Below are 49,428 nucleotides of genomic sequence, written 5' to 3'. Positions count from 1 at the left end.
TGAGCCACGGCCTGGTACCCGGACGTGGCTTCCGTCTCCGGCTTTCCGCCGAGGGCACGACCGTACGCGTGGAGGTCACCGACACCCGGGGCGAATGCCTCCCCGCCCTCACCGAACCGTCCGACGAACTGGAGGGAGGCCGCGGCCTGCTTCTGGTGGCCGCGCTCACGGACTGCTGGGGTTGGTATCCGCGCGAGGACGGGCCGGGAAAGACGGTCTGGGCCGTGCTGGACCTGGGGCCCGCGTAGATCCAGCGGCCGGACGCAGGTCGGGGCATGATCGGGCATGCCGAAGTGTCCCGACTGTCGTCACCTCAACCGTCGGACATGTCTCCATGAATGATGCGCCGCGCCGCGGCACCCCGGTGCGGAAGCCGGGTCGCGCAGTGGGGCGGCAGCGGGCGAATTCCCGGTGGATATTCTTCAGCTCCGGGCCCGATGTGCCGGACCAGCCGGTCGGTCGCTCGGCCGGTGTGCCGTGAAGGGGGAGACACAGTGCAGGGAGCAACCTCACGACGTTCGGTCAGGAGAGCCGAGCGTGCCTGGACCCAAGCGGTGGAACTACTGCGCCAGGGACAGCAACAGGCCGCCGCCCAGGCCTTCACGGAGGCCACCGAGCACGACCCGACCGCCGCCGACGCCTGGCTGGGGCTGCATTCCACCGGGACGCTCCAGGCGCAGGCCCTGGACGCGATGGTCGTCAACTCCGGGTCGTTCGGGGCGCTGCGCTCGAAGTTCTCGACGCCTCTCCGGTCGAACTTCCCGATCGGGCACTACGTCACCTTCCGGCTGGAGAACGCGCGCGATCTCTGGCTGGCCGCCATGACCGCGCTCCTCGACGCCGGGCAGCTCGACGAGGCGTGGGCGGCGCTGTGCACCGCTCAACTGGACTGCGACGAGACCCGGTTCGTCTGCGCGCGGCACGCCTTCCTCAAGGAGGAGTGGCCGTCGGTGCTGACGTTCGCCCGGGGGATCCAGGAGCCCTTCCTCCGTGACGAGGCGCAGTTCTGCATCGGTGCGGCGCTCTTCGCCCAGGGCGTCTACCACGAGGCGCTCAACGTACTGGGGCCCCTGCCGCAGAAGCTGGAGGTGGGGAGCCGTTTCGACGGCGAAGTGGCGTACTTCCGTGGGCGGTGCCTGGAGAGTCTCGGCGACACGGAAGCGGCGTTGAAGCAGTATCAGTACGCCTTCCGCTGCGCTCCGGGGATTCACGACGTGGACGTACGGGCTCAGGTACGCCGGACGTCTCCCGTCCCGTCGGACGGCCCGGCGGCCCCGGTGGCGCCCGGGACCGCCCCCGCACCGAGTGCCCCTGCGTCCGCCGCCCCCGGTGGTGGCCGGAACGGGCAGAGCGGTCAACACGGCCAGTCCGACCAGTGCGCGCCGGATCCGGCCGCCCTGCTGGCCGAGGCCCAGGAGGCGCTCGACGCGATGATCGGGCTGGAGCCGGTGAAGCGTCAGGTGCAGACGCTCATCGCCCAGCTGCGCATGGCGGCGGTGCGCGAGGAGCAGGGCCTGCCCAGCAGCGCCCGTCCCCGGCACTTCGTCTTCGCCGGTCCTCCCGGCACCGGGAAGACCACGGTCGCCCGCATCGTCGGCAAGGTCTTCGCTGGTCTCGGGCTGCTGGAGAAGGGGCACGTCATCGAGGCCCAGCGCGTCGATCTCGTCGGCCAGCACCTCGGATCCACCGCCATCAAGACGAGCGGGGTGATCGATTCCGCGATGGACGGCGTGCTGTTCGTGGACGAGGCGTACGCCCTGTCCAACAGCGGGTACTCCGGTGGCGACGCGTTCGGCGACGAGGCGCTCCAGGTGCTGCTCAAGCGGGCCGAGGACGACCGGGACCGGCTGGTCGTGGTGCTGGCGGGGTACCGGGACGAGATGGCCGGGCTGCTCGCCACCAACCCCGGGCTGGCCTCGCGGTTCACCACCCGGGTCGACTTCCCCTCGTACGACTGGGAGCAGTTGCTCCTCATCGCGCGGTCGGTTCTGGCGGCTCAGGGCGACGCGCCGTCGGACGAAGCGGCGGAAGCACTCGGGCAGGCGTTCCGCACCGCTGCGGAACGCGAGCTGACCGACACTCTGGGCAACGGGCGCTTCGCCCGTGAGCTGTGCCTGAAGGCGACCGCCCTGCGGGACCTGCGGCTGCTCCCCGCCCACGCTGCGGGAACGCTGACCCGCGAGGACATCGTCACGGTGCTGCCCGAGGACGTGAACGCCGCGTACCAGGAGCTCATGGAACCGCATGACGGACCGTCATGAACTGACCGTCCGGTCGCCCCCTCCTCGACTACACAAAACGGTGAAACAGGCGCAAAATAGTGGTGGTACGGCTCTGACCAGTGCCGTGCCGTGCGGTCGGACTTGCATCGCAGAAGGAGGCGAGTCGTATGGCCGACGTGTCACACAAAGCAGACGTCTCACAGAAGGCAAGAGGAGATCTGGGAAGTCATCCCGACGTTCCTGAAATGCAGGCCAGGTACGCTCGAGTGCTCGGTGGACGTGATGTGGCGTTCGCGGACGGGCCGGTGTTTCTCGTCGGTCTCTACTGCGCGGTATCGCCGTGGGTGCTCCACTTCAACACCACGCAGCCGGCGCTCACACCGGTCAACATCATCATGGGCATCGCGATCGGTCTGCTGGCCGTCGGATTCGCCGCTGCACCACAGCGCATGTACGGCCTGAGCTGGGCCATGTGCGCCATGGGTGCGTGGTTGATCGCGGCCCCGTGGGTCGCGGGCTCCGGCCCGGACAGAGGCGTGATCTGGAACAACGCGGTCATCGGCGGTCTGACGATCCTGCTCGGACTGATCTGTGCCGGTGTCTCGGCCAGAAGCCGCCGTCACAGGGTGTGATGCAGAGGAAGTGAGAGTGATGGTGCCGGCCTGAAGTGGTCGGCACCATCTCATCTCTGTGTGCGTCAGCCCTCCTGCGTCACCGCGCAGGTGTGGGCTTTCCTGTGTCACCGCGCGGGCGTCACCACGCGGGCGCCGAGACCGAGATGATCACGCAGGGTGTCGCCCTCGTACTCGCTCCGGAACACCCCTCGTTCCTGGAGCAGCGGTACGACGGTGTCGGCGAACTCGTCGAGTCCGCCGGGGGTCAGATGCGGGGTGAGGATGAACCCGTCGCTCGCGTCCGCCTGGACGAACTCGTTCAGGGACGCAGCGACCCGCGCCGGGGTGCCGATGAACGACTGGCGACCGGTCACCTCGATGATCAGCTCCCGGATCGAGAGGTCCTTCGCCTCGGCCAGGGCGCGCCAGCGGGCTGCGGTGGCCGTCGGGTCCCGGTGCATCCGTACGCTGGCCCGGCCGCGGGCGACGGTGTTCTCGCCCGCCAGCGGCTCGACGGCGGGCAGCGGCCCGTCGGGGTCGTAGGAACTCAGGTCCCGGTTCCACAGCTGTTCGAGCAGCTTGATCGCGGTCTGGCCGCTGACCTGCCGGCGGCGGATCACGTCCGCCTTCTCCTGTGCCTCGGCGTCGGTGTCGCCGAGTACGAAAGTGACGCCGGGCAGGATCTTCAGCTCGTCGTGGGAGCGCCCGTAGGCGGCCAGCCGCCGTTTGACGTCGGCGTAGAAGACCCGGCCGTCCTCCAGGGTGCCGTGCCGGGTGAAGATGGCGTCGGCCGAGGACGCCGCGAACTCCCTGCCCTGTTCGGAGTCGCCCGCCTGGAAGATGACCGGCCTGCCCTGGGGGCTGCGGGGGACGTCGAAGTGGCCCCTGATGTCGAACTCACTGACGTGGTGGTCGAATCCGCCGGGCGCCGGATCGCTCAGGAAGACTCCGGAGTCCTTGTCGGCGACGATCTCGTCGCCTCGCCAGGAGTCGAAGAGTTCCCAGGTCGCGGTGAGGAACTGGCGGGCCCGCTCGTAGCGGTCCTCCTGGGCGAGGTATCCGCCGCGGCGGAAGTTCTGCCCGGTGAACTCGTCCCAGGAAGTGACGACGTTCCATGCCGCGCGACCGTCCGACAGATGGTCCAGGGAGGCGAACTGCCGGGCCACTTCGTACGGTTCGTTGAAGGTGGAGTTGATCGTGCCGGCCAGACCGAGTTTCCCGGTGACCGCGGCGAGGGCGCTCAGGACGGTGAAGGTGTCCGGCCTGCCGACGACGTCGAGGTCGTATATCCGGCCGTTCTGCTCGCGCAGTCGCAGCCCTTCGGCCAGGAAGAGGAAGTCGAACTTGGCGCGTTCCGCGGTCCGGGCGAGATGTGCGAAGGAGCTGAAGTCGATCTGACTTCCGGCGGCCGGGTCGCTCCACACGGTGTTGTTGTTCACGCCGGGGAAGTGGGCGGCGAGATGAATCTGTTTGACGGGCTTGGTCATCCGAGGGCGTCCTTCGTCTCTTCGCGGTGTTCAGGGCGTACGCGGTGTTCAGGGCATACGCGGTGTTCGACGCGTACGGCGCGTACGGCCCGCGCTCTCCGGCGTCTCCGCGCGCCGGGCATCAGGCGGTGGCGTAACGGTTCGCAGGGCGCGGCAGGCCGAGGAGGCCGCGCAGGGTCCTGGCCCCGTACGTGGTGCGGAAGGCGCCCCGACGTTGCAGTTCCGGCACCAGGTGGCGGGTGATCTGCGCCAGGTCGTGGGGCAGCGTGCCGGGCCGCAGCCGGAACCCGGTGAGCCCGGCCTGCTGGAGGTCCTGGAGCAGGTCGGCCAGCCCGGCGGGCGTGCCGGTGAAGATGCGGGCATCGCTGGTGTACTCGGCGCCGGCCCGCCCGTCCAGGTGAGCCTTGCGGTCGGCGGCTGCCTCCGGAGTCGCGTCGAGGAAGACGACCAGGTCACCGAAGACGTGCACCGTCTCGTCAGCTCGGCCCGCGGCGGTCTGCGCGGCGCGGATCCTGTCGGTGATCGTGCGGGCGTCCGCCGTGTCGTGCGGGGTGACGAATCCGATGTCGGCCGAGGCCGCGACGAGTCGGTACGGCTCGGCCCGGTGCGCGAGCGCGGCGACGACCGGCTGGCCCTGTGGCGGCCGGGGGGTGATCGACGGTCCCTTCACCCGGAACCGGTCGCCCTCGAAGTCGATGTAGTGGAGCTTGTCGCGGTCGATGAAACGGCCGGTGCGCAGATCGCGGATCTCCGCGTCGTCCTCCCAGCTGTCCCAGAGCCGGCGCAGCACCTCTACGTAGTCGCCCGCCTCGTCGAACAGCTCCTTGATCAGCACCTGGCCACCCGGCGATTCCCAGCCCGCCTCGGGCAGCGGGGGCAGCGTACGGCGTCCGAAGTGCGCGGTTTCGTCGCTGCGAACGGACACCTTCACCCTGACTCCGGCCCGGCCGGTGCTCACATGGTCGAGGGTGGCCACCGCCTTCGAGAGGTGGAACGGCTCGGTGTGGGTGACCACGGCGGTCGGGACCAGTCCGATGTGCCGGGTCAGCGGCGCCACCCGGGCCGCGATCAGGACGGCGTCCAACCTGCCCCGGACCTGGTCGGTACGCCCGTCGGGTCCGGTGTTACGGGAGGACTGGAGGCTCAGCGCGTCCTCGATGGTCACGAAGTCGAGCAGCCCCCGCTCGGCCTCGGTGACCAGGTCGGTCCAGTAGCGCGCCGTGAACAGTTCGCCGGGGCGGGCGTCGGGTTCCCGCCAGGCGGCGGGGTGCCAGCCCGCTCCGTCGAGGGCCACGGCGAGGTGGAGGGGTGCGGGTGATCGGGACATGGGCAGTACCGCTTCCTGCTCGGAAGGTGCTGTACGGAAGGTCCTGTACGGATGAGGACCCACCCCGCCGAGGTCATGGCCGCACTGCGTCGAGTGCGGCCGGTGCGGTGCATGGCGGGGCGGGACGGGCAACGCCGGACCGGCTCCGCACCCGTGCGGTAGCACGGGCCGGGGTCCGGGGTCCGGCAGTGGGGCGCTAGGAAGCGCTGTGCGGCGAAGCTGCGTGCCGCGAGGCGGCGGTCTCGTACGCCGGACACAGTGCGGCGGAGACACGCTGCAGATCGATGTGGCGCCGGGAGTACGTACCGGCAGCGCGGCGGCGGACCTTCAGGGTGCGGACGACGGGCGGCCGGGACACTCCGTGCACGGTCACCGCCCCTCGACATCCCACTACCGGATCAGGTGCTGAACGGTAACTCCGCAGCGGTGCCGGGCACAATCCCCACCTGCGGCGCGCACTCGCGGCCCGGCCCGGAACAGCAGCTGGGACCCCTGACGAACGGGGGTCCCAGCTGCTGGTGTCCGAGGGATCCACGCGGACAACCCGTGTGCTCCCGAGAGCGAGCCCCTCATCCCACGAACCCGCCCAGCCAGTGGGCGGGTTCTACGCTGCGCCCTGCGGCCACCGCCCCACCTTCGTTCGCCCACACACCAACCAGTGATCAGCGGTGGTCGCACCCGGCCGGGAGCGGGGCGGCCGGCAAGCGGTCAGGCCTGGCCGGTGACGGCCTCGTCGCCGTCACCCGGGTGCGTTTCACCGGTCGGCTCCGCGTGCCGGGGCAGCCGCACGGCCGCGTCGTTGGCCAGCAGTTCGCCGGCCGCCCGCCAGGCCCGGTCGGCGAAGCGCGCCGCCTGGGGGTGCGCGCCATGTGAGGGGTGGGCCAGGTGGGTGCGTACCGCGGGGGCACCCACCAGCGGGACGAGGCGGACGGAGGGGTGCGTATTGCGCTGGGCGGCGGAGACCGGCGCGGTTCACGGATCACCGCCGAGCACGGCGCACCCCGTGTGCTCGTCAACAACGCCGGGGGCAACCGCGACCGGCCGTTCCTTTCCGTGACCACCGAGGACTGGGACACGGTCATGGCCACCAACCTCTCGGCCCCTTCCACCTCAGCCGTGCCCTCGCGCCCGGCACCGGACGCGCCGTCGTCCTGGAGGAGTTCGGAAAGCCGCTTCGGCTGCGCGAGTTCGACCTGCCGCAGGCCCCCGACGGCGGCATGGTCGTCGCCTGCGGCTACGGCGGGATCTGCGGCACGGACCTGCACCTCCAGCAAGGGCACCTCGACATCCCCGTCCCGCTGGTCCTGGGTCACGAAGGTCTGGGTGTGGTGAAGGAGTTGAGCCCCGGCCACCACCAGGACGCCACTGGCGCGCCGCTGGCCGCCGGTGACACGGTGATGTGGGCCTCCTCCATCGCCTGCGGCGTCTGCCGGGCTTGCCGGCTGCACCGCGAACCGACCCTGTGCGAGAACCGGCGCACCTACGGCGTCAACCGCTCCCTCACTGACGGCCCGGAGCTGTCCGGCTCCTGGGCCGACCACATCGTGCTGCAGCCCGGCACCACCGTGGTCAAGGTCGACGACGGTACCGACCCGCTCGCCGCCATGTCGCTCGCCTGCGCGGGGCCCACCGTGGCCCACGCACTGTACGAGCGCAGGCCGGTGCGGATCGGTGAGGTCGTGGTGGTGCAAGGCAGCGGCCCGGTCGGCCTGGCGGCAGCGGCCTTCGCCCAGTTGGCCGGCGCGGCCAGGGTCATCGTCGTCGGCGGCCCGGCCGGCCGGCTGGCCCAGGCCGCCGCGGCCGGCATCGGCGATGTGCATCTGAACATCGCCGACGCCACCGATCCCGGCCAGGTGCTGCGGGAGGTGACGGCTGCCACCGGCGGGGCCGGGGCCGACCTGGTGATCGAGTGCGCCGGGGTGCCGGCCGCCGTCGGACAGGGCCTCACCCTGGTCCGACGAGGAGGCACCTACCTGGTCATCGGCCAGTACACCGACGCCGGTGACACCCTCGTCAACCCGCACCAGATCGTCTACCGGCAGCTGGACGTCATCGGGTCGTGGGCCTTCACGGGCGCCCACCTCGTCGAGTACGTCCGCCTGCTCCCGGCGCTCAGCGCGCGGTTCGACCTCGCGAGCCTGGTGACCCCCTTCTCGCTGGAACAGCACGCCGCCGCGCTGGACGCGGTCGCCGACGGCTCAGTGATGAAGGCCGTACTGACGAGCTGACGGACAGCCCGGGAGAGGGGAGCCGACCGTGGGGCGGGCCTCTCCTCCCCCGGGCCCGGGACCGTCACCTGCGGTCCGCGGTACCGGGCTGTCGCCTGCTGCCGGTCGGCTCACTTCTCCCCGGCGAGCGTACCCACCGCCGCCTCTGTCGCCCGGTCGTCGGGCAGGTAGGCCAGGAAGTGATGGCCAGGCTCGTCCACGGCGGCGAGTTTGACGTAGCGCAGCCTCAGATCACCCACCACAGGGTGGCGGAAATGCCGCACAGCGGGATGAAAGGCCGAGGTCTCCCGGCGGTCGTACCACCGAGCCGCGTCGGGGTCGGTCAGCAGCTCTTCGGTGATCTCGGCATACCGGCCGTCCTCGGGGTGGCGGGCCGCCTTCGCACGGAACTGGCCGAGCAGACTCCTGGCCTCCGGCTCCCACTCGGTGAGCAGCGTGCGCGCAGGCTGCCAGCGGAAGACCAACCACAGCAGGTTGCGCTGCTTGGGAGTCAGCCGCGCCGGGTCGGTGAGCAGCGCCGCATAGCCGGTGTTCCAGGCCAGCAGGTCCCAGTGCGGGTCGAGCACCACGGCCGGGTGCGGGGCCAGAGCCTCCACCAGTGACAGCAGGTTCCGCGACACCCAGCCCGGCGCTGACCCGCCCGGCGCGGTCTGTTCCACGAACGACCTGACATGCGCGGTCTCAGCCGCGTCCAGCCGCAGGGCGCGTGCCACTGACCGCAGCACCTGCTCCGACGTACGGACCCGGCCCTGCTCCAGCCACGCGTACCAGGAGCTGCTGATCCCGGCCAGCTCGGCGACCTCACTGCGTCGTAGCCCCGGGGTGCGGCGCCGTGGTGAACCGGGCAGCCCCACCTCACCGGGGGTCAGCCGCTCACGCCTGGAGCGCAGAAAGGCGCCGAGCTCCCTGCGTGGGCCACTCGCCTGCGCACGCCCCGTGGACGTACCCGCCTGTCCGTGCTCTTCCGGTCCGACGCCGTGCATATCGGACACTCCTCCCCGTACGCGCCCACCCGTCGTGCCCTCCGGCGGATCCAGTAGAGCTCCCGGCCGAGCGCGGGAGCCCGCGCCCCCTTGGGACCGCGGCACCCGCGCGCCAGGGTATGAGCAAGGGTAATCGGATGCGGGCCGGCCGGGAGCGACCGCGATGGTGAGCTGGATCTGCCGACCAGAGAGCGTCGGCAGATCAGCAAAGGAGCACCTCGTGGACATCTCTGACTCCGCCGACACCTCGGACTCCGCCCACATCTCCGGCACCGCGACCGACGGCACCGCGACCGACGGCACCGACACGACTGCCACGGACTTCACCGCCCGCCCGGCCTCCGCGTTGCCCGCCGCCTCGCTCCGGCTGCTGCGTGCCGCCGGGTTCGCCAGCAACTTCGACCGCTTCTGCATCACGCCCATGCTGCTGCTGATCGGTTCCCAACTCGGCGTCTCGCTGCCGACCGTGATGCTCGCGGCCAGCGGGTACTTCCTCTTCTACGGCCTGATGCAGCCGGTCTGGGGCCTGGCCAGCGATCGGATGGGCCGGGTGGCGGTCATGCGGTTCTCGCTGGCCGGGGCCGCCGTCGCCGCGCTGTGCTCGGTGATCGCCCCGAACGCCCCGACGCTGATCGTGGCGCGCGCTGCCGCCGGCGCCTTCTTCGCCGCGTCCATCGCCGCGTCCATCACCTACGTCGGCGACACCGTGCCCGCCGCGGTCCGGCAGCGCCCGCTCAGCGAGCTCATGACCGCGTTCGCGCTGGGGACGGCAGTGGCCACGGTCGTCGCCGGGGCCCTGGCGCACTACGTCAGCTGGCGGCTGGTGTTCGCACTCCCCGGCCTGTTCGCCGCGTACCTGGCCATGGCCCTGCGTCGGCTGCCGGAACCCGTACGCGAGCCGGCCGGTTCGATGCTCGCCCCGATCCGGGTGGTGCTGCGCTCACGCTGGCAGTGGTTCGTCATGGCCATCGCGATGCTCGAAGGGGCGGTCCTGCTGGGCTTCTTGACCTATCTGGCCCCCGCGCTGGAGGCCCAGGGGGCCTCGGCCACGCTGGCGGGCGCGGTGTCCGCGCTCTACGGCGTGGGCTCCATGTCAGCGGCGCAGATGGTCAAGCGGCTGGTCGGACGGTGGACGCCGACGTGGCTCATCGTGACCGGCGGGGTCCAGATGGCCCTGGCATTCGGTCTCGCCGCGACGAGCCGGTCGGTGCCGGCGCTGGTGGTGACCGCATTGCTGCTCGGCGGCGGCTGGTCATTCATGCACTCCACGATCCAGTCCTGGGCCACCGGGCTGTCCCCGACGGCCCGCGCCACCGGCGTCGCCATGTTCGGCCTCGCCCTCTACGTCGGCAGCGCCTTGGCCAGCACCCTCGCCGCCGCCCCCGCCGAACACCACGCCTACCACGGGCTCTTCCTGACCGCCGCCGCCCTGACCGTGCCCCTGACCCTCACCGCCGCCGTGGGCCGCGCCCGCTACCGCGGCTGAGCGCCCTTCGCCTACCTTCGCAAGCGCCTGGAGCGGTTCATCACCGGTCAACGCGGGCACCCTCGCCATCCCCAAGGCCTTCAGCGCACCAGCACCGAACAAGACCTCGAACGCAAAAAAGAACTCCCAGCCCGGACGAATCCGTGCTGGGAGTTCCATGAAGCCAACCTGGGCAGTTGCGAGAACTACCTCTGGTTCTGGTGTCCGAGGGGGGACTTGAACCCCCACGCCCGATAAAGGGCACTAGCACCTCAAGCTAGCGCGTCTGCCATTCCGCCACCCGGACAAGGTGTCTGTCGACCGCGACTTTGTTCCCCGCGGCGACAAGAACAACAATACCAGGGGTTTGAGGTGCCCTTCACCTGCATTTGCCGTGGTCAGCGACCGGCCCGGCAGCGCACGCCGGCCAGTGCGCGAGCCGGCACTGCGGGAAGTTCCCCGGCACGCCCCACCCCCCCTCCCCGCCCACTCCCCGCTGCGCCGCCCGTCATCGCGGCGGGAGCAGGTCACCACCGGCGAAGGCGGCGTATGCCCCCCCCTCCCCCGGCGCGAAGGAAACGCGAAGGAAAGGGGAGCACGCCCTCTGGGCGCCGCCCACTGGACGGAGAGCCATTCAGTATTCGTCGACTGTATGCAATCTATCGGGCAGAGCTCCACCACCCCTACGAAGGGAATGGATCTTCGCCATGCCTGACCCCGATGTGCTCGACGCGAAGGTGTCCGCCGAGCAGGCCCGGGTGCCCGAGGGGGGCCGCTATCGGGCGTCGTCCCGCTCGGCCGGTGATCCCGCGGCCGTCGAGAAGCTCGCCGATCTGCTCGTCACGCCGAGAGGTCCGCGATCCTGCTCGGCAGTCAGGTGTGGACGACCCGCGCCGCCGACTCGGCCACCGAGCTCGTCCGGACGCTGAACGCGGCCCTCCGCCACGGGGACCCTCAGTTCCGGCCCCGGTGAGCCTCCTCGCGGAGCCCGTGCAGATGCGCCGCCGACTTGCGGGCGAAGGCGAAGGAGTCCACCGGCTGATCGTGCTCCACCTGCCAGTGGTGGCTGCGGCGACCGCCGTGCGTGCGGTTCACCGCCGAGATGAAGGTCTTGTAGTCGATGTCCCCGTCCCCGACATCGGTCATGTCGTAGCCGTCGCGGGCGGCTTCGTCGTGGACACCGTCCTTGACGTGGAAGAGCGGGTAGCGGTCGGGCTGCTTCAGTACGTAGTCGAGCGGCTCGAAGGGGGCGGGCTTCCCCTCGGCGGTCCTGCTGAACCGGAACTGGCCGGTGAACGCCCAGTAGATGTCCATCTCCAGGTAGACCAGATGCGGGTCGGTCTCGGCGAGGAGCACGTCGTAGAGGCGGACGTCGGGCTGATCGGTGGCGAACGAGAACTCGTCGCCGTGGTTGTGCTGGTAGAACTTCATGCCGCGCTTCCTCGCCGCGGCGCCGTAGGTGTTGAAGTCCGCCGCGGCCCGCTTCCAGGCGTCGACGGTGGATCCGTAGCGGAACGGGCCCGACGCGGTCCCGATGTGCTTGAGGCCGAGCGTCTGGGCGTCGTCGAGGACCTTGTCGAGGTTCTGCGCGAAGCTGTAGGCGCCGGGGTTGTTGTCGTCGTAGTAGTTGACGTGGCTGCCGATGCCGTTCAGACCGTGGTCGCGGGCGATCCGGTGCAACTGGGACGGGGTGATCGCCCCGGTGCCCTGGGTGTACCCGGCGTACTCGATCTCGTCGTAGCCGAAGCGCTCCAGCTCGTCGAAGACCTTGGCGAAGCCGATCTCCGCGATCTTGTCGCGCAGCGAGTAGAGCTGGATGCCGAGGCGCCCGGGGGTCAGGACCGGTCCGGTTCTGCCGTGCGTGTCGCCGTGTCCGGGGTGGTCGCCATGGTGCTGCCCCTGCTCGTGCCCCTTGGCACCGGCTGCGGCCGGGGTCGCGGAGACTCCGAGGAGAGCGGCAGCGCCGGCGCCCGCGGTGACACCGAGCATGTTGCGCCGGCTGAGCCTGTGGACGAGGTCGGGGTCGGTGGCTGCGGAATGACGGCTCATGTGCGGAACTCCTCATGCCTGTCGGGGTGTTGGCCTGTGCGGATGGTTGGACGGGCGGTCCGGTGGTCAGTGCAGTCCGGCGAGCCGCAGGAGAAGCGACTTCACCTCGGTCGCCGCGACCCGGCCGCGGACCGCGTCGGGGGTGGAGCAGAGGATGAGCGGACCCTCGTCGTCGCTCGCGGGGAGGCGGCCGTGACTGCCGCGGACCGGTGAGGGATCGAGCGGTACGACGGCCATGCGGTAGCGCATGCCGAGCTTCTTGCGCGCCAGTGCCTTGGCCGCCTTGAGCCTGACGTAGGGGTCGAGCGGGTCCATGAACAGCTCGACCGGGTCGTAACCCGGCTTGCGGTGGATCTCCACGAGCTGTGCGAAGTCGGGGGCGCGCGCGTCGTCGAGCCAGTAGTAGTACGTGAACCAGGCGTCGGGCTCGGCCACGGCCACCAGTTCCCCGGAACGCGGATGGTCCAGGCCGTGGCTCTTCTTGCCCTCGTCGTCGAGGAGCTGGCCGATTCCTTCGAGGTCCTGGAGGACTTCGCGGGTGGCTTCGAGGTCCTCCGGGCGGCGTACGTAGACGTGCGCGACCTGGTGGTCGGCGACGGCGAAGGCCCGGGACGTCATCGGGTCGAGGTACTCCATGCCGTCCTGGGTGTGGACCTCGACGAGTCCGGCGCGGCGCAGCGCCCGGTTGATGTCGACGGGGCGGCTGACGCGGGTGATGCCGTACTCGGAGAGCGCGACGACGGTCCGGCCCTCGGCGCGCGCGTCGTCGACGAGCGGGGCGAGGACCCGGTCGAGGTCCGCCGCCGCCCGGTGCGCGCGGGGGTCGTCGGGTCCGTAGCGCTGGAGGTCGTAGTCGAGGTGGGGGAGGTAGCTGAGGGCGAGGTCGGGGTGGCGGGTGGCGAGGAGGTGGCGGGTCGCGTCGACGATCCAGCGGGACGAGACGATGTCCGCGCCCGGTCCCCAGAAGTGGAACAGGGGGAACGTGCCGAGTTTCTCGGTCAGTTCGTCGTGGAGGGACGGGGGCCGGGTGTAGCAGTCGGGTTCCTTGCGGCCGTCCGCGTAGTAGACGGGGCGGGGGGTGACGGTGAAGTCGGTGTCGGCGCCCATCGCGTACCACCAGCAGATGTTGGCGACGGTGTAGCCGGGGTGGGCGCGGCGCGCCGCGTCCCAGATCCGGTCCCCTTCGACGAGCCCGTTGTGCTGGCGCCACAGGAGGACTTCGCCGAGTTCGCGGAAGTACCAGCCGTTGGCGACGATGCCGTGTTCGGCGGGGGTGGTGCCGGTGAGGAAGGTGGACTGGGCGGCGCAGGTGACGGCCGGCAGGACGGTGGACAGCGGCGCCTGCGAACCGGCAGCGGCGAGGGACTTCAGGCGCGGCATGTGGTCGAGCAGCCGGGGGGTGAGGCCCACGACGTCCAGCACGAGCAGGGGGTTCGGTCCGGTCACGGCAGCTCCTTGAGTCCGAGGTCCGTCAGGAGGTCTCGGGCGAGGGTGAGTTCGGCCGCGATGCCGTCCGCGAGCTGGGCGCGGTTGCGGGGGCGCAGCTCGGGCGGCAGCGCCTGCCAGGTGTACGTCTCCACCTCCAGGTGGTGGGTACGGGGCACCGGTCCGCCGACGAGCCGGGTCAGGGCGTCCTGGAGAACGGGGAGGGTGGAGGTGAGTGGGGGCGCCGGTGGGGCGTGCAGCGGCACGTGGAAGTGGGCGCGCCACGGGGTGGTGTCCGGCAGCGCCCCTCCGGCCAGCGCCTCACCCAGGTCGTCGGTGCCGTGCAGCCGCGCGGCGGACCAGCTGTCTCCCGCCCCGCTCCTGCCGTGGGCCGTGCTGAGGGCCCGGGTCTGGTGCAGGAAGCGCGGTTCGGCGAAGGCCGCGAGGGCGGCGCGCACCTCGGGGAGATGCGGGTGTTCGGCGTGCAGGGCTGCGGAGAGCTGGGCCTTGGGGATGGGGATCCGCGCCTGCGCGAGGGCGTCGAGCGCGGTTCTCGGGTCTTCGAAGGAGGTGGCGAGATGGCAGGTGTCGACGCAGATGCCGATACGGTGCGAGCCCGATTCCGAGGCCACCGCGGCGAGCGGGCCAATCGCGTCGGACGTGGTCTCCACGGCGCAGCCGGGTTCGGGCTCCAGGGCGATCAGGACCGACTTGCCGGTCAGTTCCTCCAAGGCGTCGAGGCGCCCGGCGAGCGTGGTCAGCGCGGTGTGTGCCTGCCGGGCCGCGGTCGCGTCGTAGGCGGTCCGCCAGGCGAGCGGCAGGGTGGACACCGACCCCTGGCGCACGTCGTCGGGGAGCAGTGCGGCGAGCAGCCGGGCCAGGTCCGTGGTGTGGGCGAGGCGTTCGGGGTCGGTCCAGTCCGGTCGGTACACCCGGTACTTGACCTCGTCCGCGCCGAATCCCTCGTACGGGAAGCCGTTGAGCGTCACTACTTCGAGGCCGCGCCGGTCCAGTTCGGCGCGCAGGCCGCGCAGCGCCGACGGGTCGGTGGTCAGGGCGCGGGCGGCGTCCCTGGCGAGCCACAGTCCGATGCCCAGCCTGTCCCGGCCGAGGCGTCTGCGTACGGGCTCGCAGTGGTCACGGAGCTGGTCCCGGACCCCGGCGAGGGTCTCGGCGGGGTGGACGTTGGTGCAGTACGAGAGGTGGACGGTCGAGCCGTCGGGGTGCCGGAAGCGCATGGCTCAGTCCCCGGTCCTCGGGGCGCCGCGGAGGACGGAGTTGCCCTCGTGCGTGGCCGGTGCGCCCGCGGCGTCGGGGACATCGAGCTGGAGACGGCCGCTGAGGCCGTAGAACGCGACCGGGTTCCGCCACAGGACCTGGTCGACGTCGTCCTCGGTGAAGCCCGCCTTCAGCATGGCCACGGCAACCCGGCGGGTGGTGAGCGGGTCGCTCTTTCCCCAGTCCGCCGCCGAGTTGACCAGGATCTTCCCGGTTCCGTAGGTCTGCAGGACGCTGACCATCCGGTCCTCGTCCATCTTGGTGTCGGGGTAGATCGAGAAGCCGAGCCAGCAGCCGCTGTCAGTGGCGTCCGCTACGGTCGTCTCATTGAGGTGATCCAGCAGGACACGGTCCGGGGGAAGGTCCGATTCATGGACGACGTCGATGGTGCGGTGCAGGCCCGCGAGTTTGTCGCGGTGCGGGGTGTGGACCAGGGCGGGGAGCCCGTGGTCGGCGGCCAGTTGGAGCTGGGCGGCGAGCGCGGTGTCCTCGGCGGGTGTCATGGAGTCGTAGCCGATCTCACCGACGGCGACGACCTGGTCCTTGCGGAGATAGCGGGGCAGTTCGTCGAGGACCGGGGTGCAGCGGGGGTCGTTGGCCTCTTTGGGGTTGAGGGCGATCGTGCAGTGGTGGGCGATGCCGTACTGCGCGGCGCGGAAGGGCTCCCAGCCGATGAGCGCGTCGAAGTAGTCGTAGAAGCTCTCCGGCGCCGTGCGGGGCTGGCCCAGCCAGAAGGCGGGTTCCACCAGGGCGCGTACGCCTGCTTCGTGCATGGCCTGGTAGTCGTCGGTGGTCCGGGAGGTCATATGGATGTGGGGGTCGAAGATACGCATCAGATCTGCTGCTCCTCTGCGGTCAGGGCCAGTGCGCGGTGGAGATCCACGGGGATGTCGCGGCCCGCTGCGGCGCGCTCGGCGGCGTAGTCGGCGAGCATGCGGGCCAGTTCGGCGTCACCACGGGCGCGGCTGTCCAGGCCGTGCACGGCGCTCACGGGGACCCCGGTGAAGAGGCACTTGAGTACGGCGTGCCGCCAGGCGTGCGGGTCCAGGTGGGCGGTGGCGTACGGACCGACGGCCGCGGCGACCAGCCGGGTGTCGTTGGCGCGCAGCGCGTCCTGGATCAGTGGGGTTCCGTCGCCGGGTGCGAGGCCGAGGTACGGCAGGGCGAGGAGTACGGCGCGGCGTTCGGCTGCCGAGCCCTGCTGGTAGAGGCGGGTGAGGGTGGCGGGGTCGGTGCGGGCCGCGGTGAGGAGGAGGACGCGTACGGCGTCGGCGTGCTCAGGTCCGCACGCGCGCCCTGCTGCGGCGAATCCCACCTCCCATTCCGCCGTGCGCTGTTCGGCATCGGCAACGGCCCCGCCCAGCCAGGCACCGGATGCCGGGGAGAGCTGTGCGAGCAGATCCTGGCGGGTCATCAGAGGGGTCATCAGGGGCGTCGTCAGGGGCGTCGTCAGCATGTGGGGATCTCCTTCCGGCCCCGCGGGCGCGCCTGCGTTTGTGGCTGGCCCTGTGTCCGGGCCTGTGTCTGTGGCTTTGCCTGTGTCTGTGGCTTTGCCTGTGTCTGTGGCTTTGCCTGTGTCCGGGCCGGTGCCTGTGGCCGGGCCGCACGGAGGAAGTCGAGGGAGGTACGGGCCAGTTCGGGGCCCGCGTGGGAGTGGCGGGGCAGTTCGACGACGGTCAGGCCCTGGTAGCCGGAGTCGGCGATCGCTTCGAGCACGGGCGGGAAGTCGATCTCGCCCTCGCCGAACGGAAGGTGTTCGTGGACGCCTCGGCGCATGTCCTCGATCTGGATGTGCCGCAGCCAGGGGCCGGCTTCGCGGACGCAGTCGGCGGGCGGGGCCGGTTCCAGACACTGACAGTGTCCGATGTCGAGGGTGAGCCCGAGGGGTTCCGGGTCGCCGAGGGTGCGGCGGAGGTGATGGAAGTCGGCGAGGCAGGAGAGGAGATGGCCTGGTTCGGGTTCGACGGCGAGCGGTACGCCGGCGGAGCGCGCGGCGTCCAGGACGGGGGTGAGCGCCTGAGCGAGGCGCTGCCATGCCGCGTCCCGGCCGGTCCCGGGCGGCAGGGTCCCGCTGAAGCAGTGCACGGCGTGGGCGCCCAGGTCGGCGGCGACCTGCACGGCCCGTACCAGCATCCGGACCCGGACGTCACGGTCGTCCGGGTCCGGTTCGAGGAGGGACGGACCGTGTTTGCGTCGCGGATCGAGTACGTAGCGGGCGCCGGTCTCGACGGTGACGCCCAGACCGAGCCGATCGAGGGTGCGCGCCAACTGCCGGGTGCGGACACCGAGACCGGGGGCGACGGGGTCGAGGTGCATGTGGTCGAGAGTCAGCCCGACGCCGTCGTAGCCGAGATCGGCGAGGAGGCCCAGTGCGTCGTCGATCCGCAGGTCGGTGAGGCCGTTGGTGCCGTATCCGAGGCGGAGGCTCATGTGGGGCTCACCTTCCGTGCGAGGGTGCGGGCGAGCGGGGCGAGGGCGAGCAGGGCCGCAGCGGTGCCGGGGGCGCCTGCCCTGGCGGCGAGGGCTGACTGGAGCGGGATCATGGCCCGGATGCCGCCGCCCACCGCCTGCTGGGTGAGCGCCGGGGAGGGGTTGAGGGCGGCGTGGAGGTAGGGCTTGGCGGCGGTGCCGAGATATCCGGCGGCGGTGACGGCCGAGGCGGTGGCGGTGGTGGTGGCGGTCGGAGCCGAGGCGCCTCCGCTCCGTACCGCAGCGCAGCCCAGCGCCACCGTGGCCGCGAGCGCGGCGATCGGCACGGCCGTCGAACCGCCGTGTGTCTCGTGCCGGGACACCGAGGTCACGGCGTAGGTGTGCGTGGCGAGCAGTGCAGCCGCCCCCCAGGCGTGACGCGCCCGGCGGGTGCCGTGGGCCTCCCCCGGGCGCGCCGGACCCGCCCGACCCGTCGCCGTCGCCGTCGCCGTCGCGCCCAGCATCAGGTCCAGCGCTCGGGCCGCCGCCATGGCCGCGGGACCCGCCGGTGTGTGCTTCAGCTTCAGGTCGTAGGCCCAGACCGTTCCCGCGAGCGCCGTGGCCACAGCCAGCGCGGGGCGGCCCGCACGGGCGGACAGGGCCAGGCCCGCCGCAGTCAGGGCGCCCGCCGTCGCCAGCGCCGCCCGCGGCGTGACGCGACCCGAGGGGATCGGGCGGTGCGGACGGTCGATGGCGTCCTCCGCACGGTCCGCCCAGTCGTTGAGTGCCATCCCCGCCTCGTACAGGCAGAGCGAGGCCCCGACGGCGTACGCCGTGCCACGGCCGGGACGCAGCCCTGCCGCCGCGGCTCCGGCCAGGGCGTCGCCGGGGACCGTGAACAGGGCCGAGATCCGCAGCAGTTCGGCCCAGGCGCCCGGCTTCACCGGCCTTCCCGCGCACCATCGGCAGACAGGTGACCGGCAGACACCCGATCAGCAGGCAGTCGGTCGCCCCCGAGCGGTTGCTCCATGAGCGGTTGCTCCACGAGGGGATCCTCACCGAGCGAGTCCTCACCGAGCGGTTGCTCCACGAGCGCGCCCTCCCCGAGCCGCTCGGCGAAGGCAAGGAGTCGCCCGTACTGCTCGGAGAGGGCGGCCGGACCCCCGTCGGGATCCTTGAAGTAGAAGCCGAGTGCGGGCAGCGGCCCGGAGAGGCCCGCCTCGTGGGCGCGAGCCACCAGCCGGGCCAGGTCCAGCACCAGCGGCGCCGCGAGCGCCGAGTCGCAGCCCTGCCAGATCGTCTGGAGGACCATGCGGGTGCCGAGGAAACCGTCGAAGGCGATGTGGTCCCAGGCCGTCTTCCAGTCGCCGAGCACGGGCACGTCGTCGATGTGCACCTCCCCCTCGGGGGCCGCGCCCAGGGTGTCCGTGAGGACCCGTTCCTTGCCCGCGTTCTTCGCGGCGGCGGCAGCCGGATCGGCGAGGGCCGCGCCGTCGCCGCCGCCGAGGAGATTGCTGCCCGACCAGGCGCGTACGGACAGCGCGCGCTGGGCGAACATCGGCGCCAGGACCGAGCGGAGCAGGGTCTGGCCGGTCTTCCCGTCGCGCCCCGCGTACGGCAGTCCGCTCGCTCCGGCGGCGACCGCCAGGGCCGGGGTGCGCAGGCCGGTGGACGGGGTGAAGTTGACGTACGGGCAACCGGCCCGGAGGGCAGCCGCCGCGTAGAGGGAGCTGGCGGGCAGGCGGGGATCGTCCGGACCGGGGGCCGGTTCGGTGGAGGACACGTTGACGACCACCGCGCGGGCCAGGTCCTGGCTCCGCACGAAGGCCGTGAGGTCGGCGGCGAAAGCGGTGACGAGTTCCTCGTCGGTGCGGGTGTCGCCGGGGAGCGGGCCGCCGGGCCTGATCTCCCGGTCCGCGGCGGCCAGTTCACTGCGCACGGCCGACGGCAGCCCGTGCGGCAGTACCCCTCCCTCGGCCAGCGCCTCGGCCCGCTTCGGCAGCGGGCAGCTAGCCGTGTCGTGGCCGCCGAAGACCAGGGAGGCGAGCGGCGGAAGCCCCGCCGGGACGAACGGCGGTGTCTCGGTGACCATCCCGGTCGCCGGGTGGAGCCCTGCGGTGACCGCCGCACACCCCGCTACCGCGGTGGTGGCCACTGAGCCACGTGCTCCGATGAACCAGACTCCGGTGCGTGCGGGCCGTGCTGTCACGGACTGCCTCCCTGGCTGGGTGCTGGTGGAGGGCGGCGGGCGGGGATTCGGCGTCTCCCCGCCCGCCGCCGGCTGTTGGCCGCGGCGTCACGCCACCGGCGGCGGCAGCTCCTTGAGCTGGATGTCCCGGAAGGACACGTGGTCGTCGGAGCTGTGGTTCTGGATGCCGATGTAGCCGTCCTTCAGGCTGCGCGCCGGGTCGGTGTTGGTGAAGTCGTTGATCTTCACCCCGTTGAGGAAGACGGTGAGCCGCTCCCCCGCCACCCGGATCTCGTAGGTGTTCCACTGGCCGGGCGGCCTGAGCACCCGGTCACGGGCCTTCAGGTCCGCCGACTTGAACGTGTAGACGGCTCCGGTGGTGCGGTCGGGGGCGTCGGTGGCGTCGATCTGCACCTCGTAGCCGTTGTCGACGGCCGACCAGGGGTCGTCGGACTCGGGGAAGCCCACGAAGACACCCGAGTTGTCGTCGCCGGTCATCTTCCAGTCGAGTTTCAGCGAGTAGGAGCCGAGTTCCTTCGCCTGGTAGGTGAGGAGCCCCATGCCACCGTCGGAGCGCAGTTCACCGTCGACGACGTCGAACTTCCCCGGCCCCGCCTGCTTCCAGCCGTCCAGGGTCTTGCCGTTGAAGATCGTGCGGTAGCCGGTTTCCGGCTTGCAGTCCGCCTTGACCTGCCCTGCGGCGTAGCGCAGTCCGCCGAGGAGGTGCTGGCGGAAGGCCGGGTCGGCGTAGGACTCCTTGGTGTGGCCGAGCCCGGTGTAGAAGGACCGCCCGCCCTGGTAGGTCTGGCACCAGGCGATCGGGTGATCGCCCTTCATGGTGCCGCCGGTGTAGGTGGTCTCGTCCAGGGTGGCCAGGACGTGGGTCTGCTTGCGCGGGTTGGTGCGGTAGTTGTACAGCTCGTCGGTGCGCTCCCAGCTGTCACCGAGGTGCGCGGTCGCCGGGTTGGTGCGGTCCTCGACGCGTACCGTCACCGGCTGGATCTGCGGGTGCGAGTCGAAGTAGGCGCCCACGAGCCCGCCGTAGAACGGCCAGTCGTACTCGGTGTCGGCCGCGGCGTGCACGCCCAGGTAGCCGCCGCCGGTGGTGATGTAGTTCTCGAACGCCTTCTGCTGGTCGGCGTCGAGGACGTCACCGGTGGTGGAGAGGAAGACCACCGCGTCGTAGCGGGCGAGGTTGCTGGTGGTGAACTGGCCGGCCTCCTCGGTCGCGTCGACGGTGATGTTGCTGCCCTTGCCGAGTTCCTTGAGCGCCGCGATGCCGTCGGGGATGGCGTCGTGGCGGAACCCGGCGGTCTTGGAGAAGACCAGGACCCGTTTGGCCGTCCGGTCCACCGGGGTGCTGGAGATCTCGAAGTCGTCGACGTCGTAGAGCGCCCCGTCGCCGCCCTTGAAGACCAGGAAGAGTTCGGTGGCCTTCTTCGGTACGCCGCGCAGCGGTACGTCGATGTCCTGGAAGGTGTCCCAGCTGCCGGTCACCGGGACCGGTGCGGAGCCGAGCAGTTGCCCCGTGGCCGAGCCGGTCCGTACTTCGAGGAAGCCGCCCGAGCCGCCGGAGGCGATTCTCGCGGTGAGCTTGGTGGAGCCGTCCAGGATGTACGGCTTGAAGGAGATCCAGTCGCCGTTCTGGATGTCACCGACCGTCTTGCCGCCCTCGGCACCGGCCTTCTCCTGGATCGTGATGCCGGAGGAGCCGGTGAAGTGCTCCGCCTGCCGGTGCCTGGGCTGGAGCTGGGCCTGGTCGTGGCCGGTGAGCGCGGCCTGGCCGCCGCCCCCGCCGTCGGTGTACGAGGCGTCGATGACCCCGAACACATTGGCGTTGGGGTCGTGCCCGCCGTCGATCGCGGTCTTGATGGTGCCGGAGCAGCCGTTGGCGGTGGTGATGGGGTGGCCGTGGCTGTCGTGGCCCAGGATGAACCGCACCTCGACCTTGGCGCAGTCGATCGCGCCGTCCTCCGGGTCGGTGACGGTCACCTTGAACGGGACCTCGTCGCCGAAGGTGAACAGCTGCCCGTCACCGGGCAGGTCCAGCGTCACCTTCGGCGCGGTGTTGCCGACCGTGACGTGGGCGCTCGCCGAACCGGTGCGCCCGGTGGGGTCCTCGGCGGTGACGGTGGCGGTGTAGGTGCCGTTCTGTTTGTACGTGTGGGTGGGATCGGCCTCGGTGGAGGTGCCGCCGTCGCCGAAGTCCCAGCTGTAGGTGAGGGCGTCGCCGTCGGCGTCGGTGGTGCCCGCCGAGGAGAAGGTGGTGCGCAGCGGCGCCGTGCCGGAGGTCTTGCTCGCCGATGCCTCGGCGACGGGCGAGTGGCCGCCGGTGGCGTTCTCGATGCGGTAGAGCCCGGTGTTCTCGTCCCCGCCGAACCAGGAGGTTCCGTAGTCGAGGACGTACAGCGCGCCGTCCGGCCCGAAGGCCATGTCCATCACCTGGGTGCCGGTCCACGGAATGGGGTTGATGGACTGGACGGTGCCGTCGTCGGACGAAGTGATGCGCTTGATCCAGCGGCGGCCGAACTCACCGGCGAAGAAGTCGCCGTCGTAGGCCTGCGGGAATTTGACCGGCGAGTCGAGGTTCGCGTCGTAGTGGTAGACGGGCCCGCCCATCGGGGACTCGGAGCCGTCGCCGAACTCGGGCACGGACCCGCCGTCGTACGGGATCCAGGCCTCCTGCGCGGGCGGCAGGTCGGTCAGTCCGGTGTTGTGCGGCGAGGTGTTCTTCGGGGCCGCGCAGTCGAAGGTGGCACCCGAGGTGCCGGTCGCGAAGTCGTAGTCGACATAGGGGTCGTTCTTGCCGGTGCAGAACGGCCAGCCGAAGTTCCCCGCCTTGGTGACCCGGGCGAACTCGACCTGTCCGGCCGGACCGCGCTTCGGGTCGGCGGCGCCCGCGTCGGGCCCGTAGTCACCGACGTACACGATGCCGGTGGCCTTGTCGACGCTGAACCGGAAGGGGTTGCGGAAGCCCATGGCGTAGATCTCCGGGCGGGTCTTGTCCGTGCCCACGGGGAAGAGGTTCCCGTCCGGGATCGAGTACGACGCGTCGTCCTCGACCTTGATCCGGAGGATCTTGCCCCGCAGGTCGTTGGTGTTGCCCGCGGAGCGCCGTGCGTCGTACGCGGGGTTGCGGTCGGGCCGCTCGTCGATGGGGGTGAAGCCGTCGGAGGCGAAGGGGTTGGAGTCGTCACCGGTCGAGAGGTACAGGTTTCCCTGGGCGTCGAAGTCGATGTCACCGCCGACGTGGCAGCAGATGCCGCGGCTGGTCGGGACGTCGAGGATCTTCTTCTCGCTGGCGCTGTCGAGGGTGCCGTCCGTCTTGAGTACGAAACGGGAGAGCCGGTTCACGCCGTCGAACTTCGCGAAGTCGGCCGCGGTGCCGTTGTCGGGCGCGTCGCCGGCCGGGGTGTCCAGCGGGGGCGCGTAGTAGAGGTAGATGAAACGGTTCTCGGTGAATCCGGGGTCGATGCCGACGCCCTGGAGTCCTTCCTCGTCGTGGTTGTAGACGGGGAGGGTGCCGGAGATCCGGGTGTTGCCCGCGGCGTCGGTGATCCGTAGTTCGCCGCTGCGTGCGGTGTGCAGCACGCTCCGGTCGGGGAGCACGGCGAGGGACATGGGTTCGCCGGTCTCTTCCCCGCCCTTGGCCAGGGTGACCTGCTGGAAGTCCTCGGCCGCCGGTGCGACGCGGGTGTCGGGGTCGGCAGCCGAGGCGCCGTTCGGGGCGGTGAGGGTGAGCGTTGCCGCGGTGAGCAGTGCGCCGGTGAGGAGTGCGAGTGCTTTCCGGGCTCTGAGCCGTTTTCTGTGCACGTGTGTCCTCCGGGTACGAACCGGTTCTACGGGTGGGTGGCCGTGGCTGCCGGTGTGCGCCGTCACTCCGGAGCCCTCATTCATGTCCTGTACACCTCAAGGACGGTAGCCGCGTTCGTCCGGGGCGGATACCCCTTGCGCGGCAACGAAGTCAACTTTCTCCAGCAGCAGGACAAAGATGCTCCGGGGCAGCGGGCACCGACCCGGCGACGGCTCTTCCGCCGCCGGGCTACGGGTTGCCGCACCTCCGGCCGGGTCGGGCTTGCGGGACAGCCCTTACGCGCCGCCCCCGAAGGCGGCGTCGAAGGACGCCGTGGGCGGGTCGAAGTTGAAGGCCTTCAGCCGGGTGAGCGCCTCCGGGGCACCGGCCAGCCGGTCCATCCCCGCGTCCTCCCACTCGACCGAGACCGGCCCCCGGTAGCCGATGGAGTTGAGCATCCGGAAGACGTCCTCCCAGGGGACGTCACCGTGCCCCGCCGAGACGAAGTCCCAGCCGCGTCTCGGGTCGCCCCACGGCAGGTGCGAGCCGAGCCTGCCGTTGCGCCCGTCCAGCCGGGTACGGGCCTCCTTGCAGTCCACGTGGTAGATCCGGTCACGGAAGTCGTGGAGGAAGCCGACCGGGTCGAGGTCCTGCCAGACGAAGTGGCTGGGGTCGAAGTTCAGCCCGAAGGCGGGCCGGTGGCCGACGGCGTCCAGCGCCAGCTGGGTGGTCCAGTAGTCGTACGCGATCTCGCTCGGGTGCACCTCGTGGGCGAAGCGCACCCCCTCGGCGTCGAAGACGTCCAGAATCGGGTTCCAGCGCTCGGCGAAGTCCTGGTAGCCGCGGTCGATCATGTGCGGCGGCACGGGCGGGAACATCGCCAGCAGGTGCCAGATGGACGAACCGGTGAACCCGATGACGGTCCGCACCCCGAAGGCCGCCGCGGCCCGTGCGGTGTCCTTCATCTCCTGCGCCGCCCGTCGGCGTACCCCCTCGCCGTCCCCGTCGCCCCAGATCCGGGCGGGCAGGATCGCCTGATGGCGCTCGTCGATGATGCTGTCGCAGACGGCCTGGCCCACCAGGTGGTTGGAGACCGCCCAGCACGTGAGCCCGTAGCTGTCCAGCAGTTGGCGCCGCGAGTCGAGATAGCCGGGGTCGTGCAGCGCCTTGTCGACCTCGAAGTGGTCTCCCCAGCAGGCGAGTTCGAGACCGTCGTAGCCGAAGTCGCGGGCGAGGCGGCAGACCTCCGCCAGGGGCAGATCGGCCCACTGGCCGGTGAAGAGCGTGAAGGGACGCGGCATACCTGACCTCCTATTCCGGTACGGACTGATCGGGCACGAGCTGATCGGGCACGGGCTGATCGGGCGCGGGGCTCACGGGGGTGTAGACGGCCCGCTTGGCCGCGCTCTCCTCCACCGCCGCCAGCACCCGCTGGACCTGGAGTCCGTCGGCGAAGGACGGCGACGGGTCGGTCCCGGCGGCTATCGCCTCGACCATGTCGCGGGCCTGGTGGACGAAGGTGTGTTCGTAGCCGATCGCGTGGCCGGGCGGCCACCAGGCGGCCATGTAGGGATGTTCCGGCTCGGTGACGAGGATCCGCCGGAAACCTGCCGAGACAGCCGGTTCCGTGTGGTCGTGGAAGAGCAGTTCGTTGAGCCGTTCCAGTTCGAAGGTGAGAGAGCCGCGCTCACCGTTGAGTTCGATGCGCAGCGCGTTCTTGTGTCCGGCCGCCATCCGGGTCGCCTCGAAGGTGACGAGCGCACCCGAGGCGAACCGCCCGGTGAACACGGCCGCGTCATCGACGGTGACCGGACCGCGTCCGACAGCCTCGGTGCCGTTCCCGGCCCCGGCCCCCTTCCCGTTCCCGGCCCCGGAGAGTCCGCTGGAGGCCCCGTCGAGGAGGGGCCGCTCCCGTACGAAGGTCTCGGTCAGCGCCGACACGCCCGCCAGCCGCTCCCCCGCCAGGTACTGCGCCAGGTCCACGATGTGTGCGCCCAGATCACCGAGCGCCCCCGACCCGGCGCTCTCGCGCTTCAGCCGCCAGGTCAGCGGGAACTCCGGGTCGACGAGCCAGTCCTGGAGGTAGCTGACGCGTACGTGCCGCAGCCTGCCCAGCCGTCCGTCCGCGACGAGCCGACGTCCGTACGCGACGGCGGGAGCGCGCCGGTAGTTGAAGCCGACCATCGCCAACTGGCCGTTCAGGCGCGCTATTTCGGCCGCCCGGACCATGGCCTGCGCCTCGGCGACCGTATTGGCGAGCGGCTTCTCGCACAGCACGTGCTTGCCCGCGGCCAGCGCCGCCGTCGCGATCTCCGCGTGGCTGTCGCCGGGGGTGCAGATGTCGACGAGCTGCACGTCGTCGCGGGCGACGAGGTCCCGCCAGTCGGTCTCGGCCGCCGCCCAGCCGTGCCGGTCCGCCGCCGCCCGTACCGCGGTCGCGTCCCGGCCGCAGACCGCCGCCATGACCGGTCGCATCGGCAGGTCGAAGACCCGGCCCGCGGTGCGCCACCCCTGGGAGTGGGCGGCGCCCATGAACGCGTATCCGACCATGCCGACGCCGAGCGTCGGCACACCGCTCCGGCCCCCTTCTCCGGCCGGGGGTCCGGGGATCGTCCCCCGTGAGACAGCAGCCATACGGAATCCTCCTCATCGGTCTCATACACATCGGTCACCCGGCGGGCCGCCCGGCCGGTCCGGTCAGCTGAAGCCCGTCGGGAGGTACTGGTCGACGTTGTCCTTGGTGACGACCGCCGAGTAGAGCGTGATCGAGGCCGGGATCTCCAGCTCGGAGAGCCCGCCGATGCCCTTGGCCTGGCCGAGCGCACGCGCCAGGTCGATGGCCGAGGCGGCCATGCTCGGCGGGTAGAGGACGGTGGCCTTCAGTACCGAGTTGTCGGCCTTGATCGCGTCCATCGCCGACCGGGAGCCCGCACCGCCGACCATCAGGAAGTCCTTGCGGCCCGCCTGCGCGATGGCGCGCAGGGCGCCCACCCCCTGGTCGTCGTCGTGGTTCCACATCGCGTCGAAGTGCTTCTGCGCCTGGAGCAGTTGTGCCGTCTTCGCCTGGCCGGACTCCACGGTGAAGTCGGCGGACTGCCGGGCCACCTTCTTGATGTTCGGGTAGTTCTTCAGGGCGTCGTCGAAGCCCTGGGTGCGCTGCTTGGTCAGCTCCAGGCCGTCGATCCCGGCCAGTTCGATGACCTTGGCGCCGGGCTTGTCCTTCAGCTGCTCGCCGATGTAGCGGCCCGCGTTGAGACCCATGCCGTAGCTGTCGCCGCCGACCCAGCAGCGGTAGGCCTGCGGTGAGGCGAAGATCCGGTCCAGGTTGATGACGGGGATGCCCGCCTTCATCGCCTGGAGTCCGACCTGGGTGAGCGCCTTGCCGTCGGCCGGCAGGATCACCAGGACATCGACCTTCTTGTTGATCAGGGTCTGCACCTGGCCGATCTGGGCCGCGGTGTCGTTGGCGCCCTCGGTGGCCTCCAGGGTCACGTCGGAGTACTTCTTCGCCTGTGACGTGGCGTTCTCGTTGATGGCGTTGAGCCAGCCGTGGTCGGCCTGCGGGCCCGCGAAGCCGATGGTGACGGCCTTGCCCGGCTTCGCGTCGGCGGCCGGGCGGCTGCTCACCTCCGTGTCCTTGCCCTTCGCCTTCGGCTCGTTGCTGGTGCAGGCGCTGAGGACGGCTGTCGCCGACACGGCTGCGGCGCCGAACAGCATTCCTCTGCGGCTGGTTCCCGGGTCTTGTCGCATGACGGTCGAACCCCTTCGTTCGAGTGGACGTGCAAAGGAGTGGAACGGCGGCACGGGTGCGGGTGTCAGGCCTCGCCGTCGCGCGCGGTACGGCGCTGGACCAGTACGGCGGCCACGATGATCGCGCCCTTGGCGATCTGCTGGACGTCGCTCTGCAGGTTGTTGAGCGCGAAGATATTGGTGATCGTCGTGAAGACGAGGACGCCGAGGACCGAGCCGACGACGGTGCCGCGGCCACCGCTCAGCAGGGTGCCGCCGATGATCGCGGCGGCGATGGCGTCGAGTTCGTAGAGATTGCCGTTGGTGTTCTGCCCCGAGCCGGACAGGACGATCAGCATGAAGGCGGCGATGCCGCAGCACAGGCCGGAGAGCAGATAGAGGTAGAGCCGCTGGCGGCGTACGTCGATCCCGGCCAGCCGGGCCGCTTCCGCGTTGCCGCCGACCGCGACGGTCCGCCGCCCGAAGGTCGTACGGTTCAGCACCAGCCAGCCGACGACGGTGACCCCGGCGAAGAACAGCACCAGCGGCGGGATCCCGAGGACGTACGAGTCGGGGACCCCGAGATCGAGGACCTGCCCGACCGTCACGATCTGCGTCTTGCCGTCGGTGATCTGCAGGGCGAGTCCGCGGGCCGAAGCCAGCATCGCCAGGGTGGCGATGAACGGCACCATCCCGCCGTAGGCGATGAGTACGCCGTTGACGAGTCCGCAGCCCAGCCCCACCAGCATCGCGGTGCAGAGGATGCCCACGAAGCCGTACTCCTGGGTGGCCAGGGTCGTGGCCCAGACCGACGCGAGCGCGACGACCGCGCCCACCGACAGATCGATGCCGCCGCTGGTGATCACGAAGGTCATGCCGACGGTGACCACCCCGATGACCGAGGCCTGGGTGAGGACCAGTTGGAGGTTGCTGGTGGCCAGGAACTCGTCGGGTCTGGTGAAGCCGCCGACCGCGACGAGAACGGCGAGGACGCCGAGGAGGGAGAGATTGCGGACGTCGAGCCGCAGCCCCAGGGGCGCCCTGGGTCCACGGCTCCCGGGCCGTGCCGTCGCGGTGGCGCCGGGGCTGTCCTGCTGCGCGGGTGAGGCGGGCTGTGTCATGGCGTGGGGCTCCCTTCCAGCACGAGGTCGAGTACGCGGTGCTCGTCCAGCTCCCCGGCGTCCGCCGCATGGACGACGCGCCCTTCGCGGAGCACCAGCACCCGGTCGGCGAGGCCCAGCACTTCGGGGACTTCGCTCGATACGAGGAGGACGGCCAGCCCTTCGTCGGCCAGCCTGCGGATCACGGCGTAGAGCTCGGCGCGGGCGCCGACGTCGACGCCCCTGGTGGGCTCGTCCAGCAGCAGGACCCGGCAGCCGCGCAACAGCCAGCGGGCCAGTACGGCCTTCTGCTGGTTGCCTCCGGAGAGGGTACGGACGCGGGCGTCGGGGTTGTCGGGACGCAGGTGCAGCTCACGGGTCGCGGCCTGTGCCGCCCGGCGCTCGGCGCCGCGGTCCAGCCAGCCCGCGCGGGAGAAGCGGGACATCGAGGAGACCGACACATTGCGGGTGACGGATTCCAGCATCAGCAGCGCCTGTGCCTTGCGCTCCTCGGGGGCCAGTCCGATACCGGCGCGGACGGCGGCGCGGACGCTGCCGGGCCGCAGCGGTTTCCCGTCGACGAGGACCCGGCCCGCGTCCGGCCTGCGCGCGCCGAAGACCGTCTCCAGGACCTCGGAGCGCCCCGATCCGACGAGCCCGGCCAGGCCGACGATCTCGCCGGGCCCGATCTCCAGGTCGAAGGGCGCGAACTCCCCGGCCCTGGTGAGTCCTTCGACGCGCAGCACCGGCGGGCCGGCGGGACTCCCCCTGTCCCGGCGCCGCTCGGGAAAGACGTACTCGACCGTGCGGCCGGTCATCATGGCAACGATGTCGCGGGTCGCGGTCTCCTCGGCGGGCAGCCCGCCCGCTACGGCCCGGCCGTCCTTCAGAACGGTCACCCGGTCACCGATGCGCCGGATCTCCTCCAGCCGGTGGGAGATGTACACGACGGCGACCCCGTCGGCGGTCAGGGTGGCGACGGTACGGAACAGGTTGTCGACCTCGTCCGGGTCGAGGGCGGCGGACGGCTCGTCCATCACGATCAGCCGTACGTCGTGGGAGAGCGCGCGCGCCATGGAGACGATCTGCTGCTGGGCGGCGGAGAGGGAGCCGACGCGGCGGCCCGCGTCGATCTCGGTGTGGCCGAGCCGCTTCAGGAGGGTGGCGGCCCCGGCCCGCTCCCGGCCGCCCCGTACGACGAAGCCCGCGGTGGTCGGCTCGTGACCGAGGAAGATGTTCTCCGCGACGGACAGCCCTTCCACGAGGTCGAGTTCCTGGTAGATGGTGGCGATGCCCAGGCGCATCGCGGCGATCGGCGATCGGAGCCCGACCGGCTCGCCCCGCCAGGTGATCTGCCCGCCGTCGGGCTGGTGGACCCCGGCGAGCACCTTGATGAGGGTGGACTTGCCCGCGCCGTTCTGGCCGAGCAGGCAGTGGACTTCACCGGCCAGGACTTCGAGATCGACGCCGTCGAGGGCGCGGACGCCGGGAAACGACTTGGTGATGCCGGACATCGTGAGCAGCGGTGGTTCTGGTGCCATGACGGATCCCCTCGGCGGTTCGGCCGGTGAGCGGGTGTTTCAGGGCAGGGCAGAGCTGAGCGCGGTGCGGCGGTGCGGGATGTTCAGGTCGAGCGGACGTGCAGGTGAGCGGGTGTTCCTGTGGTGCGGGCGGTGCGGGGCTGCGGGGCTGCGCAATCGTGCCGGTGGTGCCGATCGTGCCGGTGGTGCGTCCCGGCGGTCAGGCCGGTGAGAACAGGTGGTCGCTGATCAGGCGGGCCGCGCCGATCACTCCGGCAGCCGGGCCCAACTCCCCGAGCACAATGGGCAGATTGCCGGTGGCCAGCGGCAGCGACCGGCGGTAGACCTGGGTCCGTACGCTGGCGAGCAGGGTGTGGCCGAGGCCGGTCACCCCGCCGCCGATCACCACCAGACCCGGGTTGAAGAAGCTGACGAGGCCCGCAATGACCTGGCCGACCCGGTTGCCGCCCTCCCGGATGAGGTCGAGCGAGGTGGCGTCCCCCGCTGACGCGGCAGCCGCGACATCCGCCGCGGTCAGCCGTCCGGAGGCGTCGAGCCGCCTCGCGAGTTCGCTGGACAGTCCGGCGCGCGCCGCGTCCTCGGCGTCCCGCGCGAGCGCGGAGCCGCTGAAGTGGGCTTCCAGACAGCCCCTGTTGCCACAGGCGCAGGGGCGCCCGTCGGGCTCGACCTGGATGTGCCCGATGTCGCCCGCACTGCCCGTCACACCGCGGTGGACCTCGCCGCCGACGACGATCCCGCAGCCGATACCCGTGCCGATCTTGACGCAGAGGAAGTCGCCCACCGAGCGTGCCACGCCCGCGTGCTGCTCCCCCATCGCCATCAGGTTCACATCGTTGTCGACCATGACCGGGCAGCCCAGTTCCTGACTGAGGGCCTCGCGTACGGGGAAGCCGTCCCAGCCGGGCATGATGGGCGGGGCGACCGGTACGCCCTCGGGGAAGCGAACCGGTCCGGGGACCCCGATACCGGCGCCGTCGAACCCCTCGGCCAGCCCCGACGCCCGCAGTTTGGCGGCCATCGCGAGGACCTGCTCGAAGACGGCGACCGGGCCTTCCCGGACGTCCATGGGCTGGTTGAGATGGCCGAGCACCTCCAGTTCCGCGTTGGTGACGGCCACATCGACCGAGGTCGCGCCGATGTCGACGCCGAGGAAACGCAGCGCCGGTGCCAGCCGGATGTTGTGCGAGCGGCGGCCACCGCGCGAGGCGGCGAGCCCGTCCGCGACGACCAGGCCCGTCTCCAGGAGCCGGTCGACCTCCACGGCGAGCTTGGAGCGCGAGAGGTCCACCTGGTCACCCAGCTGGGCACGGGAGTTGGGGCCCCCGTCTCGCAACAGCCGCAGCAGTCGTGCCTGATGCGTGTTGGCGGGTCGTGCAGTCATGCGCCTCACTTGCCCCTCCCGCCTCATCGGCCGTGTGTCCTACGGGCTTTCGAGTGGGAACGTAGCAGCGCTTTCCCCGAGTGGGAAGAAGTTGCGCAGGAATCGCCTCCCACTTTCTCCCCATCGAGGACAAAGGCTCACGCAGCGAGTGCCCCGACCGGTCGAAGTGGTGGGGAGGGCCGCGCGTGAAGGACGATGGCGGTCCTGTACGACGACCGAGGGGAAACCTCATGATTCTGGTCACCGGAGCCACCGGCAATGTCGGCTCCGAGCTGGTCCGCCGGCTCACCGCTTCGGGCGAGAAGGTACGGGAGTTCAGCCGCTCCACCGCGGGCGATCTCAACGACCCGCTCAGTGTGGCGTCCCAGCTCGACGGGGTGCGCGCGGTGTTCCTGCTGCCCGGCTACGACAACATGCCGGAGACCCTGGGGCGGATCCGCGAAGCGGGTGTGGAGCGGGTGGTGCTGCTCTCCAGCAGTTCGGTTCCGGGCGGCGATCTGTCCAACGCCGTCGCCCGCTACATGATCGAGTCGGAGGTCGAGGTACGGGAGTCGGGCCTGCCCTGGACCTTCCTGCGCCCCGTCGGCTTCATGTCCAACACCCTGCGCTGGCGCCCGCAGTTGCGCGACGGCGACACGGTGCGGGACGCGTTCGGCAAGGTGCGGGTCGCGAACATCGACCCGTACGACATCGCCGCGGTGGCCGCCCTCGCGCTGACATCCGGCGACCACGAGGGACAGGCCTACGCGCTCTCCGGACCGGAGTCGCTGCTCCCCGGGGACCGGATCCGCGTCCTCGGTGAAGTCCTCGGCCGCGAGCTGCGGTTCGACGGCTTCTCCGACGACGAGGCCAGGGCGGAGATGTCGGCGCAGATGCCGCAGGAGTACGTCGACGCGTTCTTCAGCTTCTACGCCGACGGCACGCTCGACGAGTCACCGGTGCTGCCGACGGTGCGGGACCTCACGGGGAGCGAACCGCGCACCTTCCGGCAGTGGGCCGTGGCGCACGCGGACGCCTTCCGCTAGCACCTGCCCGGCCGGACTTCGCCGGATGAGCCCGGGGCACCCGGCGGACCCGGTCCGTCAGTTCCGCTCGCGCTGGTGGTAGGTCGTACGGGTGTGCTCCGTGTGCGCCCGCATGACCGCCGTCGCGGCGTTCTCGTCCCGCGCGGAGATCGCCGCGATCAGTTCCCGGTGCTCGATCCAGGACTGCTTGCCGCGCTGCCGGGCGACGGGCCGGTGGTACCAGCGGACCCGGCGGTCCACCTGCCCGGCCAGTTCGGCCAGGACCACATTGCCCGACAGTTCGATGACTTTGGCATGGAACGCGTCATTGGTCGCCACCGCCAGCTCCACGTCGTCGTCCGCGACGGCCTGCTCACCCTTGGCACACAGCTGCTCCAGCGCGGCGATCCCCGCAGCCCCGGAGTGGGCGGCGGCCAGCCGGGCGGCCTCCGTCTCCAGGAGGGTACGCACCGAGAGCAGCTGGTCCGCCTCCTGCTCGGTGGGTTCGTGGACGAACGCGCCCTGCGCGGGCCGCAGATCGACCCACCCCTCGGTGTCGAGCCGCTGCAGGGCCTCTCGCACCGGCTGCCGGGAGACACCGAGATGGCCCGCGAGTTCACTCTCGACCAGATGCTGCCCCGGTGTCAGGGCCCGGGTCGTGATCAGTTCGAGCAGCGTCTCGTACACCCGCTCACGCAGCGGCCCCGGCCGCTCCAGCTTGGGTACGGTCCCCTTCGGCAGTCCTGTGGACAGCATCTCGGTCCCCCTTCTGGCCTCCGGAGAGGGCAGCGGCGCATCGGCACGGAGCAATTGCCTATCGTCTACAGTCTACCGAGCACAACGAGCCGTGGCCGGACCGCGCCACTGAGTGACGTACACCTCATCCGGTATTCGCCAGGAGCAGCCGAGGACGCCGGGCGTTCGGCAGCGCAGCCGACGGGACGGTCGGCCGGGCCGTCACGGACAGCGGACCACCTGTCCCGCGTACGAGAGGTTGCCGCCGAAGCCGAAGAGCAGGACCGGGGCGCCGGAGGGGATCTCCCGGCGTTCCACCAGCTTGGAGAGCGCCATCGGGATGCTGGCGGCGGAGGTGTTGCCGGAGTCCACCACATCGCGGGCGATCACCGCGTTCACGGCGCCGATCTTCGCGGCGACGGGCTCGATGATCCGGAGATTCGCCTGGTGCAGGACGACGGCGGCCAGGTCCTCGGGGGTGATGCCCGCCTTCTCGCAGACCTGACGCGCGATCGGCGGCAGCTGGGTGGTGGCCCAGCGGTAGACGGACTGGCCCTCCTGGGCGAAGCGCGGGGGCGTTCCCTCGATGCGCACCGCGTTGCCCATCTCCGGGACCGAGCCCCAGAGCACGGGACCGATTCCGTCCTCGTCGCACGCTTCGACGACGGCCGCGCCGGCCCCGTCGCCCACCAGGACGCAGGTGGAGCGGTCGGTCCAGTCGGCGATCTCGGCCATCTTGTCGGCGCCGATCACCAGGGCGCGTGCGGCGGATCCGGCGCGCACGGCGTGGTCGGCGATGGCGAGGGCGTGCGTGAAGCCCGAGCAGACGACGTTGACGTCCATCGTGGCGGGCGAGCCCATCCCGAGCTTCGCGGCGACCCGCGCCGCCATGTTCGGCGAGCGGTCGATGGCCGTGGAGGTGGCAACGAGGACGAGGTCGATGTCGGCGGGGGCGATGCCTGCCGACGCCAGGGCCTTCGCTCCGGCCTGGGCGGCGAGTTCGTCGACCGGTTCCTCGGGACCCGCGATGTGGCGGGTCTTGATGCCCACCCGGGTCCGGATCCATTCGTCACTGGTCTCGACGAGAGCGGCGACATCGTCGTTGGTGAGCACCTTGGCAGGCTGGTAATGGCCGAGTGCGGCGATGCGTGTACCGGTCATGCCCGGGGCCCCTCTACTGCTGACGTCAGGAGCCCTCCAGTCTCGTCAGCGACTGATGGGTACGACGGCACGTAAAGCACCAAGATTCGGGCGTTCCTGTTGGAGGCTTCACATGAGGCCACGTTCTGTGCCTACGACGCACCGAGTCGTCACGACGGGGCGGGCCGCAACGTCACGCTCCACGTCCGGGAGAATGGGACCGTCGAGGGCACGTCCAGCAGTACTGATCGAGAAGTGGGACCGATTTCTATGGGACGGGTCACCGAACGCCGCCGGGTCATCCGCATCAGGGACGGAGCGGTGACGACCCGTCCCGACACCCTGGTGGCCGAGGAGCCCCTGGAGATCCGGCTGAACGGCAAGCCGCTCGCCATCACCATGCGCACCCCGGGCGACGACTTCGCGCTCGCGGCGGGCTTCCTGGTCAGCGAGGGCGTGCTGGGCTCGGCCGACGAACTGCAGTCGATCGTGTACTGCGCGGGGGCGACGGCGGACGGCTCGAACACGTACAACGTGGTGGATGTGCGGCTGGCCCCGGACGTCGAGCTGCCCGACATCACGCTGGAGCGCAACGTCTACACCACGTCCTCGTGCGGGCTCTGCGGCAAGGCGAGCCTGGACGCCGTCCGGACCACCGCGCGCTTCCCGATCGCCGACACTCCCCCGGTCCGCGTCACACCGGAACTGCTGGCCGTCCTGCCCGACCGGCTGCGGGCGGCCCAGCAGGTGTTCGACCGGACCGGGGGGCTGCACGCGGCGGCGCTGTTCACGCCGGAGGGCGAACTGCTCGACGTCCGTGAGGACGTGGGCCGCCACAACGCGGTGGACAAGCTGGTGGGCCGGGCGCTGCAGGACGACCGGCTCCCGCTCTCGCAGGTCGTCCTGCTGGTCTCGGGCCGGGCCTCCTTCGAACTGGCCCAGAAGGCGGTGATGGCGGGCATCCCGGTGCTCGCGGCGGTCTCCGCACCGTCCTCGCTCGCCGTCGACCTGGCCGCTGAGACCGGCCTCACCCTGGTCGGGTTCCTCCGCGGTTCCTCCATGAACGTGTACGCGGGCGCCGAGCGGGTCGCGCTGCCGTCCGGCATCTGACGCGCCGGGCTCCGCCGTGGTCCGTGCCGCGGGTTTCGCCGTACGACGACGGCTGTCCCCGCACCGCGCCGGCGCAGTACGGTCGGGCTCATGACCCGTCAGCCGTCCGCAGCCCAGCGCCGGGCGATCCGCACCGCAGACGCGGAATCCGGCCTGCTCCACGGTCCCTCGACGGTGCTGGCCGCGCTGGTCGCCCAGGGCCTGGCCCTGCGCCATCCGCGGCCCCCGCACCGGCACTATCTGACACCGGCCGGGCAGCGGGTGCGGGAGCAACTGGCCGCGGATCCCCTGCGGTTGGTGCCACCACCGGCACCGACGACGCCCCCGGATCCGGCGCCCGGGGTGTTCAGCGCCCGCACCGGAACCGGGAGCGACCCGGCCGACTCCGCGCGGCAGCGGGAGGTGCGCAGCGCCTGGGACGGGCTGCTCGACATGCGGCGGGTCACCGATCCGGACGGATCGGCGCAGCGGCCGTGCGACTGGGAACGCACGCATCTGACACAGGCGTCCGCGCTGGCGCTGGAGGCCGGGGGCTGCCGGGGGTACCTGGTCACCGAGTCGGCGCAGCCGGAGGCGGTCCGGGTGGACGGGCCCGACCCGGCGGCCTACGCCGAGGTGCTGGAACTGGCGGGCTGGCAGACCTCGGCCCACGCGGACCGGCGGGCCGGCTCGCCCTACCTGCTGGCCTCCCCGCGCCGCACCTGACCTCACCTGACCGGCACGGCCACCGGCCACCAGCCACCAGCCACCGGCCACCAGCCACCAGCCACCAGCGAAGTGTGCCGGGGTCACCGCAGGGCGGGCTCCGCGGCGGGCGAGGTCCCGCCCGACCCGCCGTCGTCCGCGACTCCGTCCCCGTCCGCGTCGGTGAGCGGATCGCGCGAGCGCCGTTTGGCGATCACCGCGCACACCATCAGCTGCATCTGGTGGAAGAGCATCAGCGGCAGCACCGCCAGTGAGGCCTGCGCCCCGAACAGCACACTCGCCATGGGCAGTCCGGCCGCCAGGCTCTTCTTCGACCCGGCGAACTGGATCGCGATCCGGTCGCCGCGCCCGAATCCGAGCCGCTTGGCCCCGTACCAGCTCAGGGCGAGCATCGCGGCCAGCAGCACCGCCTCGGCCGCGAGCAGCGCCAGCAGCCGGGCGACGCTGATCTGGTGCCAGACACCGCGCACCATGCCCTCGCTGAAGGCGGTGTAGACGACCAGCAGGATCGAGCCGCGGTCGACGTAACCGAGGACCTTCTTGTTCCGTACCAGGAAGCCGCTCACCCAGCGCCGCAGCAGTTGTCCGGCCAGGAAGGGCACCAGCAGCTGGAGCACGATCTTCAGCAGGGAGTCGGCGGAGAAGCCGCCCCCGCTGTTGCCGAGCACCAGGGCCGCGAGGACCGGGGTGACGATGATCCCCGCCAGTGAGGAGAACGAGCCCGCGCAGATCGCCGCCGGAACATTGCCGCGGGCGATCGACGTGAAGGCGATCGACGACTGGATCGTCGAGGGCACCAGGCAGAGGAAGAGCAGACCGTTGTACAGCTGGGGTGTCAGGACGAACGGGACGAGTCCCCTGGCCGCCAGACCCAGCAGCGGGAAGGCGACGAACGTGCAGGCCAGCACGGTGAGATGGAGCCGCCAGTGTTTCAGCCCCTCGACGGTCTCGCTGGTGGAGAGCCTGGCGCCGTAGAGGAAGAAGAGCAGGGCCACCGCACCGGTGGACGCTCCCCCCGCCACGTCGGCTGCCGTGCCGCGGGCCGGCACCAGCGCCGCCAGGGCGACCGTGCCGATCAGCGCCAGGATGTACGGATCGATCGGCAGCCAGGACGGAAGCTGCAGCGTGCGGCGGCTCATGTGCTCCACTTGCTCTCTGTGACCGGTTCGTGCCCCCATCGTCCACGCGATGCCCATGATCGGGAATCCTGCATACCACTCTGACTGACATCACGGCACGCGATAACCTCGGGCCCATGTACGACCCGGCGCAGCTCCGTACCTTTCTCACCGTGTCGCAGACCCTGAGTTTCACCCAGGCCGCGCACCGGCTCGGCGTACGCCAGTCGACGGTCAGCCAGCACGTGCGCCGCCTGGAGGACGCGACGGGCCGCACGCTCTTCACCCGGGACACGCACAGCGTCGAACTGACCGAGGACGGCGAGGCGATGCTCGGATTCGCCCGTACGATCCTCCAGGCCCACGAGCGGGCGGCGGCCTTCTTCACCGGGAGCCGGCCGCGCGGGCGGCTGCGGTTCGGCGCGTCGGAGGACTTCGTTCTGACCCGGCTGCCGGAGATCCTGGAGTCGTTCCGAGCCGCGCACCCGGAAGTGGATCTGGAACTGACCGTCGGGCTCTCCGGCATCCTGCACGAGCAGCTCGCGGCCGGCGCGCACGACCTGGTGCTCGCCAAGCGCCGCAGCGGTCACCGGCACGGCGAACTGGTCTGGAGCTCCGCTCTCAACTGGATCGGCGCGCCCCGGCTGCGGATCGACCCGGAGCGCCCGCTCCCGCTGATCCTCTTCCCGCCGCCGGCCATCACCCGGGCCCGCGCCCTGGAGGTACTGGAGGAACACGGCCGGCCCTGGCGCATCGCCTGCACGAGCACCAGTCTGAGCGGGCTGATCGCGGCGGCCCGCGCGGGTCTCGGCGTGATGGCGCACACCCGCGGCCTGATTCCGCCGGGTCTCACCCAGCTGCCGGCGCGGGCCGGGCTGCCCGATCTCGGGGACGTGGACTTCGTGCTGCTGCACGGCCCGGCGGGCGGGCGGGCCCAGGAGGCCGCCGACGCGCTGGCGTCGGCGATCCTGGCCGGCGCGGACCGGCTGCACCATCGGGTCTGAGCGGCGGGCGACTTCTGCGGCGCCCACCCGCACCGGCATCACACCGGCATCACCGGGCGTCGACGTCACATGACCCCCAGGTCACAAGGGTTGCGGGTCCACCGTGACTGCTGGGTACAGATTCAGTGGAGATTCCACCACCCGGAACTTACCGTTCAGTCAGGGGGGTGCCCGACGCTTCCCCATGTGGGTACATTTCACCTGCCGCGCTACCGCTGAGCCCTGTCATTTCCCTACAACTGCGGGCCCCTGGGCTCTGTGTCGCCGGACCTCGCGTTGGGGTACCGTCACGGCGCTGTGCGGAGCGTCACATAGGAGCAGGTCATTTTGCGCGAGTTCACTGTCCCACCCATGGTGACGGCGCCCCAGGTCGGCGGACTGGCGGACGTCGTGTTCGAGCACGCCGAGGACGACCCCCACCGGCCCGCCCTCGGCCGGAAGCAGGACGGGCACTGGTACGACATGTCGTCCGGCGAGTTCCGGGACCAGGTCCTCGCCCTCGCCAAGGGGCTGCTCGCCGACGGGGTGCGGTTCGGCGACCGCGTGGCGATCATGTGCCGCACCCGCTACGAATGGACCCTCTTCGACTTCGCGCTGTGGACCGTCGGGGCACAGCCCGTGCCGGTCTACCCCACGTCCTCCGCCGAGCAGGTCTTCTGGATGCTGTACGACTCCGAGGTCACCGCCTGCATGGTCGAGAACGAGGACCACGCGATGACCATCGGCTCCGTGATTGACCGGCTGCCCAGCCTGCACCGGCTGTGGCAGCTGGACGCGGGAGTCCTCGACGAGCTGTTCGCGGCGGGCGCGCACATCGACGACGAGGTGGTGCACCGCCACCGTCGGGCCGTGACCCCCGAGTCCGTCGCCACCGTCATCTACACCTCCGGGACCACGGGCCGCCCCAAGGGGTGTGTGATCACCCACGCCAGTCTGATGTTCGAGGCCGACACGATGGTCACCCGCTGGGAGCCGGTGTTCCACTCCAGGCGCGGCGACACCTCCTCGACCCTGCTCTTCCTGCCTCTCGCGCACGTCTTCGGGCGGATGGTCGAGGTCGCGGCGGTTCGCGGCCGGGTGAAGATGGGCCACCAGCCCGAGCTCTCGGCGCGCGCCCTGCTGCCCGATCTGGTGGCCTTCCGGCCGACGTTCATCCTGGCTGTGCCGTACATCTTCGAGAAGGTCTTCCACGCCGCACGGCGCAAGGCCGAGACCGAGGGGAGGACGGGCCCTTTCGACAAGGCCGTGGAAGTGGCGGTGCGCTACGCCGAGGCCCTGGAGCACAAGGCGTTCGGTCTGGGCCCGGGGCCGTCCGCCGGGCTGCGGATGCAGCACCAGTTCTTCGAGAAGGTCGTGTACGCGAAGGTCCGCGAGGCGATGGGCGGCCGGGTGCGGCACGCGATGTCCGGCGGCTCCGGGATGGACCGCCGGCTGGGGCTCTTCTACGACGGCGCGGGCGTCTCGATCTACGAGGGGTACGGACTCACCGAGACGACGGCCGCTGCCACCGCCAACCCTCCCGAGCGCACCCGCTACGGCACGGTCGGCCAGCCGATCCCGGGCACCGGCGTGCACATCGCCGACGACGGCGAGGTGTGGGTGCGCGGGGCCAATCTGTTCTCCGGGTATCTGAACTCCCCCCAGGCCACCGATGCCGTACTCGACGAGGGCTGGCTGGCCACCGGCGATCTGGGGTCGCTCGACGAGGACGGCTATCTCACCATCACCGGGCGCAAGAAGGAGATCCTGGTGACGTCCGGCGGCAAGAGCGTCTCGCCCGCGGGGCTGGAGGAGCGGGTACGGGCCCACCCGCTGGTCGCGCAGTGTCTGGTCGTCGGCAACGACCGGCCGTACATCGCGGCGCTCGTCACGCTCGACCAGGAAGCCGTGGAGCACTGGCTCGCCCTGCACGGCAAAGCGTCGATGGCCCCGGCCGCGCTGGTACGCGACCCGGATCTGGAGACGGAGGTCCGGCGGGCGGTGGTGGCCGCGAACACCCTGGTCTCGCAGGCCGAGTCGATCCGTACATTCCGGATCCTCGCCCATCAGTTCTCCGAGGAACAGGGCCTGCTCACCCCGTCACTGAAGCTGAAGCGCAAGGCGATCGAGACGGCGTACGGCGAAGAGGTCGAAGCGCTCTACCGCTGAGTCCGCTCCGTGCCAGATCTGCCTGGCCGCAACCGGGGCCGTGGCCGGGGGATTCGAGCCCCCGGCCACGGCCTCCGGCGCGCGCGGCAACCAGGTCGGTCTAGCTGATCGAGACCTTGAAGATCTTGTCCGAGCCTGCCGCCGCGCCTCCGTTGTTGTCACAGTTGGTGGTGGACAGCCACAGTTCGTCCGAGCCCGGCACCTTGGTGACCGTGCGGAGCCGCCCGTAGGACCCGACGTAGTACGCCGTCGGGGTGCCCACGTTCTCGGTGTCCCCGGTGATGGGGATCCGCCACAGCCGCTCCCCCTTGAGAGCCGCCATGTAGATGACGTTCCTGACGATCGCGATACCGCTGGGTGAGGCCTCGGAGACGCCCCAGGTCGCCTTGGGGTTGGTCATTCCGGAGACACTGCAGGTGCCTTCACAGGTCGGCCAGCCGTAGTCGGCGCCCGGCTTGATCAGGTTGAGTTCGTCCTTGGAGCTGTTGCCGAACTCGGCTTCCCACAGCCGCCCCTTGCGGTCGAAGGCCAGCCCCTGCGGGTTGCGGTGTCCGTAGCTGTAGACGTAGTTGCCGAACGGGTTGCCCGGCGCCGCCTTGCCGTCCGTCGTCAGCCGGAGGATCTTGCCGTTGAGGGAGGTCTTGTCCTGGGCCAGGTCGGGTGTCTGTGCCTCACCGGTCGAGGCGTACAGATATCCGTCGGGGCCGAAGGCCAGCCGTCCGCCGTTGTGGTACCTGTTCTTCTTGATTCCCTGGAGCAGGATCTTGTAGTCGGTGAGCGAGCTGCCGTCGTACGTCATCCGCACGATCCGGTTGCCCTCGGAGGCGGTGTGCATGAAGTAGACGTAGTGGTTGGCCGACCACTTCGGATCGACGGCGACGCCGAGCAGACCGCCCTCTCCGTTGGTCGTGACCACGTTGGGCACGGTGCCGACCTGGGTCTGCGTGCCGGTGGGGGTCGTCCTGAAGACCTTGAAGCTGTCCCGCTCGGTGATCAGCGCGGTCTTGCCGTCGGGCATCCAGTAAGTGCCCCACGGGATCGTCCAGTTGCTGGAGAGCGTGGAGATCGCGGACGGGACCCCGCCGTCGGTGGCGCAGGCCGGAGTGGTGAAGGTGACCGCGTTGCTCGCCGCCGACGCGTTGCCGCCCGCGTCCTTGGCGACGACGTCCAGGGTGTACGGGCTGCTGCACGCGAGCCCGCTCACCGTGGCCGTGGTGGCCGGCGGGTCGCCCTTCACCGTGGCGTAGACGTTGGAGCCGCTGCGGATCTCGTAGGCGGTGACGCCCTTGTCGTCCGTGGAAGCACCCCATTTCAGGGTGACGCCGTCGGCCGTGAGACCGCTGTACGAGAGAGTGCCGGGCTTCGACGGCGGGGTGGTGTCCGAGCTGGGGGCGGTGGTGCAGTTCGCGACCGGACTGGCCGACGAGACATTGCCCGCCGCGTCCCGCGCGAACACCGTGAGGTTGTACGTCGTGCCGGCGGTCAGCCCGGTGAGCGTCCGGGTGGTGAGGTTGCCCGCCACCTCGCTGATCTTGTTGCCGTGCTCGTAGATGTCGTACATCGAGACACCGGTGTTGTCGGTCGACGCCGCCCAGTTCAGGGTGAGCGAGGTGTCGGTCACCGCCGAGCAGGTGAGCGTCGCCGGTGCGCCGGGCGCCTGGGTGTCACCGCCCGCGGAGGTGACGTCGATGTAGTCGAGGTTGGGGAGTCCGTTGGCGGTGGTGGAGGTGAGCCGGATCTTGTTGCTGCCCGCGGTGACGGGCACGGTCACCGAGGCGGTGGCCCAGGTGTCCCAGTCGGTGGTCGAGCCGAAGGTGTGCGCCGCGGCGACCACGGCGCCGTTCACCACGATGTCGCCGGGCCGGTCCACCGTCGTACCGTTCGAGTACCGGACCGCGACCGTGGCGTTCCCGGCAGCCGCCGCGTCGACGGTGAACTCCACATAACTGCCCGCGACATTGTTGCCGTTGACGAAGCCGGTGCCCGAATAGTTCTTGTGGTTGGACTCGACCGCGGCCTTGGAGAGGGCCGCGGACTCGGCCTCGTACCGGGTCGGCGCGGCAGCGGCAGGACTGGCGGACGCGGTGGGCGGCAGTGCCACGACACCCATGACCAGACCCGCGGCAGCCAGCAGGGTGGCACCGAAGTGCCGTGCGCTTCTCGGAGTACGTCTCATCTCGTCCGCCGCCTCAGCCGGTGTACTTGACGGCGATCTTGGTGAACGCGTACGGCGACTGCGAGATCCCGCTGCACGCGTCGCCGTCGCTCCCGGAACCGCACTGCCGGTCCCGGTTGACGGCCCAGAAGGCGAACCGTGCGATGTGGTGCTGCTGCGCGTAGCCCAGGATCGTGTTGAAGTCCCCGGTGGTGACGGTCTCGTCAGACTCGTCCGTCGTGCCGTTCATCGACGAGACGCCGATGTGCTGGTAGGCGGTGGCGTCGTCGTATCCGTAGGCGCTCTTCACAGCGGACTTGAGGCCGTCCATGGCGCTGACCGTGGCCTGCCCCATCGAACCGCTGTGGCCGCCGAAGTCGAACGGCATGATCACCCAGCCGTCATTGGCGAGTCCGGCCGCCGCGCCCTTCTTGATGAGGTCCTTGCCCGTGGAGTCGGGACCGCTCGGGGTGGTGCCCATCGTCACGTACGTCACGATGCCCGCGTTCTTCGACTTGACGATCTTCAGCGCGTCGACGACGCGCTGGCGGACCGTGCCGTTGCTGAACTCGGTGTCCTCGATGTCGATGTCGAGCGCCTTGAGGCCGTACGCGTCGATCACCTTCTGGTACGCCCCGGCCAGCGCCGAGGCGCTGGAACACTTCTCGCCCAGTTTGTTCCCGCTCCAGCCGCCGACCGAGACGACGACATCGCCACCCTTGGCCCGGATGGCCTTGATGGCGGACTCGTCGGAGCCGCCCTTCAACGCCCGGTCACCGTCCCACTTGGGGTTGCAGCCCCCGTCGGAGAGAACGAAGGCGAGGGTGAACCACTTCACGCCGGTGGCCGCCATGACATCGGCCGGCTTCTGCGGGTTGCCCCAGCCGAGGTATTCGTACGGGGCTGCCGCCATGGCACCGGGAGCCGCTGCGGGAGCGGCGTTCCCGGTGGCACCGGCCGAAGGGGCGAGGGCGACGAGTGACGCCAGGCCGAGGGCCGCTGCGGGGATCGCGGTTACTCTGCGCATGTGGGGGGCCGTCCTTTCCGAGGACGGTTAGGAAACCTTCCTAACCGACACCGCATATCAGCGTTCCCGAACCTGGCTTGTCAAGAGTTCCGACAGAGTCAACACCCGTCGTGCGCAGCGGTGTTGGCTGCCCGGTCAGCGTGGAGCGGGCCGGGCGAGCTGTTCGTTCATGATCAGGAAAGCGCCGAGGCCGTGGAAGTCATTGGTCGCCCTGGTGCGGCCGGTGTAGTACGCATAGTCACCGACGTTGGTGCCGATCGAGATGTCGGCGAGATCCGTCAGCCCGTCCGGGCCGACGGACAGCTCGTCGAGGACACCCCGGTAGCCGCGCTGCGCGACCTTCGCGTAGTGCTTGTCGACGTAACCCTGCTGGGCCGCGCGGGACAGGGCGTAGGTGAACATGCTGGAACAGGACGTCTCCGTCCAGTTCCCGGCGTCGGCCCCCTTGTCCATCACCTGGAACCAACGCCCCGTGGCCGGGTCCTGGTAGTGCTCGATCCCGGCCGCGAGCTTGCGCAGAACGGTGAGCAACTGCCCGCGGTGGGGCTGGTCGCGGGGCGTGCCGTCGAGGACGTCGACGGCGGCCATCGTGTACCAGCCGACGGCGCGGCACCAGTGTTCCGGCGCCAGTCCGGTCGACGGGTCGGACCAGTCCGCGGTCCGGGATTCGTCGTAGGCGTGCCGGAGCAGCCCGTTGGCCACCTGCAAGTGGCTTCCGTACACGGTGAGTTGCCTGGTCGCCTCGGCGTTCGTGTAGGCCTCGTCGCCGAATTCGTGGCCGTACTCGACGAGGAACGGCGTGATCATGTAGACGCCGTCGCCCCACAGCTGGTGGGCCCGGCTGGCGGTGTCGGCGTGCCAGAACCCGCCGTCGGCCGTGCGCGGGTAGGTGTTCAGCCGGTCGCGGATCTGCTTGGCCGCTGTGGCGTAGCGCGGGTCGCCGGTCTCGTGGTGCAGGACGACCAGGAGACGGCCGGCCTCCATGCTGTCGAGGCTGTTGAAGCTCTGGCCGATGACTCCGTCGCCGTCGACGAAGCGGTCGACGTAGTTCTTGATGTACGTCAGGTACCGGGTGTCGTGCGTGCGCTGGTAGGTGAGGTACTGACCGTAGAGATACAGCCCGACGGGGTAGGACCAGCTGCCGATCGTGGTCGGCGTGTAGCGGGCCATCGTGGATTCGGTCACGGCCACCGACCAGTCGGTGGGCGCGGAGCCGCGGGCCGGTTTCCCGGAGGCCGCGGCGGGAACGGTGAGACCCGTGACGGCGAGGAGCGCGGCCGCGAGCACGGCGAGTAGTCGTGGAGCCCTTGATCTCTTCATGACCACCTCTGTGGGTCGATCAAGATGGGAGGGGAGACATCGGAGCTGTCAAGCAGGAGTGCGACGACTCTGACGGATGACTGGCGACCGATGATGCAGCAACTGTTCAGGGATGTGTTCTCTGTTCAGTGGTGCGGTCCAGGGTTGCGTGTTGACGTGTTGCGGTCAATGGGCTGCACTGAAGAGAAACGGGCCGCACCGAAGAGATCGGACTACTTTCCAGCCACCGTGGGGCCGGCGGGGGCGGGAATGGGTCGCAGCGCGTGATCGTTGACCATGGAGTTATCAACCGACGAAGTAACAAAAGGAGTCGACCGCTCGTGAGCAAGGTCCCCTTCATCACGCTCAACAACGGTGCCCGCATGCCGCAGCTCGGTTTCGGTGTCTGGCAGGTCGCCGACGACGAGGCCACGAAGGCCGTCGGCACCGCGCTGGAGGCCGGGTACCGCAGCATCGACACCGCCGCGATCTACGGCAACGAGGAGGGCACGGGCAGGGCACTCGCCGCATCGGGGATCGCGCGTGACGAACTCTTCGTCACCACGAAGCTGTGGAACTCCGAACAGGGCTACGACTCCACCCTGCGCGCCTTCGACACCTCGCTGGCCAAGCTCGGCCTCGACTACGTCGACCTGTACCTGGTCCACTGGCCGGTCCCGTCCAAGGACGCCTACGTGGACACGTACAAGGCCTTCGAGAAGATCCTCGCGGACGGCCGCGCCAAGACCATCGGGGTCTCCAACTTCCTTCCCGACCACCTGAAGCGGCTGATGGGCGAGACCTCCGTGGTCCCGGCCGTCAACCAGATCGAGCTGCACCCGCAGCTCCAGCAGGCCGAGTCGCGCGCCGTCCACGCGGAGCACGGCATCCACACCGAGGCCTGGTCCCCGCTCGGCCAGGGCAAGGGCCTGCTGGAGGTCCCGACGATCGTCGCGATCGCCCAGAAGCACGGCCGCAGCGCCGCCCAGGTGGTACTGCGCTGGCACCTCCAGACGGGCAACGTGGTGATCCCCAAGTCCGTGACCCCGTCGCGGATCAAGGAGAACATCGACGTCTTCGACTTCGAGCTGGACGCCGACGACCTGGCGGGCATCGCCGCGCTGGACGAAGGCAAGCGCATCGGCCCCGACCCGGCTGCCATGAACATCGGCGCCTGATCGGCCGCGGGGCGGACACGGTGGCGCCGCCCGGCTCCGGGCCGGGCGGCGCCACCGTGTCCGCGGACGTGTTTCGCGGACGTGTTTCGCAGACGTGTGACGAGGAGAGCGTCCCGGCCGGCCGGCCCGGTCAGCCGCGGCGCGCGGTGTGCGCCGTCCGCGCCGTCAGCAGGCAGGAGTCGCCGCGCAGCCGCAGCCCCTGCGGATCCGCGGGGTCCAGCAGCCGGTCGAGCGTCGCCCGATCCTCCGCGGACAGCTTGTCCGCCAGCACTTCGCGCTGCCGGGTGAAGTGCGCGAGAACCTGTTCGCGTACGACGCCGGGCAGCGGCGCCGGGATGTCGAGGAGGAACGACCGGGTGCCGCTCGGCGACAGCCCGGCATCGGCCAACAGCGCACGCCAGTACTCGACTTCACGCTTCGCTCCGGGCAACGCAGCCCGCATCTCGGCGAACCACTCCGCCGCGGCGGCCTCGATGCGCGCCTCCAGGTCCGGCTTGCCGAAACCGATGTCACGCGGCAGATGGCGGGGGGCCAGACCGCCCTCCCACAGGACCACCGTGCCGCCCGGCCGCAGCAACCGCACGAATCCGTCGAGCGCGGCCCGCTGGTCGCCGACATGGTGCAGCGAGTTGCCCGCCCAGACCAGGTCGGCATCGCCCAACTCGGATACACCGTCCGGAAGTTCGGCATGGCGGGTACGGACACGGTCGCCGAGACCCGCGTGCTCGGCCCGCGCACGGGCCCGGTCCAGCAGCCCCGGGGTGGCGTCGACCGCGACCACTTCGGCGTACGGGAACACCTCGGCGAGCAGACAGGAGACGACCCCGGGGCCGCTGCCGATGTCCAGGACCCGGCGGACGGCGGCCACCGGGACCTGCCCGGCGACCCAGGCCGCCGCCCGCTCGTACACGGGGCGGTACAGTTCGGCGCCCCGTTCGAGGAGCGGCGCCATGACGTCCCAGTCCAGGTGCGTGGTGTCGTGATGATGGCTCATGGGGCCACCCTGCCCCGCCCCGGGCCGATTCCGTGCGTGGCGTTGCCGTTACGGCAGAGCTCGGCTCCGGGACACCGGTCGCGGCACGGGTTCACTCCGGCTCTGTTCGCAGCGCTCCCGGCTCCGCTGTCCGCCCGGGTGTCAGCTCGCGCCGTGGCCGGGGGCGATCTCCTCCACCCGCCGGGCCAGGGCGAAGTCCTTCCCGGTCACCGCGCCGCCCGCGTCGTGCGTGTGCACGCGCAGCGCGACGATGTTGTACCCGAGGGTCAGGTCCGAGTGGTGCCCCAGTTCCTCCTGGATCTGGGCGATGTGGACGACCATCGCGGTGGCCGCGAAGTGGTTCGCCAGCCGGTAGGTGCGGGCGATCCTGTCCCCTTCCAGGGACCAGCCGGGCAGCTCCCCCAGCCGGTCCTCGGTCTCCTTCGGTGACAGCGGTTCTGTGGGCATGTCCAGGACTCCTTCCGGGAAACGGTCCTCGCGACGTTACGGTCTGCGTATGACAACTGTCGCAATCGACACCGGGATGGGGCCACTGCTGCGCGAATGGCGTCAGCAGCGCCGGGTCAGCCAGCTGGAACTGGCCCTGCGGGCCGACTCGTCGGCCCGCCACATCAGCTTCATCGAGACGGGCCGTTCGCGCCCCAGCGAGGAGATGATCCTGCGTCTCGCCGAGCACCTGGACATCCCCGTGCGGGAGCGCAACGCCCTTCTGCTGGCGGCGGGCTACGCGCCCAGGTACGCGGAGACGACACTCGACGATCCCTCGATGGGTGCGCTGCACGAGGGCATCCAGCAGCTGCTCCAGGGGTACGAGCCGTACCCGGCGGTGGTCGTCGACGGCATGTACAACGTCGTCGCCGCCAACCGCGGGATCGAGATGCTCCTCGAAGGACTGCCGGAGCACCTGCTCGTGCCGCCCCTCAACTCGATGCGGCTGTCCCTGCATCCGGCGGGGCTCGCCCCGCGCATCCGCAATCTCCGGGAGTGGCGGGGGCATCTGCTGAACCAGATGGAGCGTCAGATCGCGCTGGCGCGCTCCGGTCCGCTGCGTGAGCTGTACGAGGAGGTCGCCGGGTATCCGTACCCCGGCGCGGACGCCCGGGAAGGGCCGGGGAGCCCGGGTCCCGCATCCCGCTTCGCGCTGCCGCTGGAGATCGAGCACGACGGACAGGTGCTTTCCTTCATCTCGTCCATCTCCACCTTCAACACCCCGATGGATGTGACGGTGGCCGAACTGGCGATCGAGACGTTCCTGCCGGCCGACCCGGCTACGGTCACCTATCTCCAGTCGCTGCCCTCCTGAGCCGCGTGTGGAAAATCCCGCCCGATCCGGACGAGAGGCCCTCAAGGAACCTGTCGCAGATACAGCGCGCCACAGGTGTGGCAGAAAGGCTGGCTCTCCGGGGTCCCCCAGGTGTCCGGCGACTGCTTGGGGGCCGCCGGGTCCAGCTCGCGCCCGCACAGAGCGGTCTCCTCACTGACGTGCACCATGTGCCAGAACCGCACCGTGGGGTGCTCGTCCGTGGGTGAAGAACCGTCTTCCAGATCGGCCTGCATGACGTATTCCATGTCCACCTCCGTTCCTGCAATTCTCCGCTCCGGCACATGGATCGGCATCCGGAGCGAATCCGCTCCTTTTGTGCCGCCGACCCTGCCCACCGTCATTCCAGTTCTTGGTTCCCTGTGCTCAAGAGCCGCGTCGGGCCGGGGCGTCGTCACGCACGAGGACGACCTATGCCGGAAAGGTCTTCGGGCTGTCGGCTCCGCGTGCGGCCCCGACGAACCGGCGGATCAGGCCGGCACTCTTGACACCCCTCGACGACTCGACCCCGCTGGAGACATCGACGCCGCCGGGGTTCGCCGACCGTACGGCCGCGGCCACGTTCGAGGGGTCCAGACCGCCGGCCAGGAGCCAGAATCCCTGCGGAGGCCGCGTCCGCAGGGACCCGGTGTCGAAGCGGGTACCGCCGCCCGGCAGTGGCGCGTCGATGAGCAGCCGGTCCGCGGGGTCCAGCGACGGGCGCGCGAGGTACGCCGCACTGGTCATCGCACGGATCGTCCGGAACCCGGCGGCGCGCAGCCGCTCGAAGTCCGCGTCTCCCTCGTCCCCGTGGAGCTGGACCGTGGTGAGACCCACGGTCGAAGCCGTCGCCAGGACCTCCTCGACCGGCTGTCGCCGGAACACACCGACGGTCTCGACCGTGTCGGGTACCCGCTCGGACAGCGCACGGGCCGCCTCGGCGTCGATCAGCCGCGGGCTGCCGGGGGCGAAGACGAAGCCCACGGCATCCGCGCCCGCGCCGACCGCGGCATCGAGGGTCTCAGCGGTGCGCAGACCGCAGATCTTGACGTACATCGAGCCTCTTCCCATCTCCCTGATCCTGCACCATGTGCGCGCGGCTACCGGTTCGCCAGCCGGAGTTCCAGCTCCTTCTCCTGGTCCCCGAAGGCCTCGCCCAGGTCCCGCACGGCGAACGTCCCGTCCAGGGCGGTGCGCAGCTGGTCCACGGCGTGGTAACTGCCCTGCACCGTGGCCTCGACGGACTCCTTCAGGGTGGCGGTTCCCAGTCTTCCCGGGGCGCCGTCCGCCAC

General features: G+C 70.6%; 44 protein-coding genes and 1 tRNA gene (1 of these 45 cut by a window edge). 13 read left to right on the top strand and 32 right to left on the bottom strand.

What is annotated here, in order from left to right:
- From NBY69_RS21475 to NBY69_RS21465, 3 genes are all read left to right on the top strand, one after another.
- Positions 1–248 (top strand): ATP-binding protein (locus tag NBY69_RS21475; protein ID WP_250302738.1); only part of this gene is annotated, 248 nt, incomplete at its 5' end.
- 306 nt (positions 249–554) lie between these two features.
- Positions 555–2,261, top strand: coding sequence for an AAA family ATPase (locus NBY69_RS21470; protein ID WP_250302736.1), 1,707 nt, complete (start codon positions 555–557; stop codon positions 2,259–2,261).
- A gap of 128 nt (positions 2,262–2,389) precedes the next feature.
- Positions 2,390–2,854: an SPW repeat protein gene (locus NBY69_RS21465; protein ID WP_250302735.1), complete on the top strand. Its 465-nt coding sequence runs from the start codon at positions 2,390–2,392 to the stop codon at positions 2,852–2,854.
- 107 nt (positions 2,855–2,961) lie between these two features.
- Here NBY69_RS21465 and NBY69_RS21460 read toward each other — a convergent pair whose 3' ends face one another.
- The 4 genes from NBY69_RS21460 to NBY69_RS21450 form a co-directional block, all read right to left on the bottom strand.
- On the bottom strand, positions 2,962–4,323 hold the full coding sequence (locus NBY69_RS21460; protein ID WP_250302734.1) for an NtaA/DmoA family FMN-dependent monooxygenase: 1,362 nt from the start codon (positions 4,321–4,323) through the stop codon (positions 2,962–2,964).
- Between the two features lie 121 nt (positions 4,324–4,444).
- Positions 4,445–5,650, bottom strand: a complete 1,206-nt coding sequence (locus NBY69_RS21455; protein ID WP_250302733.1) for an LLM class flavin-dependent oxidoreductase — start codon at positions 5,648–5,650, stop codon at positions 4,445–4,447.
- Positions 5,651–5,846: 196 nt separating this feature from the next.
- Positions 5,847–6,008, bottom strand: coding sequence for a putative leader peptide (locus NBY69_RS37670; RefSeq protein WP_374211318.1), 162 nt, complete (start codon positions 6,006–6,008; stop codon positions 5,847–5,849).
- 350 nt (positions 6,009–6,358) lie between these two features.
- Positions 6,359–6,562: a hypothetical protein gene (locus NBY69_RS21450; protein ID WP_250302732.1), complete on the bottom strand. Its 204-nt coding sequence runs from the start codon at positions 6,560–6,562 to the stop codon at positions 6,359–6,361.
- Between NBY69_RS21450 and NBY69_RS37665 the strand changes: the two genes are divergently transcribed.
- Together NBY69_RS37665 and NBY69_RS21445 are read left to right on the top strand one after the other, a co-directional pair.
- Complete coding sequence (locus NBY69_RS37665; protein ID WP_374211315.1) at positions 6,527–6,982, top strand: SDR family NAD(P)-dependent oxidoreductase; 456 nt, start codon at positions 6,527–6,529, stop codon at positions 6,980–6,982. The two genes, NBY69_RS21450 and NBY69_RS37665, sit on opposite strands and share 36 nt — an antisense overlap.
- Positions 6,868–7,878: a zinc-binding dehydrogenase gene (locus NBY69_RS21445; protein ID WP_250302731.1), complete on the top strand. Its 1,011-nt coding sequence runs from the start codon at positions 6,868–6,870 to the stop codon at positions 7,876–7,878. The genes NBY69_RS37665 and NBY69_RS21445 overlap by 115 nt, the downstream gene beginning before the upstream one ends.
- 110 nt (positions 7,879–7,988) lie before the next feature.
- Here NBY69_RS21445 and NBY69_RS21440 read toward each other — a convergent pair whose 3' ends face one another.
- Complete coding sequence (locus NBY69_RS21440; RefSeq protein WP_250302730.1) at positions 7,989–8,861, bottom strand: helix-turn-helix domain-containing protein; 873 nt, start codon at positions 8,859–8,861, stop codon at positions 7,989–7,991.
- 220 nt (positions 8,862–9,081) lie between these two features.
- On the opposite strand from NBY69_RS21440, the gene NBY69_RS21435 reads away from it, so the two are divergent.
- Positions 9,082–10,347 carry an MFS transporter gene (locus NBY69_RS21435; RefSeq protein ID WP_250302729.1) on the top strand — a complete coding sequence of 422 codons (1,266 nt, stop codon included), beginning with the start codon at positions 9,082–9,084 and terminating at the stop codon, positions 10,345–10,347.
- A 198-nt stretch (positions 10,348–10,545) separates the two neighbouring features.
- On the opposite strand, the gene NBY69_RS21430 is transcribed toward NBY69_RS21435, so the two are convergent.
- The 16 genes from NBY69_RS21430 to NBY69_RS21350 all read right to left on the bottom strand — a co-directional run bounded on the left by NBY69_RS21430 (position 10,546) and on the right by NBY69_RS21350 (position 31,219).
- Positions 10,546–10,633, bottom strand: a tRNA-Leu gene (locus NBY69_RS21430).
- A gap of 647 nt (positions 10,634–11,280) precedes the next feature.
- Positions 11,281–12,375, bottom strand: coding sequence for a sugar phosphate isomerase/epimerase (locus NBY69_RS21420; protein ID WP_250302728.1), 1,095 nt, complete (start codon positions 12,373–12,375; stop codon positions 11,281–11,283).
- A gap of 66 nt (positions 12,376–12,441) precedes the next feature.
- The gene (locus NBY69_RS21415) at positions 12,442–13,821 is read right to left on the bottom strand and encodes an alkaline phosphatase family protein (protein WP_250302726.1); all 1,380 of its coding nucleotides are present in this window, start codon (positions 13,819–13,821) and stop codon (positions 12,442–12,444) included.
- On the bottom strand, positions 13,818–15,038 hold the full coding sequence (gene eboE, locus NBY69_RS21410; protein WP_250302725.1) for a metabolite traffic protein EboE: 1,221 nt from the start codon (positions 15,036–15,038) through the stop codon (positions 13,818–13,820). Before eboE ends, NBY69_RS21415 begins: the two co-directional genes overlap by 4 nt.
- A gap of 3 nt (positions 15,039–15,041) precedes the next feature.
- Positions 15,042–15,911, bottom strand: coding sequence for a TatD family hydrolase (locus NBY69_RS21405; RefSeq protein WP_250302724.1), 870 nt, complete (start codon positions 15,909–15,911; stop codon positions 15,042–15,044).
- Entirely contained in the window at positions 15,911–16,534 is a 624-nt protein-coding gene (locus NBY69_RS21400; RefSeq protein ID WP_308409496.1) for an EboA domain-containing protein, read from the bottom strand. Before NBY69_RS21400 ends, NBY69_RS21405 begins: the two co-directional genes overlap by 1 nt.
- Complete coding sequence (locus tag NBY69_RS21395) at positions 16,528–17,508, bottom strand: TIM barrel protein (RefSeq protein WP_250302723.1); 981 nt, start codon at positions 17,506–17,508, stop codon at positions 16,528–16,530. The genes NBY69_RS21400 and NBY69_RS21395 overlap by 7 nt, the downstream gene beginning before the upstream one ends.
- Positions 17,505–18,431 carry an SCO3242 family prenyltransferase gene (locus tag NBY69_RS21390; RefSeq protein WP_250302722.1) on the bottom strand — a complete coding sequence of 309 codons (927 nt, stop codon included), beginning with the start codon at positions 18,429–18,431 and terminating at the stop codon, positions 17,505–17,507. Before NBY69_RS21390 ends, NBY69_RS21395 begins: the two co-directional genes overlap by 4 nt.
- Positions 18,428–19,696, bottom strand: coding sequence for an inositol-3-phosphate synthase (locus NBY69_RS21385; protein WP_250302720.1), 1,269 nt, complete (start codon positions 19,694–19,696; stop codon positions 18,428–18,430). The genes NBY69_RS21390 and NBY69_RS21385 overlap by 4 nt, the downstream gene beginning before the upstream one ends.
- An 87-nt stretch (positions 19,697–19,783) precedes the next feature.
- The gene (locus tag NBY69_RS21380; protein ID WP_308409495.1) at positions 19,784–23,572 is read right to left on the bottom strand and encodes a ThuA domain-containing protein; all 3,789 of its coding nucleotides are present in this window, start codon (positions 23,570–23,572) and stop codon (positions 19,784–19,786) included.
- 192 nt (positions 23,573–23,764) lie between these two features.
- Positions 23,765–24,769 (bottom strand): sugar phosphate isomerase/epimerase, encoded by a 1,005-nt coding sequence (locus NBY69_RS21375; protein ID WP_250302717.1) that lies wholly within the window; start codon positions 24,767–24,769, stop codon positions 23,765–23,767.
- A 10-nt stretch (positions 24,770–24,779) separates the two neighbouring features.
- On the bottom strand, positions 24,780–26,102 hold the full coding sequence (locus tag NBY69_RS21370) for a Gfo/Idh/MocA family protein (protein WP_374211314.1): 1,323 nt from the start codon (positions 26,100–26,102) through the stop codon (positions 24,780–24,782).
- A 63-nt stretch (positions 26,103–26,165) separates the two neighbouring features.
- Positions 26,166–27,218 carry a substrate-binding domain-containing protein gene (locus NBY69_RS21365; RefSeq protein ID WP_250302715.1) on the bottom strand — a complete coding sequence of 351 codons (1,053 nt, stop codon included), beginning with the start codon at positions 27,216–27,218 and terminating at the stop codon, positions 26,166–26,168.
- 65 nt (positions 27,219–27,283) lie between these two features.
- Positions 27,284–28,318 carry an ABC transporter permease gene (locus NBY69_RS21360; protein ID WP_250302713.1) on the bottom strand — a complete coding sequence of 345 codons (1,035 nt, stop codon included), beginning with the start codon at positions 28,316–28,318 and terminating at the stop codon, positions 27,284–27,286.
- Complete coding sequence (locus NBY69_RS21355) at positions 28,315–29,838, bottom strand: sugar ABC transporter ATP-binding protein (RefSeq protein ID WP_250302712.1); 1,524 nt, start codon at positions 29,836–29,838, stop codon at positions 28,315–28,317. The genes NBY69_RS21360 and NBY69_RS21355 overlap by 4 nt, the downstream gene beginning before the upstream one ends.
- A 199-nt stretch (positions 29,839–30,037) precedes the next feature.
- Positions 30,038–31,219, bottom strand: coding sequence for an ROK family transcriptional regulator (locus NBY69_RS21350; protein WP_250302711.1), 1,182 nt, complete (start codon positions 31,217–31,219; stop codon positions 30,038–30,040).
- A gap of 230 nt (positions 31,220–31,449) precedes the next feature.
- Between NBY69_RS21350 and NBY69_RS21345 the strand changes: the two genes are divergently transcribed.
- Complete coding sequence (locus NBY69_RS21345; protein ID WP_250302710.1) at positions 31,450–32,244, top strand: NAD(P)H-binding protein; 795 nt, start codon at positions 31,450–31,452, stop codon at positions 32,242–32,244.
- 57 nt (positions 32,245–32,301) lie between these two features.
- On the opposite strand, the gene NBY69_RS21340 is transcribed toward NBY69_RS21345, so the two are convergent.
- Positions 32,302–32,979, bottom strand: a complete 678-nt coding sequence (locus NBY69_RS21340; RefSeq protein WP_250302709.1) for a GntR family transcriptional regulator — start codon at positions 32,977–32,979, stop codon at positions 32,302–32,304.
- A gap of 201 nt (positions 32,980–33,180) precedes the next feature.
- Positions 33,181–34,119 carry a beta-ketoacyl-ACP synthase III gene (locus NBY69_RS21335; RefSeq protein ID WP_250302708.1) on the bottom strand — a complete coding sequence of 313 codons (939 nt, stop codon included), beginning with the start codon at positions 34,117–34,119 and terminating at the stop codon, positions 33,181–33,183.
- Between the two features lie 249 nt (positions 34,120–34,368).
- Here NBY69_RS21335 and fdhD point away from each other — a divergent pair, with 249 nt between their 5' ends.
- Positions 34,369–35,208, top strand: a complete 840-nt coding sequence (fdhD, locus tag NBY69_RS21330) for a formate dehydrogenase accessory sulfurtransferase FdhD (RefSeq protein ID WP_250302746.1) — start codon at positions 34,369–34,371, stop codon at positions 35,206–35,208.
- A gap of 90 nt (positions 35,209–35,298) precedes the next feature.
- Positions 35,299–35,913 (top strand): hypothetical protein, encoded by a 615-nt coding sequence (locus tag NBY69_RS21325; protein ID WP_250302705.1) that lies wholly within the window; start codon positions 35,299–35,301, stop codon positions 35,911–35,913.
- 83 nt (positions 35,914–35,996) lie between these two features.
- On the opposite strand, the gene NBY69_RS21320 is transcribed toward NBY69_RS21325, so the two are convergent.
- On the bottom strand, positions 35,997–37,052 hold the full coding sequence (locus NBY69_RS21320; RefSeq protein WP_250302703.1) for a bile acid:sodium symporter family protein: 1,056 nt from the start codon (positions 37,050–37,052) through the stop codon (positions 35,997–35,999).
- A gap of 116 nt (positions 37,053–37,168) precedes the next feature.
- Here NBY69_RS21320 and NBY69_RS21315 point away from each other — a divergent pair, with 116 nt between their 5' ends.
- Together NBY69_RS21315 and NBY69_RS21310 are read left to right on the top strand one after the other, a co-directional pair.
- A complete protein-coding gene (locus tag NBY69_RS21315; protein WP_250302701.1) occupies positions 37,169–38,035 on the top strand; it encodes a LysR substrate-binding domain-containing protein in 867 nt (288 codons plus the stop codon).
- Positions 38,036–38,386: 351 nt separating this feature from the next.
- Positions 38,387–40,183, top strand: a complete 1,797-nt coding sequence (locus NBY69_RS21310; protein WP_250302699.1) for a long-chain fatty acid--CoA ligase — start codon at positions 38,387–38,389, stop codon at positions 40,181–40,183.
- A gap of 100 nt (positions 40,184–40,283) precedes the next feature.
- Here NBY69_RS21310 and NBY69_RS21305 read toward each other — a convergent pair whose 3' ends face one another.
- The 3 genes from NBY69_RS21305 to NBY69_RS21295 form a co-directional block, all read right to left on the bottom strand.
- Positions 40,284–42,359 carry a PQQ-dependent sugar dehydrogenase gene (locus NBY69_RS21305; protein WP_250302698.1) on the bottom strand — a complete coding sequence of 692 codons (2,076 nt, stop codon included), beginning with the start codon at positions 42,357–42,359 and terminating at the stop codon, positions 40,284–40,286.
- 13 nt (positions 42,360–42,372) lie between these two features.
- Entirely contained in the window at positions 42,373–43,365 is a 993-nt protein-coding gene (locus NBY69_RS21300) for a chitinase (protein ID WP_250302697.1), read from the bottom strand.
- A 135-nt stretch (positions 43,366–43,500) separates the two neighbouring features.
- Entirely contained in the window at positions 43,501–44,685 is a 1,185-nt protein-coding gene (locus NBY69_RS21295; RefSeq protein WP_250302696.1) for a glycoside hydrolase family 105 protein, read from the bottom strand.
- A gap of 320 nt (positions 44,686–45,005) precedes the next feature.
- Between NBY69_RS21295 and NBY69_RS21290 the strand changes: the two genes are divergently transcribed.
- Positions 45,006–45,842: an aldo/keto reductase gene (locus NBY69_RS21290; protein WP_250302695.1), complete on the top strand. Its 837-nt coding sequence runs from the start codon at positions 45,006–45,008 to the stop codon at positions 45,840–45,842.
- Positions 45,843–45,972: 130 nt separating this feature from the next.
- Here NBY69_RS21290 and NBY69_RS21285 read toward each other — a convergent pair whose 3' ends face one another.
- Together NBY69_RS21285 and NBY69_RS21280 are read right to left on the bottom strand one after the other, a co-directional pair.
- Entirely contained in the window at positions 45,973–46,836 is an 864-nt protein-coding gene (locus tag NBY69_RS21285) for a trans-aconitate 2-methyltransferase (RefSeq protein WP_250302694.1), read from the bottom strand.
- A gap of 141 nt (positions 46,837–46,977) precedes the next feature.
- The gene (locus NBY69_RS21280; RefSeq protein ID WP_250302692.1) at positions 46,978–47,283 is read right to left on the bottom strand and encodes a 4a-hydroxytetrahydrobiopterin dehydratase; all 306 of its coding nucleotides are present in this window, start codon (positions 47,281–47,283) and stop codon (positions 46,978–46,980) included.
- Between the two features lie 49 nt (positions 47,284–47,332).
- On the opposite strand from NBY69_RS21280, the gene NBY69_RS21275 reads away from it, so the two are divergent.
- On the top strand, positions 47,333–48,139 hold the full coding sequence (locus NBY69_RS21275) for a helix-turn-helix domain-containing protein (protein WP_250302690.1): 807 nt from the start codon (positions 47,333–47,335) through the stop codon (positions 48,137–48,139).
- Positions 48,140–48,180: 41 nt separating this feature from the next.
- Here the strand turns inward: NBY69_RS21275 and NBY69_RS21270 are convergent, their stop codons facing one another.
- The 3 genes from NBY69_RS21270 to NBY69_RS21260 all read right to left on the bottom strand — a co-directional run.
- Positions 48,181–48,405 carry a hypothetical protein gene (locus tag NBY69_RS21270; protein ID WP_250302687.1) on the bottom strand — a complete coding sequence of 75 codons (225 nt, stop codon included), beginning with the start codon at positions 48,403–48,405 and terminating at the stop codon, positions 48,181–48,183.
- Positions 48,406–48,568: 163 nt separating this feature from the next.
- The gene (locus tag NBY69_RS21265; protein WP_250302686.1) at positions 48,569–49,207 is read right to left on the bottom strand and encodes a phosphoribosylanthranilate isomerase; all 639 of its coding nucleotides are present in this window, start codon (positions 49,205–49,207) and stop codon (positions 48,569–48,571) included.
- Positions 49,208–49,236: 29 nt separating this feature from the next.
- Positions 49,237–49,428 carry the end of a hypothetical protein gene (locus NBY69_RS21260; RefSeq protein ID WP_250302685.1) on the bottom strand. The gene runs 225 nt beyond the window's last position, so 192 of the gene's 417 nt are visible here — the last part of the coding sequence; the start codon falls outside the window, past its right edge; it ends in the stop codon at positions 49,237–49,239.

The organism is Streptomyces sp. A 4/2, assembly GCF_940670765.1.
GTDB lineage: Bacteria > Actinomycetota > Actinomycetes > Streptomycetales > Streptomycetaceae > Streptomyces.
Note: the sequence above shows the minus strand (reverse complement) of the source record. Positions and strands in the feature narration are given on the sequence as shown.

Bases quoted from the DNA above. Each gene is read 5' to 3' on its own strand.
- NBY69_RS21380 (WP_308409495.1), bottom strand. From the start codon at position 23,572: ATGAATGAGGGCTCCGGAGTGACGGCGCACACCGGCAGCCACGGCCAC.
- NBY69_RS21420 (WP_250302728.1), bottom strand. From the start codon at position 12,375: ATGAGCCGTCATTCCGCAGCCACCGACCCCGACCTCGTCCACAGGCTC.
- NBY69_RS21455 (WP_250302733.1), bottom strand. From the start codon at position 5,650: ATGTCCCGATCACCCGCACCCCTCCACCTCGCCGTGGCCCTCGACGGA.
- NBY69_RS21375 (WP_250302717.1), bottom strand. From the start codon at position 24,769: ATGCCGCGTCCCTTCACGCTCTTCACCGGCCAGTGGGCCGATCTGCCC.
- NBY69_RS21400 (WP_308409496.1), bottom strand. From the start codon at position 16,534: ATGCTGACGACGCCCCTGACGACGCCCCTGATGACCCCTCTGATGACC.
- NBY69_RS21310 (WP_250302699.1), top strand. From the start codon at position 38,387: ATGGTGACGGCGCCCCAGGTCGGCGGACTGGCGGACGTCGTGTTCGAG.
- NBY69_RS21300 (WP_250302697.1), bottom strand. From the start codon at position 43,365: ATGCGCAGAGTAACCGCGATCCCCGCAGCGGCCCTCGGCCTGGCGTCA.
- NBY69_RS21315 (WP_250302701.1), top strand. From the start codon at position 37,169: ATGTACGACCCGGCGCAGCTCCGTACCTTTCTCACCGTGTCGCAGACC.
- NBY69_RS21280 (WP_250302692.1), bottom strand. From the start codon at position 47,283: ATGCCCACAGAACCGCTGTCACCGAAGGAGACCGAGGACCGGCTGGGG.
- NBY69_RS21405 (WP_250302724.1), bottom strand. From the start codon at position 15,911: ATGCGTATCTTCGACCCCCACATCCATATGACCTCCCGGACCACCGAC.
- NBY69_RS21305 (WP_250302698.1), bottom strand. From the start codon at position 42,359: ATGAGACGTACTCCGAGAAGCGCACGGCACTTCGGTGCCACCCTGCTG.
- eboE (WP_250302725.1), bottom strand. From the start codon at position 15,038: ATGCGCTTCCGGCACCCCGACGGCTCGACCGTCCACCTCTCGTACTGC.
- NBY69_RS21445 (WP_250302731.1), top strand. From the start codon at position 6,868: ATGGTCGTCGCCTGCGGCTACGGCGGGATCTGCGGCACGGACCTGCAC.
- NBY69_RS21325 (WP_250302705.1), top strand. From the start codon at position 35,299: ATGACCCGTCAGCCGTCCGCAGCCCAGCGCCGGGCGATCCGCACCGCA.
- NBY69_RS21275 (WP_250302690.1), top strand. From the start codon at position 47,333: ATGACAACTGTCGCAATCGACACCGGGATGGGGCCACTGCTGCGCGAA.
- NBY69_RS21340 (WP_250302709.1), bottom strand. From the start codon at position 32,979: ATGCTGTCCACAGGACTGCCGAAGGGGACCGTACCCAAGCTGGAGCGG.
- NBY69_RS21370 (WP_374211314.1), bottom strand. From the start codon at position 26,102: ATGGCTGCTGTCTCACGGGGGACGATCCCCGGACCCCCGGCCGGAGAA.
- NBY69_RS21355 (WP_250302712.1), bottom strand. From the start codon at position 29,838: ATGGCACCAGAACCACCGCTGCTCACGATGTCCGGCATCACCAAGTCG.
- NBY69_RS21265 (WP_250302686.1), bottom strand. From the start codon at position 49,207: ATGGGAAGAGGCTCGATGTACGTCAAGATCTGCGGTCTGCGCACCGCT.
- NBY69_RS21270 (WP_250302687.1), bottom strand. From the start codon at position 48,405: ATGGAATACGTCATGCAGGCCGATCTGGAAGACGGTTCTTCACCCACG.
- NBY69_RS21320 (WP_250302703.1), bottom strand. From the start codon at position 37,052: ATGAGCCGCCGCACGCTGCAGCTTCCGTCCTGGCTGCCGATCGATCCG.
- NBY69_RS21365 (WP_250302715.1), bottom strand. From the start codon at position 27,218: ATGCGACAAGACCCGGGAACCAGCCGCAGAGGAATGCTGTTCGGCGCC.
- NBY69_RS21395 (WP_250302723.1), bottom strand. From the start codon at position 17,508: ATGAGCCTCCGCCTCGGATACGGCACCAACGGCCTCACCGACCTGCGG.
- fdhD (WP_250302746.1), top strand. From the start codon at position 34,369: ATGGGACGGGTCACCGAACGCCGCCGGGTCATCCGCATCAGGGACGGA.
- NBY69_RS21350 (WP_250302711.1), bottom strand. From the start codon at position 31,219: ATGACTGCACGACCCGCCAACACGCATCAGGCACGACTGCTGCGGCTG.
- NBY69_RS21360 (WP_250302713.1), bottom strand. From the start codon at position 28,318: ATGACACAGCCCGCCTCACCCGCGCAGCAGGACAGCCCCGGCGCCACC.
- NBY69_RS21465 (WP_250302735.1), top strand. From the start codon at position 2,390: ATGGCCGACGTGTCACACAAAGCAGACGTCTCACAGAAGGCAAGAGGA.
- NBY69_RS21345 (WP_250302710.1), top strand. From the start codon at position 31,450: ATGATTCTGGTCACCGGAGCCACCGGCAATGTCGGCTCCGAGCTGGTC.
- NBY69_RS21335 (WP_250302708.1), bottom strand. From the start codon at position 34,119: ATGACCGGTACACGCATCGCCGCACTCGGCCATTACCAGCCTGCCAAG.
- NBY69_RS21440 (WP_250302730.1), bottom strand. From the start codon at position 8,861: ATGCACGGCGTCGGACCGGAAGAGCACGGACAGGCGGGTACGTCCACG.
- NBY69_RS21460 (WP_250302734.1), bottom strand. From the start codon at position 4,323: ATGACCAAGCCCGTCAAACAGATTCATCTCGCCGCCCACTTCCCCGGC.
- NBY69_RS21295 (WP_250302696.1), bottom strand. From the start codon at position 44,685: ATGAAGAGATCAAGGGCTCCACGACTACTCGCCGTGCTCGCGGCCGCG.
- NBY69_RS21285 (WP_250302694.1), bottom strand. From the start codon at position 46,836: ATGAGCCATCATCACGACACCACGCACCTGGACTGGGACGTCATGGCG.